Consider the following 56371-nt stretch of genomic DNA (forward strand, 5'->3'; position numbering starts at 1 on the left):
GGATTTTGGCAGGCGGAAGAGGTCATACAGCTTCCATCAGTAATAAATACATTTTTAACAGCATGGATTTGATTAAATTCATTTAATACAGATGTTTTTGGATCTCTTCCCATTCGAGCAGTTCCCATTTCATGAATTGTTGTTCCTCCAGGTTTATGATAATTAAAAGCGGCCGCTTTAAAGCCGGCACTTTCAAGCATTTCTAAACAAGTATTTTGAATGTCTTTCATCATTTTATCTTCATTCTCATGAAATGAAAAATTTATTTTAACAATCGGAAAACCCCATTTATCTTTTTCAGTATCATGTAAACTTATTTTATTTTCATAATAAGGCAAACATTCTCCCCAACCGGCCATCCAAACTGTCCACTTCCCCGGAGCAGTTAATTTTGATTTAAAATCGGCGCCAAACCCTTCAAGTTCACCACCTAAATCCAATACTTCCTGTCGCTCTCCATCACCCTGAATGTTGTATCCACCCTTAAAATCTAAGTTTTCGTTTTCGGCTAAATTCCTGTATCTGGGTATTAAAAAACCACAGGGCCTTCTACCTTTGTAATAATTATCTTTAAACCCGTCATGAACTCCCCACGCACCGGCAGATGAATGATGATCCATTAAGTTGTGACCAAGTTCCCCACTATCATTCCCTAAACCATTTGGAAAACGTTTAGATTTAGAATTTAATAAAATTGATGCTGTAGCAATTGTAGATGCATTAAGAAAGATAATCTTTGAATTAAAAATTATACTTTCGTTCGTGTTTGCATCAACAATTTTAACACCTTCGGCCTTATTTGTTTGGTCGTTATAAATTACTTCGGTTACAATAGAATTTGGTCTTAGTGTAAGATTTCCTGTAGCTTTTGCCATAGGTATGGTGGAACTATTGCTACTGAAATAACCTCCAAAGGGACATCCTCTTGTGCATAAATTTCTATTCATACAAGTCCCCCGATTGTCCCAACCCTTTGTTAAATTAGCAACCCGAGCAATTGTTAAAACTCGTTTTTGCTTTTCCATAATAGAATTACCTAAGTGGCTTTCGATACAATTCAGAGACATTGGTGGCAGAAAGTTCCCATCCGGTAAGTGCGGTAAATTTTCCTTTTGGCCACTAACTCCTATAACTGACTCTACATAATCGTACCACTTAGCAATGTCTTTATATCTTATTGGCCAATCTACAGCAATTCCATTTTTAACATTAGATTCAAAATCTAAATCACTCCAGCGGTAACACTGCCTACCCCATGTTAGCGAACGTCCGCCTACTTGATATCCTCTAAACCAATTAAATGGCTTTTCCTGAATATAAGGGTTATCCTTATCACTTACAAAAAAATGCTTATCTGCAGGAGAATAAACATTGCTATGCACCGGATCTATTTCTCTATCCTTCAAAGTATTATTCATCCCGTTTTTAAAATCCCATGGATTCAATGTAGCGGTTGGATAATCTTTAATGTGTTCTACGTTTCTTCCTCTCTCAAGCAATAACGTTTTTAGCCCTTTTTTACACAATTCCATTGCTGCCCAACCACCGCTAATTCCAGATCCTACTACAATTGCATCGTAAGTATTTTCCATTTTATAATCAATTATTTAAATACTATTTTGTGGCCCAAGATTTTTGATTTCTCCTTAATGGAATACAGGCTTCGTAGTGTACGGGTATATAATCATATGCTAATCCTTTAGTTGCGCCTAATTTTGAGCTGGCATAACCTTCAATCGTTAAGCTTTTAAGTTTAGAGAAAAAAGATTGTCCGAAGATTTTGTCGTTAATTTTGTTAAAAATATGGATGCGATAGATATCTGATGTTTCAAAGTATTTAAGTACATCTATTCTTTCATCATCATTACATTTGAAAAATGTTTTATTGTACTTATCTAAAGTATAATTTTCCAAATCATTTAATCCATTTAAAAATTTATGCTGTACTCTGGATTCGGTGCAATTAAATAAAACATTAACTATAAAATTCTCCACACCTGCTGCTTTAGCACCTGGAGTATCAGTAGTAGGAATTATGGTTTCAGCTAACTCGGCTATTAGAGGCTTGTAAGAAAATAAAACCTTTGCATCTATATCTTTATTAAGGCTAAACCATTTATAAGCTGAAAAAGACGATACACCAACTATACATACACCTAAGAAACTCTTTAGAGATGTTCTTCTATTCATGAATCAAAATGTTTGGGAATTGGTGTAAATATAGTTATTATTGCAAACTATCAGAATATTTTGTTGCCCCCAATTTAAATGTTTGCTATATTATTTGCATCTTTATTTTTCTAAATGTAAAACTTCCCTTTACTTACATGAACATATTCAACAATCCCGTTTGGTTTAAAGATTTTGATTTCCAGTATGAAAAATTTGAGGATATTCCTCAACAGGTTTTTGACAACATAAATCAAGACTTGGATAAAATAGTTGGAGAAAATCCTTTAGTTACAATTTTAATTTCTGCTTGGAATGAAGAAGTAAATATTTTGAGGTGCATTTCAAGTCTTTCGAAAACAAAATGTAATTTCCCTATTGAGATAATTGTTGTTAATAATAATTCGAAAGATAAAACACAACACACGATAGATAAGCTGCATGTAAAAGGATTATTTGAGCAAAAACAGGGTTGTGGCCCTGCTCGTCAATTTGGGCAAGAAAATGCTAAAGGAAAATATGTACTTCTTGCAGATGCAGATTGTTTTTATCCTTCTTGTTGGGTAGAGGAAATGACAAAAGTGCTGAAGAAAGAAAATGTTGTTTGTGTTTATGGACGCTATTCCTTTATTAGTGAGGAAGGTTATCCAAGGTGGCAATTATTCTTCCTGGAAAAAATGAAGGATATTATAGCTGAATTCAGACAAATTAACAGACCATATTTTAATGCATATGGTTTAAGCATGGGATATGTTAGAGAGCTTGGATTAAAAGTTGGGTTTATTGAAACTAACTTTTGGGGCGATGATGGTCAACTATGCTTAGGGCTTATGAAATATGGTAAGGTAAAGCAAGTACGAAGTAACAAAGCAAGAGTTTGGACTGGTCCTAGAACATTACAAAGAGATGGTTCATTCGTTAACGCATTAAAAAACAGATTAAAGAAAGAAACAAAACGTTTCTTCAGGAATTTTAATTCTAAACTTCCTGAAGATGCTGTTCACGAATCGAAAAAAATTTAGCATTATTGAGCTACAAGTTCATCATAAATTTTCTCAATCTTTCTTGTCATTATAGATACGCTAAATTCTTCTAGAATTGTTTTCCCGGCATTGCTACCAATTTTTATTCGAAGTTGCTCATCTTTTGCAACCAAAGTTAGGGTTTCTGCAAGTTGCTTAGGATTTTGAACCGGAACAAGCATTCCGTTTTCGCCAGTTTTGATAACTTCCTTTGCCCCATCAATAGCCGTTACAACAACAGCTTTATTCATAGCCATAGCTTCCAACATGCCAATTGGAAGTCCTTCCCAAAGGGATGGTAGACAATAAATATCAATTGCATTCAATATGTTTGGAACATCTTGTCTGAAATTTATAAAAATTATTTTCGAATAAACATTAAGTTCTTTAGCAAGATTTATCGCATCTTCTTTTAATTCACCATCGCCAACAAAAAGAAATTTAATGTCTAGGTCTTCGGGTAATAATGCAATTGCTCTCACTAAAGTTAAAGGGTCTTTTTGCTTAGTCATTCGAACAACGTATCCTACTAGAATAGTTGATGGCTCGATATTGAGTTCTTTTCTAATATCAGGGAAATTTCCTTTGGGATTATATTTTTTAAGGTTAATACCATATTTTACAACCTTTGCTCTCTTCATTTCAAATTGCTTACTAGCATCATTTAAATTATTATCTGAAACGCAAATTGTTAGGTTAGCTTTATTAACTAAAAATTTTTCACCCTGAATTCTTAAGTTTTTTAAGAGAAAATTTTGATCAGGATGAAAGGACCAACCGTGAACAGTATAAGCAATAGGGATATTAAGCTTTTTGGCGCTTTGAAAGGTATTTGAATTCGCTCTGGTACCATGAGCGTGTACTAAATCAATTTTTTCAGAAACTAGAATTTCCTTAACGGCAGCCCATTTAGTGAAATCGAAAGGTTTTTCTGTTTCAATAACATAGGTTTTAATCCCCATTTCTTTCATTCTATCTACCATAGGGCCATAAGTGAATGAAAGAACAATGCTTTCGTATTTATCTTTATCTAGTTCTTCAACTAGATCTAATACATGTGATTCCCCTCCCCCAATTTTACCTTGTCTTATGGTCTGAAGTATCTTAATCCTATTATTCATTTTACAACGATGATTTACTTATCTAAAAATCAATTTGATTTAATATCATTAATGCTAGACTGCTGATCGTGCTTGGTAGCCACAGAAATCTGATTGGCCTTGTTTGCTTTTATTAAAGCTAATACCTGAAAAAAAACAAATTTTGGAACGCTTTTCAGCGAATCGTATATTCTTTTATCAGCATTAAAATTAGCTAACGACTTATAAAATATAAATATAAATACCAAGCCAGATAGTATCCATGCAATTATAGCTAAAGGCATAATAAAAATACTTACTAAAAAACAAATTGCAGACAACGCAAAAAGAATAAAAAGTGGTGGTCTTAATAACATAATGCTAAACAAAAACTGATTTTTGTTTAGATTTAAAATACTGGTCATATTTAATTTAAGTCCTAGTTTAAAAAACTTAAACCATGTGTTTATCCATCTAGCTCTTTGCTTAACAAGTTGTTCTGATTTTGATGTCTTTTCATCATAAACAATCGCCTTTTCGGCAAAAGCAATTCTAAGTTTCCTTTTTAAAATTTCGTATTGCAAAATTTTATCAAATCCGGCACCACTTGTTTTTAATTCTTGCAAACAATCTTTGTAAAGCGCAACAGTAAATGCCATACCAGATCCGGATAATGAAGCAGAAGAACCATTATCAAAAAGTAGTTGTCTATCAGTATATCTATAATAAATATCACCTGCAGCATCTAAACATGCATATTGAGTATTTAGATTCTTTTCTTCACGAATTCCTTGTACAGCCTGAAATCCTTGGTTAAAACTATAATTTAGCTCATTCAAGTATTCACTATGAACAAGATTATCACTATCTATTATTGTTAATCGATTATGGGGTCTTTTAAAATTATCAATCGCATAGAAATGTGATTTTATATTACTCGCTAATTCAACTTCTGGACGAAGAACAACGACCTTGTCATTATCAAAATTTAACTCGGAAATATCGCAGTTGTCTGCCACAACATAAATCAAATAGTTATTATAATTTAATTTTAAAATAGAATCTACAGCCATTGGAACCAAAGTTGTTTGCTGATATGCTGTAACTATGATCGCGTAGTCTGCTTCTATTACCGAATTATTAATTGCTCTTTTTGATTTTCTAGTAAAACGTTGTGTAAGAAATAAAATAAATGGAAATACTAAATGAATAGCAATTAATGCCTGAAATAAAATAAATATGATTGAACCAAAATTCATCCTTTAGTGTTTAAACTTCTCTTTTAACTTTTTTGATATTTGTACTCGCATCAGGTCTACACTATTTTCCCAGGTATGTGTCAAAGCAAAACGTATTCTCTCATCAATTAATTCCTGGTTATTTTCTTTTATTGCTTGCCTAATTAATTGAACATAATCCTCTTTTGAATTAGCCAGATAGACATGATTTTTAAAAACCTCCATCGTTTTGGTAGAGGAGGCAATTATTGGTTTCCCTAGAGATAAGTATTCATCAATCTTTCGGGGATAGTTTCCAATAGTTACAGGGTTAATTAACTGAGGATTAATGCAAACATCAAAATTATTTATATATTTTGGTAAATCTTCAACTGGCTTTTGGCCTAAAAATATTATATTATCAATTGAATGCAGAAGACTATTCTTGAAAACTTCATCTTCTCCCCCAACTAAGACAAAGTTAATATCAGGGCAAGCAACTGCAATGTGTTCGATAATTTCTATATCTAACCTGATTGTGTTTAGTGCACCAACATAGCCTACAATTGGTTTATCTAAAGGTAAATCTGAAGGAATTGCATCAATATTTCTGTTAGCAAAATCGTCAATATCACAGCCTTGTCCAACATAAAATGAATCTTGATTGTATTGTTTGCAATAATCAGCTAAGTAGGTTGAGTTGGCAAAACAAATATCACTTTTACTAATAAGTTTAGGCTCTAAATATTCTCCATGCTTGCGCCAGTAATCAACTCCAAGCATATAATCCCTAGAATAATATATACTCAAATCTGGCTTCAGCAAAACATCGAGATAAAAGCCTTTAAACATCTCATTATCATTAAATAATATGGTGTTTCTGAATCCTAATTCTGTTAATGCAGATTTTACAGACGTAGCAAGTTTTTTATTATTTAGTTTATTAATGAAATTAAAAAGATTGTGATAATTTATCCAATTAATAGATTCCACTATACAATCAGGAAACAAATTCCAAAGATTATCTTTAATTTTAATTAATCCTTGTTCTTTATTTTTAATAACATTGATTCTTTTCTTTATTTTGTCGTCATTCTTGCCTCTTAACAATGTAATGCGATCTAGCGGAGAATTAATATATAAAACTCTATTATTCTTACTTAGCTCTAATGCAATATCTTTACAATTACTTCCAATCTCAGTATCCCAAGGTTGTTGGCCAATTATAATAATATCGTTATCGAATTTTTTATCCATCAATTAATACTTTTTGAAATATAGACTATAATTGAAAAGTATAAACCTGTAAACATATTTAGCTGTATTTATGAAGAAATTATCTCGTTCTCTCCAAGATAATCTATCCAAATGCATTGTACTTGGTTCTGAAGATGTATTAATCTGTTCGAAAACTCCCTTATAATTGTCGAATAATAAACCTTTACCCTTATGTTGTAAATATGATATCATCATATCAAATTCAGTTTTTTCTGGGTTTTTCATTTCTGCATAGCGCCCAAATTTTTCAAAAAAATTGCTTCTACGCAAATGTGGATGGTCACTATACAGAGGAAATTTATCGAGATTTGTAGAACCATGATTGAACACCATCTTCGAAAAGCCATTTCTATAAGGTTCTTTATGTGTATACTGAAGGTAAGAATAGAATCTTATAGTATCAAAATCTTCAGTTTCCAAAATTGATAATGCATCCTTTAAAGGTTTTTCACAACCTGGAAGGGGTATAAAATCTTCCTGTACATAGAGTGTGTATGGTAACGTTACAGCATCCTGTCCTTTGTTGATATTGTTGCCAAGCCCTTTATTTTTAGGGGTTGTTATCAAATCAAAGTTGTATTGCTCTTTAAGCAACTTTAGCTGTTCTAAATGTTCGGCTTTGCTTCCATCATCCGACACAACAACTTGCCCGAAAGAGCAATTAACTTTCTGAAAATTTTCCAACAGCCGTTCGAGTGACTTACTCCTATTGTAATGGGTGATTAGTAGTGCTACAGTATCAAAATGATGAGCATATTTTATCATACAATTTTTCTTTAGAGTATCTTTAAATATTAATTTTTTCCCACTTATCAGAAGTACTACTATACTTCTTTATTACTTTAGCAGGATTACCGACAGCAATAGAAAATGGAGGTATATCTTTAGTCACCACACTTCCTGCTCCGATTACACAATGTTTTCCGAGCGTAACACCAGCAGTAATAACGCTATTTGCTCCAATCCATACATCATCTTCAATAGAGATATTTTTGCAAATCACCTTTTGTTTTGCCGGCGATATTTCAACATTTTCATAACCATGGTTTAAACCCGATACCACAATATTTTGCGCCATCATTACTTCATTACCAATGGTTACAGGGCCAATGATTACATTTCCTACTCCAATTATTGTGTTGTCTCCAATAATTACGTCGCCAACTCCATTATTAACAGTTGCAAAATCTTCAATAGTAGAATAATTACCTAAATTAAATTTGTTGAAAGGTAATACGTCCATTTTTGTTCGTCTTCGAACAATACTTCCTTTGCCCCTCTTATGCTTAAAAGGATTTAGAAATAGCTTCACCCATAATCTAGGGCCGTGCTCATGAGTAGGAATTAATAATAATAGTGCAATCTTTTTAAATTTTGGATTGGACTTGATTTTTGAGACTATAGACATATTAACTTTCCTCCGATTCTTCAGATTTAATTTTATTCAATCCATTAATAAAACCGACAATAAAGCTAATTATAACAGGAAGAGCTAAGATCTCAAATGGCATATTTAAAGGTTTTTAAGTTAACAATTTGCTTTTTTCCATTTTCTCTAATTGTGGGGATATTAAAATAAATACCCAAGATAAATACACAACTATTGATGAGGGCATGGTATTTATAACCTCATTTCCATAACTACAAAATAAAATACCTGCAAATCCGGAAGTTAATGCAATCATTTTTATTCTTGTTGATTCGTCTTTTATATTCCAAGCTATGCCACAACATTTACCCAAAATATAAACCATTATACTTAACCAAATTGTTAACCCAACTATACCATACATTGCCCATATTTTAACAAAATAACTATCAGGCTGTACCGTAGATAAATATTTATCGGCATTATATTGCGTACCGTTAGCTCCAATTACACCAAGCCCACCTCCAAAAGGTCTTTCGCTCATATATGCTCTAAGAGCCATCTGTGTGTTAAATCTAACATTTAATGAAGGATCTTCCGGATTTAAAGCAGAGCGTAATCTATAAATTTGGTAGTTGCCGTTTCCTATGTTGGTAAACTTTAGCACAAACAAAAAGGCAAATGCAAATAGGCCGCCAATTAATAAAACCTTAAACTTCTTACTTAATAAAATGGCTAAAAATCCTCCTACAATTAATGCAAACAATGCACCTCTTGTACCAGAAATAAGCATTCCATATAACATCAACATAGAACAGGCGAACAATGCTATTTTTTTCCATTTTTTAAATGGCCCAAATGCTAAAATAAGCGACATTAAGCCTATATGGGCCTGCGAAGCTCCAAATTGACCTGCATCACTATAAAATGAGAAAACCCTTAATCTGCCCCATAAAACGTGAGTTACAGCTCCACCGGTATCTAAAAACATTTGTTCTCCCCTAGATGGACCAATATAAAGTTGCTTTACCCCATTGATGGCAGCTAATGATGAGAATACTATAATAATGATAATAAAAGTGTCTAGTTGCTTATTCTCTCTGAAAATAATAAAGCCTAACGAAACAATCATTAACGGATATAATGCAGCTGATCTGATTTCCATAAGCCAGCCCATTAAACTTGCCCCTGGATTAACAACTTGCAACAAGCTAATTATAAACCATAATAAAAACAGAAAAACAATATCTGAATTTAAGGCGCTCCAATGCTCTTTAGGTGCAGAAATAATTATACTTATCCAAATTACAACAATAAGTCCTTCTATTAAAGTACCGTATGGAATACCACCTATTTCTCTACCGAGAATTCCAAAAGTAAAACAATATACAATTAATGCGTAAAGAAGAAAATTCCTCATTTAATACAGGATAAATATTTACAGAGTTTTAATTCTGAATTTGCACTTTATTAAGAACCCAACCTAAAAATCCAGGTAGCTTTTTTATATAGTCTGTATATTCCTTATCATTATCAGTTATAGTTTTTCCATATTCAAAAACTGCTATATTCTTCTCCGTGAAAAGAAGCCATTCTTTAGCAATATTAATATCCTTAAGACTATTTACATCAACAATAATTAAATCAAACTCTTCTTTTAAAACCTCAAAACCTGCTTTAAGACTCTTTATGCTCTGCAACTCAAGTAAAGACTCTCTAGCTGTGCTTTTGTTCATTATAGTAATGAGATCTTCAGTATGAATTTCTTTTTTTATCAAGAAGGTTTGAAAATTCTGACTTGTTGCTAGTGCTTTGCTTTCAGATTTAACTACAGGTAATTCATCTGCAATTAAAAGTATTTTTTTTCCAGTCATCGCAAAAGCATATGCCAAACTGTAGCAAGAAAAGGTTTTTCCTTCGCCTCCTATTAAACTTGTTACGCCTAATATTTTACTATCGTCTGCTTGCATTTTGCCATCTATTTCAAATCTTAATGAACGAAGCATATCACGATAAAATTCATAGCTTATATTTCCGTTTTTATCATTCCAGATGTCTCTTATACTTCTTTCGTTGTTATCAATTTTAGTTAATGTACCTACAACTGATGACTTTGTTGCATGTGCTAACTGCTGAGAAGTTACAATTTTATTATCCAACAAGAACATGGCCAATACAAAGCTTAGGCAAATTGCAAAACTTCCTATTCCCGAACCTGCGAGATAAAGAATTTTTTTCGATGGTTCTGGATTTCCAGGTAAACCTATTTCTTCAATTTTAAGTCTGACTCCCATAGCCTGCTCGCCACGAACCTGATTAAATTGATCTAAAGAAGTCATATATTCCTTAGTAGCTAAATCTGCCTCACGTTCATAGTTCTGAATGTCTGCATCATATGGCACCATACTCGCATATTTGGCTCTAAGAGATGAAAGTTCAGAATCTATGGAACGAATACTGCTTTGAGCTTCAGTCATTGCAATTTCCATAGCAAGTTTCTGAGCCACCAAAGATTGCTTTGAGGTCCTAGGATCCAAAACATTATCGTCAGAGTTTTGAATGCTCTTTGCTTGTATTATTTTTGAAAGCGAATCGATTCTTCTCTGATCTGAAGGTTTGAAACCGTTTTCTATAAAAGTATTATTAGCAGCTTGTAACTCTCGTTTCAAACTAACAATTTCACGATTATCAGCTCTACTACTACCAGCGACATAGGAATCACTGCCACCTAATTTACTTACAATTGCAGCAATGGCACCTTGGCTAGATTGAATTTTGCGAATAGCATCTGCACGCTGAGCTTCATATTGTGTAATTTGTGAGTATACTGCTGCAGATTGTTCGTTGAGATTTAGAACACCTTTATTACGCTTAAAAGACGATAAAGAACCATTTTTTTGATTCATCATAACTTCTTTCTGCTTTAAAACTGAATCTAATAAACGAATTGAGTTATTTTGGTTACTGTTGATTTCACCACTATAGTTTACAATAAAATCAGCAGCAAGTGTATTAACTAAAAATGCTGATAAATTAGGATTTTCAGAAACGTATTCAATGTTAATATAGTCACTGTTATCAGCATGTGTGATTTCGATTTGCTTTCTAAGGCCATCCTCTCCATAGCCCATAGATGCCACCATATCATAAAGTTTGTACTTTCCGTTGTTATCGCTAAGCGTAAGAATGGCTTTAGAAGCTAACTTATTCTCAAATAGAGATATTACTTCATTTCTTTGAGCATCATTTAATGAATCTAGTTTATCACTATATTTTCTAAATGGTGATTTTGGCTGCTTTAAATCGTGTAAAATTAAATTATAGGAAAGAATATTGATGATTTTCTTCATCTTAAACTTTTCCATAATACTATTTATTTGCTGGCTGACCTTAAAAAAATCTGTATTTTCATTTGAGATTTTTTTTGAAGGATCGAGTAATCCTGTAGAAATCTGAACTTCTGAACTATATTGTTTTGGTAAGTTTTGTACTAGAAAGTAAGTTATTGTTACAGCAATAATGGGCACCAAAATTAGCACCCATTTATACTTCATAACCAATTTTAGAAATGATTTTAAATCCATTAAATAAAATTTTAATTTTGTTTATTTAACATCTGAAAGCTTAACCCCAATTATTTCTTCTAAAGAATCTTTAGCTTTCAAATAAGTTGTTTCTGATGTTATTTTAGCCTGATATGATGAAAATTGAATTATTCTAGACTGATTATATGCATCTAAAGTAATCTCTCCCTTTTCAAACTTGCTTCTCAAAGTTTCTGCAACACCTTTATTATCACTAGCCATTTGGGTGTTTATTTTTAACAAGCTTATCGTTTGAATATAGTCATAATATCTCCTTTTAACTTCCATGCCTAACTGTATATCATATTCTTTCTGTTCAAGAAGGGCTATTCTATAATCGGACTTTGCTTTTTTAACAGTGAATGGTTTTGTTAAAAAATTACCTAAGTTTAAATTAATACCAAACTGTATACCATAAGGATTTAATGGATCTAATACAACCCTATCTTGTGGCCTGTAAAAATATGAAGCATTAAATAAATCCAAATAAGAAAGAGAAGCAATTGTTACACCAGTTTGAGCACCTATCCTACGCTCCTCAGCCATTTTCCTTCGAGGATAGTTTTGCTTAGCTAATTCAATATACTTTTCTAAATCGGCATATTTAATTTCAGGAATAATTGTTTCTTGCGCTGCAGCGTTAATACTGAAAAAAATCAAGAAAGCAAGCGTAATTTTTTTTAGAGTTTTCATTAATTATAGGGTTATTTACAGTGTTTTATTATGTGATGATTAGGATGAATAAAAAACGTCTAAATATACAATTAAACTTCTTCCTTTTAAATTGTGAAGGAAAAGTTTTTATAAATATTTTTAATTCAGAAAAATACGATAATTATCTGAATAAAAATTAGCGAATTTAATTCAATTGTTTTTTCTACAAAAATTGTTGTTTTAGGGATCACAGTCTCAATTTTATTAAAAGACAAGATTATGTCTCCATGAAGAGTTGAAGTATTAATTCAATTATTTAAAAGTATTGTATACGAGGTTCATTCCCTGTGTCATATTCTTTATTTAATCTCAAAAGTAAAATAAATTTGACCGGAACTTTTAAGGTAACACCTATGATAATGAAAAAATCAAATTTTTGTTATATACCTGCATTTTTTTTTTTTGCAAATTAATCCTCCTCAAGAAAATGTTGGTTTTTTTTTAAAAAAAATTAAGCCTTCCGGAAGGAAGGCTTAATTAATGTCGGGATGGCAGGATTCGAACCTACGACCTCCTGCTCCCAAAGCAGGCGCGATACCGGGCTACGCTACATCCCGAACTTGGTATCGATCTTTTTTTAAAAAAATCTGCATATACATATGCAAATTGTGTCGGGGTGGCAGGATTCGAACCTACGACCTCCTGCTCCCAAAGCAGGCGCGATACCGGGCTACGCTACACCCCGAACTTGGTATCTGTTTCCCTTTTTACAAGGGGTGGCAAAGTAACGGTTTTAAAATGATAACTCCGACTATTTCACCAATTTTATTTTGCGGAGAGGGCGGGATTCGAACCCGCGGTACCGTTACCAGTACGACAGTTTAGCAAACTGTTCCTTTCGGCCTCTCAGGCACCTCTCCGTTTTTCCTTTCAACTTGTCATACCGACCTTGTTTTGAGGTCTGCAAATATAGTAAAACAAGTTATTCCACAAAAAAAAATTATAAAACTTGTTGATAATCTATTCGAACATGATAGATGCTCATCAGCATCGTCTTGAAAATCAATTTGATAGTTTCGATATCTTTTAATGTTAAATCGCAATTATCTAACTGATTTTGTTCCAATTTGTAGTTAATTATCCTTTCAACAAGGTCATTTATGTTCTGAGCATCGGGATTTTTTAGCGATCTCGACGCGGCTTCAACAGAATCGGCCAGCATTAACACACCAGTTTCTTTGCTAAAAGGTATCGGCCCAGGGTACCTGAAAATATTTTCATCGACAAATTTTTCTGGTGAGTTTTTTAAAAATGACTGATAAAAATAATCGACTCTCGTGTTTCCATGATGCGTTCTGATAAAGTCAATAATAGCCTCGGGCATCTGATTTTTCCTCAAAATTTCAATTCCCTTATGAACATGCTGAATAATGATTTGTGCGCTTTGTTCGTATGGAAGCTTATCATGCGGACTAATCGCCGTATTTTGATTTTCGATAAAATACTGAGGATTATCAACCTTACCAATATCGTGATATAATGCCCCTGCCCTTACCAATACAGAATTACCTCCAATTTTAAATATTGCAGCCTCAGCAAGGTTTGCAACCTGGAGCGAGTGCTGAAATGTCCCTGGAGCTTTGAATGCAAGCTCTCGAAGCAACTTATTATTTGTGTTGGTTAATTCTATCAAGGCTACATCTGATGTGATGCCAAATACCCGTTCGAAAATATAAATTAAAGGGTAAGCCAATAAAGAAAGTAAAACGCTGAATATAAATGGAACAAAATTTACCCATTCAATTTCACTAAATGAGCCCTCACGTAAGAGTGCAATGCCAACAAATGAAACGAAATAAGCAGAAAGAATAAATAGTGCAGATACTAAAAAACGCTCACGCTTAACGAAATTTTTAATACTGAATATAGCAACCATTCCGGCTGTAACCTGATAAAACACAAATTCGAAGCTATTTGCGACAAAGAAACCAGCAATCAATATAACCAGCATATGTAAATACAACGCTAACCGTGTATCAAATAAAATCCTGATGATTATCGGTACAACACAAAATGGAATATAATATAAACTAGCAATATTCATTTTGAGTGCCCAAGTTAAAGAGAGTAACATGCCCGTTGTTACTATCAATATTAATGAAAGCTGTCTGTTATCTGAAAAAATATCTCTCCTAAAAAGAAAAAGAAAAGACATCAAAATACTAAGAATGAAACCAACTAAAACCACCTGACCTAAATAAACAAGCGTTCTGCTACCGATAGTTTTAGTTTGAGCATCGTAAGTTGCTTTGTACGATTCTAACTTTTGATAAATTTCATCATCAATGATATCGCTTTTAGCAACTATAAGTTCTCCTTTTTGCACCATACCTTTTGTGGTAGATACATTATTAACAGTATTATTCCGAATAATCTCCGTTAATCGTTCGTTAAATATCAAATCCGGAGTAATATGATCTTCTGCCAGATTATCAATTAAATCTTGAACAACTTGATTAGAGGCCTTGAAATTTTGCTTAAAGTATTGCAATGCACTTTCTGCGGTGTAAACATCTTGCGTGTTACGAAGCTTGGATATATTATTATTCAAAAGAGAAAAATCGTAATGCTTCCCAGAAGTTTGGTGTTTTACATTTAAGCCAATTATCCCTTTGGTGTAAAGATGATCTAGCAATTTGTAAGATGCACTTCTGTAAGCTGCTTTTTCTGTTTCAGCTAATTCAGTAGAGCGCCATTTGATATCAAATTCATTTAAATAGGCATCCAAAGCATCTTTCTTGATATCATTATCAAATTGATAAACGGGTAAAATATCACGAAGTGCATCTTTTTTATCAGAGTTAATTTGCGGATTGGTTTTAAGAATTGCAAAAGGAAATGGGGAAATTAAATCCTTGTTCATCCAAACCTTGCCTTTTTCAAACTCATACCTAAATCGCGGTTGCTTTGGTAAAAATAGGGTGATAATAAAAACCGTAACCATCATCATCAAATATTTAAAGCTTGATGAATACTTACGATAAAGGATTTTATGTGAATTTTTCTTGATTTTAGCCAAAACGCTCCATTTATGATTTTGTCAAAAATAACATTTTTATCTAATATACATTTTACTGATTTTGTTTGCAATTACCAATTTTTATAATTTATTTTATGATATCAAATTAATATCAATTATGTATCAAGAAAAAATTATTAACCCGCCTTCGGGTTATTTAACATTTGCATTATTTTTAGCACTGTTAGGTGCCGCTGTTTTCTGTTTTGTAACAGAACGTTTTATTTGGGGAGGAAGCCTTTTGGCCTTCAATTTTTTCCTCGTACTTCCTGGTTTAATTATCAATAACCCGAATGAATCGAAAGTATTAACACTATTTGGAAAGTATGTTGGTACCGTAAAAACGGATGGTTTCTTTTGGGTTAATCCACTAACGACCAAACGTAAAGTATCTTTAAGAGCAAATAATTTAAACGGGCAACAATTAAAAGTAAATGATAAACTTGGAAATCCGATTGAAATTGCTGCTGTTGTAGTTTGGAAAGTTAACGAAACCGCTAAAGCCATTTTTTCAGTTGAAAACTACATGCAGTATGTTACTATTCAAAGTGAAGCAGCTGTAAGGCATTTAGCCAATATATTCCCTTACGATCATGCTGAAGGTGAAGAAGATAGCATTACTTTAAAAGATGGAGCAGAAAAAGTGAGCGAACTTTTAGAAAATGAGCTAAATGAAAGATTATCAAGAGCCGGTATTGAAGTTTTAGAAGCCCGTATTTCTCACCTGGCCTATGCTCCGGAAATTGCAAGTGCCATGTTGCAACGCCAGCAAGCTACTGCGGTTATTTCTGCAAGAAAATTAATTGTAGAAGGAGCAGTAGGCATGGTAGAGATGGCTTTAGAAAAATTATCGGAAAAGGATATTGTGAATTTAGATGAAGAACGTAAAGCAGCCATGGTGAGCAATTTATTGGTTGTACTTTGTGGCGACAGAAATGTACAACCAGTTGTAAATACCGGAACGCTTTATAATTAGATGGAAATGGAATTTGAAGAAAAGCAAGGGTTAAAAATCTGGTGGCTATATTTGATAACTGGCTTAACAATACTTCCTACGGTTTTAATTCTTGGTTTTTATCAAGATGGACCTAGCTTGCAGGATTTAAAAAAAATGTATTTCGCACCTGTTTTGGCCCTTTTCCTTCCATTTCTTATCATTTTTATAATTCAGAAAAACCAGCTGACTTTAACCATTAATAGCAAAGGTTTTTCATATCGATACTTTCCTTTTCAACGAAAAAGTCGTACTTATCATTGGGAGCATATCGAAGCCGCATACGTTAGAAAGTATGATGCTTTTTCTGAATATGGTGGCTATGGCGTTAAACATAGACTTTGGTTTAACTTTAAGGATAAGGCATATTTAATGAATGACAAATCAAGAGGATTTCAAATAAATTTTAGAAATGGCAAAAAACTATTGTTCAGTTCTAACAAGGTTGATGAATTAGAATTGTTTCTTATAAACCTTAAAATAAGGTACAATATACAAGCAATAAGATAATGAAATGATAGAGAAAGATAAAAAAGCTTTTGTATTAAGGATAAATCCTGCATTATTGAAAGAAATTGAAACCTGGGCTACTGAAGAGTTCAGAAGCACAAATGGGCAAATAGAATTCCTGCTCACGCAAGCGCTAAAATCAAGAAGAAAAGGAAAAAGTAAGGAGGAATAAGCTTTAGTCTTTAGTCTTTAGTGATAATTGTTTAAGTGTTTAATTTTTTAATTGTTTTACCAAATCATTCACTTATTCAATCACTCAAAATTCAATCATTTAAAACTCATTCAATTTGAAATATTAAAAAATCCATAACTTAGCAGCCTAACCAAAAATTCATAAAATAATTTTAAATGAGAGAAGTCGTAATTGTTTCGGCAGTAAGAACGCCAATTGGAAGTTTCGGTGGTACATTAGCACAGTTTTCTGCTCCGCAACTTGGCGGTTTCGCAATTAAAGCTGCAATAGAAAGAGCTGGATTAAATGTATCCCAAATTCAGGAGGTTTATATGGGTAATGTCTTATCTGCTAATATTGGTCAGGCACCTGCAACCCAGGCGGCTAAATTGGCCGGTTTACCAGATTTACCTGCAACTACAATTAATAAAGTATGTGCTTCAGGAACCAAAGCAATAATGTTAGCCGCACAAAGTATAGCAAATGGCGATAATGATATTATTGTGGCTGGCGGAATGGAAAGCATGAGTAATGTGCCGTATTACTTAGATAAAGCAAGAAATGGTTATAGATTAGGTCATGGACAAATTACCGATGGTTTGGTAAAAGATGGTTTATGGGACGTGTATAATGATTACCATATGGGGTCTGCTGCTGAATTGTGTGCTACTGATTGCAATATAAGTAGAGCAGATCAAGATAATTTTGCGATTGAATCTTACAAAAGAGCACAGTTAGCACAATCGTCAGGGAAATTCAACTCCGAACTTGTAACTATTGAAGTGAAAGATAGAAAGGGTGAAGTTTCAATTATTACTACTGATGATGAACCAACGGCTGTTAAATTTGATAAGATCCCGTCATTGAAACCTGTTTTTAAGAAAGATGGAACCGTTACGGCTGCTAATGCATCAACACTAAATGATGGAGCAGCAGCATTAATTTTAATGAGTGCTGAAAAAGCCAAAGAGCTTAATATAAAACCATTAGCAAAAATAATCAGCTATGCTGATGCACAACAAGCGCCTGAATGGTTTACTACTGCCCCATCAAAAGCAATTCCGTTGGCCTTAAAAAAGGCAAATATTGGCGTTAATGACGTTGACTTCTTTGAAATTAACGAGGCTTTTTCTGTTGTTTCGATTGCAAACAACCAGATTTTAAACCTCGATGAAAGTAAGGTAAATGTTAATGGTGGCGCTGTTTCATTAGGTCATCCACTTGGTGCATCTGGTGCTCGTATTGTGGTAACTTTATTATCGGTATTAGAACAAAATAACGGAAAAATTGGCGTTGCCGGTATCTGTAATGGTGGCGGAGGTGCAAGTGCACTAGTTATTGAAAAGCTATAGTATTTATAAATGAAAAACATCAAATTTTATTTTCTAATTTTCATCTGTCTGCAAACTTATTTAGTTTCAGCGCAGCACAAAAATAAGCTTGATGTTTTTCAAGATACTCTTAACAGCATTACAAAGCTGATTTATACCGCTCCAAATGATGAAGCAAAAACAGCCTTGAATGGAAAATTTATCAAGACTTTAGTTGATGCATTGAAAGAAACAAATTCATTTAATTATAGCTTCGATTCATTAAAAAATGTATCAGTTGTAAAATCAGCTGACCAGGTTTTTAGAATTATTTCGTGGTATTTACCATTCGAAAATGGAACTTATCGTTATTTCGGTACAATCCAGATGAATAACAACGGCGCACTAAAACTTTATCCTTTGATAGATCAAACAGAGAATATTGCGGATGCGAATATCATTACAAATAATCAAAAATGGCTTGGAGCTCGTTATTATGAGATAATTCCTGTTTCTATTTCGGGCAAGTTGCCATATTATGTTCTTTTAGGTTGGAAAGGCAATACCTCAGAATCTACAAAAAAGGTAATTGAAATTTTATCGTTCGAAAAGGACAATGCAAATTTTGGAATGCCTGTATTTGATGGAAAAGAGTTAAAAGGTAAAAATCGCATGATTTTTGAATATAATAAGCAAAATGCAATGGTTTTAAAAACCGATAAAAATGCTGGTATAATTGTATTTGATCACCTCGCTCCTTTCGACCCTGAAATGGTTGGAAAGTTCCAGTTTTATGGATCTGATGGAAACACGGATGCATTTAAAATAATTGGAGGAAGGTTAAGGCTTCAGGAGAATATTGTTCTTAAAAATGAAGCCAATGCTAATGATGCGCTTTATGCAGATCCGGCTAAAAACGTAAAACCAATCAGAAAATTTTAGTTCGATATTTAACCTTAACGTATTCATTACTTTACAGATAAGTTAAAAATTTGTTAGAATGCCCTCTGCTCGCTATATTGCGCCCTGTTAAACTAACTTAACAACACACAAATTCTGAATTCATAAACTAAAACAAACAAATGTTTTATGCAAACATCCATTGAAACCAAAGACGATTTCTTTAGCAATAAAGTATTGGGTCATCCGGCCGGACTTTTTGTGCTTTTTTTTACGGAAATGTGGGAAAGATTTTCGTACTACGGTATGCGTGCCTTACTTGTTTTATTTCTAACCTCATCAATTGCTTCTGGTGGCTGGGAATGGACAAAAGCTGATGCACTATCACTATACGGAACATATACCATGGGTGTTTACCTTACACCGGTTTTAGGTGGTTTAATTGCCGATAGATTACTGGGATACCGATGGGCAGTAATTTTGGGCGCTTTAATCATGACAATTGGCCACGCGAGTATGGCTATTGAAACGCCAATTTTTTTATACATCGGCTTAGGCTGTTTAATGGTTGGTAATGGTTTGTTTAAGCCAAACATGACTTCAATCGTTTCTAAAATATATAAAGATCATCCAGAAAAGAAAGATGGAGCATACTCTATATTTTATATGGGTGTTAATGCTGGTGCCTTTTTAGGCATTATGATTTGCGGTTACATAGGAGAAAAAATATCGTGGAGCTGGGGATTTGGCTTAGCTGGTATATTCATGTTTTTGGGAATGTTACAATTTTATTTTACCAAAAACATTTTTGGGAGTATTGGTTTATTACCTAAAGAAGAAAAGAAACTACAATTAGCCGAGGCGGAAAATAAATCTGAAATAAAAGAAGAAAAGATTCCCTCAAATATTACTAGAGATAGATTGATTGTAGTTTTTATTTTCTCAATCTTTACTGTTTTCTTTTGGGCTGCCTTTGAGCAAGCTGGCGGAAGTATGACTATTTTTGCAAAGGAAAATACAACCAGAATTCTAACTGGAAGTGCTGGTTTAACATTTAAAATTGTTGATGCCTTATTAACAATAGTTCCATTAGGTATTATTTCTTTTGTACTATTTAAATTATTCTCACAAACCATTGCAAAGTATAAATTAGGAAATTTAATATTAGCAACCAGCTTCATCATTATTTGGGGTATAGTTTTATGGAAAGTTGAAAGAGAATTCTCGGCAACCACAACTGAAATTGCGGCTTCTTGGTTCAACATATTAAACTCTTTATTTATTATCTGTTTTGCGCCTGTCTTCTCAAAATGGTGGGAAAGCAAATATAACCTTCCAGGTTCTTTAAAGTTTGGTTTAGGCTTAACCTTATTGGGTATAGGTTTTGGATTTTTAGCCTATGGTTCTACCGCAATTACATCTCCAGAAATAAAAGTAAGTATGGCATGGCTTGTATTTGCTTACTTATTTCACACTTTGGGAGAACTTTGCATCTCTCCGGTAGGCTTATCATATGTAAGTAAATTGGTACCGGCAAAATGGATTGGTTTCATGTTCGGTGTATATTACTTATTCTTAGCAATGGGAAATAAATTGGCAGGTGTATCGGGCAGTATGATCGAAGAAATTACTCAAAAATATAGCCTAACAACATTCTTCTTAATCTTTACAATCGTACCAATATCGGCAGGTATATTAATTGCAGCCTTACATCCAGTGGTTAAAAAACTAATGCACGGGGTTAAATAAAATGCAAATCGCGACAGAAAAAACACCTTCTATTGAAACATTAGAAGCTATACAGAGTTTTGAGGGAAAATACCCAAAACAACTTTGGCACTTATCCTTAGTTGAGATGTGGGAACGCTTCTGTTTTTACGGAATGCGTGGCGTATTAGCATTTTTTATGGTTGATCAGCTAGGCTTAACCGACCAGAAATCTAACTTGCAGTACGGAGCAATTCAAGCCTTTGTATATGCTTTTACTTTTATAGGTGGTATTTTTGCTGATAAGATTTTAGGATTTAGAAAATCACTTTTCTGGGGTGGTTCTTTAATGATTATTGGAAACCTAATTCTTGCTTTCTCCCCACAGGATTTATTTTATGTTGGTATAACACTTTCTATCATTGGTACCGGGTTTTTCAAACCGAATATTTCATCAATGGTTGGAGAACTTTATCACGAAAAGGATAATAGAAGAGATGCCGGCTATGGATTATTTTATGCGGGAATAAATGTTGGAGGATTGTTGGGCGGAGCAATGTGCATTTATCTTGGTAAATACGTTTCATGGCATTTATGTTTTCTTTCTGCCGCAGTTGTAATGATGATAGGCTTAGGCACTTTTATTTTCACTAAAAAATATTTAGGTCCTATCGGAAATTCTCCACTCTTACATTTAGCAAAAACTAAACAAAAGACTTATGAAATAGCTACTTATGTTGGTTCCTTATTATGCATTCCATTAATTTTTATAATGGTTAGAAATACTGCATATACCGATTATTTCATGTACACAATTGGCATTGTAGCTTTGGTTTATTTCTTTTATGAGCTGTTTACCATTAAAGAAATTAAAGCTAGATATAAACTTTTAGCAGCCTTTATTTTTATATTCTGCTATTTCGTATTTATGGCTATTTCAGAGCAAAGTGGCGGTTCGCTTTCTTTATTTGCGAAGGATAACTTAAATCATAATCTCTTATTTTTCTCAATAGATCCTAATGTAATCAACAATAGTGTTAATTCATTTTTTGTTATTGTTTTCAGTCCTTTATTAGGTTTATTGTGGATTGGAATGCACAAACGAAAAATTGAACCGAATACGGTTATTAAATTCGGATTAGGCTTTGTATTATTGGCATTAAGCTTTTACGTTTTTTACGCCACCAGATTTTTTGCTAATGAGCAAGGAATAAGCTCATTAAACGTTTTTACTTTAGCTTATTTACTACTTACACTTGGCGAGCTTTGTATAGGTCCAATAGGCATGTCTATTATTACAAAGTTATCTCCTAAAAGGATGTTTGGGATGATGATGGGTATGTGGTTCTTATTTAGCGCATTCGGGCAACTTGCAGCAGGTAAATTAGGTGCAGAAATGTCGAGTATTGAGAATGCTTCATTAATCACTAAACTAACTTCGTACACAGAAGGCTATAAATCACTTGCTTTATATTCATTAATTGCAGGAATATTTTTAATCGTATTCTCTCAGCTAATTAAAAAATTAATGCAAGAAATTAAGTAAAAACATTTTTAACTCATATTAGCCCGTATCAAGAATCTTGATGCGGGTTTTTAATATTAAAATATTTAATTTCGCCACTTGAAAGCCAAGTTAATAACAAATTTAGCAGCCTAAATTAAAAAGAATACACGTGTCAGACAGTTTAGTTATCATACCAACCTACAACGAAAAGGAAAATATTGAGAAAATAATCCGTAAAGTATTTTCATTAACACAACCTTTTCATGTGCTAATTATAGATGATGGCTCTCCGGATGGCACCGCAGATATTGTAAAAGCACTGCAAAATGAATATCAAGGGCATTTATTTATCGAAGAACGTTCTGGCAAATTAGGTTTAGGCACTGCTTACATTTATGGTTTCAACTGGGCTTTACAAAGAGATTACAGCTACATTTTTGAAATGGATGCAGATTTTTCACATAACCCTGATGATTTGATAAGGTTACGCGAAGCTTGCGTTAATGGCGCAGATGTAGCAGTAGGATCAAGGTATGTTAGAGGTGTTAATGTAGTAAACTGGCCGATGGGAAGGGTTCTAATGTCTTATTTCGCTTCGATGTACGTAAGGTTAATAACCCGAATCAACATTCAAGATGCAACTGCCGGGTTTAAATGCTACAAAAGAATTGTACTTGAAACAATGCCTTTAGATAAAATAAAATTTGTTGGCTACGCTTTTCAAATTGAAATGAAATTTACAGCAATTAAATATGGTTTTAATGTTGTAGAGGTGCCAATTATATTTACAGATAGAACTGAAGGAACTTCTAAAATGAGTACAAGAATTTTTAGAGAAGCCTTTATTGGGGTAATACAAATGAAAATTTGGAGTTGGTTTAGAACTTACAAAAGGTAATTATTTATTATTTCTGCTCTCTCTAATCATTGTTCCATAATCTTGCTGTTTATCCATAGCATTAACAGTTAACGCTAATCTTTTTGTCCTCGTTATTTCCGTTTTAGCTTCATTAATCCATTTTATAAAATGATTTTGATGAGATTTTGCAAGTTTTAAAAAGTTGTTTAAAAGATGTGCTTCTTCAGATAAACACAATTCTAAATCTTCGGGCATTTCAATTTTAAAATCTTTATCTTCTTCGAGATAAATTTCTACTTTATCCCCCGCTTCTTTCTTTAATTTCTTTCTTAAATCACTTTTAAGCGCAATAATAAAATCGCCAGACCCCATCGGTGTTGTAGCCATTCCGCTAATCTCAACATCGTCTATTTTACCTTTAACTCTAAATGAAACTTTACAGCCAGGCTTTATTTCGTCGGCAATTCCGTTAGGAATAAAAACATAGCTCCACCCTGTTTTTTCACCCATTTTTTCAAAACGTTCTATTTCGCATTCAAAATGAATCATAGGTTAAATATAAAATAAACAAGTAACAATACTCAATTTGCAAAAAATATTCAGCAAGATTTCGCTTTAATCAACCGCTACCGGATTCATATGTATGTCCAGTTTAGCAAATTTTAATACTTCAATGCTTTGAAAACCAAAATCCTCTACTACTTTACCCAAAATTAGATAGCAGCCTTTTCCTTTAAATGGATACATAGGTGTCGAGTTTGGGAAATGAATGGTGTCAAAAAAATCTCCATTACTATCTAAAAAAGTTCCAAACCACATTTTAGTATTTTTAATCGTATGTACCGTTTTTTCGCACACATAATTACCAACCATTTTTATGGTTTTGCCAACATGTTTATGCAAATCAGCAGCCACAATATCACCTCGATAATTAGTTTTTAAAAAATCGAACATACTAAAATTTAAAGGGTAGCCGAGCAACTCAAGCTCAGCGTAAGCATCTTCAATTTTCGAGTTTTCTAATAATGGTAAATTGTATGTTTTTTGCTGAATGTTAAACAATTCTGCATGATTTAACTTTTTTTGGTTGTGACCGAGATAATTGTAAACATCCCAAAGTAAAGTCTTTTTATCTTTTCCGGTGAACCTTAGCGCACCTAGACGAATTAGCAAAATTGCTTGTTCTAAGGTTATCTGTGTCCTTTTTATAAATTGTTCTAAGTTCAAATATAGGCCGTTTCTTCTTCGCTCTGCAGGAATTAATTCAATAAACTTATTTTCTAATCCTTGTACGCCAATAAAGCCCAGATAAGCATCAGCGCCATTAATATTCACAGCCTCATCACTATGATTTACGCATGGTAAATGTACTTTCGCACCAGTTTTTTGAAGTTCGTGAACATAAACCCAGCGGGTGTAAAAGCCGCCATAATTGTTTAATACTGCAACCATAAACTCCTTCGGATAATAAGTTTTAAGAAATAAGCTTTGGTAACTTTCTACCGCAAAAGATGCTGAATGTGCTTTTGAAAAACTATAGCCTGCAAAAGATGAAATCTGCCGCCAAACTTCTTTAATCAATTCTTCAGAATGACCTTGAGCTCTTGCCGAAACGAAAAATTTATTCACCAGTTCATCAAAAGCAAGTTTAGAGCGATATTTGCCACTCATCGCTTTGCGTAAAACATCAGAATCTGCTAAATCCAGTCCGGCAAAATAATGGCAAACTTTTATCACATCTTCCTGATAAACCATTACACCATAGGTTTCCTTTAATTGCTCTTTCATCTCCTCACACAAGTATTGAACCTTATCAGGAGCATGATAACGTTCGATAAAGGCCTTCATCATTCCAGAACTTGCAACTCCAGGGCGTATAATAGAACTGGCTGCCACCAGCGTTAAATAGTTTTCGCACTTTAGCTTTTTAAGCAACTGGCGCATGGCCGGAGATTCTATATAAAAACAGCCAATCGGCTGCCCTTCTTTTAAAATTTGATTGAGTTTTACATCTTCTTTAAAAGATTTAAAATCATGGATATCAATTTTCTTTCCTTTATTTTCTTCGATAAGGCGAACTGCTTCACGAATATGCCCAATGCCTCGTTGACTTAAAATATCGAATTTTTCGTAACCAATAAGTTCTGCCTCATACATATCCCATTGCACCGTTGGATAGCCTTTGGGTGGCATATCCAAAGCAGTATAATAAGTAATCGGTTCTTCAGAAATTAAAATACCTCCTGCATGAATGGACCTTTGGTTAGGCATTTTTTGCATGTGTTGATGAACTAGCTTTATTTTTTGATAAATAGGATTTTTTAAGTTTATCCATTCTCTGGTTTGGTCGCTAAAACTATCTATCTCATCTTTTGCCAAACCTAAAACTTTCCCTATTTCTCTAATAATCGCCCTATCTTTGAATGTGCTCATGGTACCCAAAAAAGCAACATGCCACTTTGGATATTTTTTAAAAATATATCTCTGAATAGTTTCTCGTTCATCCCAAGCAAAATCTATATCAAAATCTGGCGGACTGGTTCTTTTTTCGTGCAAAAAACGTTCGAAATATAAATCCAAATCAATTGGATCTACATCTGTAATTCTCAAACAATAAGCAACGATACTATTGGCGCCAGAACCTCGTCCAACATGGTAGAATTTACATTTGCCCATTGCATACCGAACAATATCAAAAGTGATTAAAAAGTAGGCTGAATATTTTTTGAAGGCTATAATTTTTAATTCTTTCTCTAGCCTTTTTAAAGCAGTTGCATTATTTTTCCCATATCGATACTCCAGACCTTTTAACGCCAATTTCCTCAACAGCAGCACATCAGATGCTTCATCTTTGGTGTAATAAAATTTATTTTTCGACTGTATTTTTGGTTCAAAATATTCTGATAAGTCGCAGTCATCTATTAATTTTTGCGTGTTTTCGATAATAAAGGGATAGTGCTCAAAATGTTTTTTTAAATCATCTTCCGAAATTAAAGTTTCATACTTTAAGCATTTTAATTCTTCAGGAACTTTTGTTAAAAGTGTATTCAACTCAATTGCCCGCATATATTCGTGCAGGCGAAAAGTTACCTTACCCGAAACCGTTACCGGATGCCAAACCACCAATTTATTTTTTTGATTTTGTGATTGATGTTTGTATAAGTGGTTTAACTGGGCATGGCGAATGCCGATAAACTCATTTTCTTTCAAAACATAATTGTGCTCTTTTTTAAATGGATAAATAATAAATACATTTTTAAAATTTGGAGCTTCATCGGGCAGTTCCACATCATAAATATTGTGATGACTCAAAAATTCATTTAGTTCCCGCATCCCTTCCTTATTTTTCGCTATGCCGAAATAAAGTAAACGATTATCTTTTCTAAACTCTATACCAGCAAGTGGTTTTAATTGATATGGAATGTTTCCTTTTTGTAGCTCATCTGATGCTTTAAAAATGCTTTGATTCATACATTCCCGAATAAATTCAATCGCACCGGTAGAATTATTAATATCAGTTAATACAAGTTGATGAATGTTTAGACTACGAGCTTGGGCAATAATGGTTGCAATATCCATTATGCCGTATTTTAAACTATATGATGAGTGAACATTCAAAAACATCTTAACTATCGCTTAATTTGTTTGCCTGCGAAACATCATCATTAATGAAAGTTCTTATTCTCGATTTCTTCCTTTCATTATCCTTTTTTTTATCTTGATTATCTGTAACCTTTTTTAATCGTGGATTATATTTCACAACCTTACCATTTTTATCTATTTCGGGCTGTTTAACAATACAGGCCTTTACAATAGATTCTACCCCGTAGCTTTTTCTAACTTTATCCATTGCCTGGTATAAATCATATTCCTCTTCGGAAGTATGGTAAAGACCAATCTGTTCAAAACCACAAACCAAATGAGATAGTTTTACACCAATTAGCCGAAGCATCATTCTTTTGCTGTAAAGTTTTTTAAATAAATCGTGAGCTTTGGTAATTAAAAAAGAATCTAAAGCAGTATAAGGAATACGAGCTTGTTGTGTTACGGTTTCAAAATTAGAATAGCGTATTGTAACCGTTATACAAGCCGTTAATTTCTGTTGACTACGTAGCTCGAACGTTAAATTTGTTATCATTCCGGTAAGTATGGCTTTCATTTTATTAATATCCATACTATCGTTTTCAAAAGTAGTTTGCGTACCTATTGATTTCCTTTCGCGATAAGGAACTACTGGAGATAAATCAATGCCGTTAGCTTTTTGCCACAAATTAATACCATTGTCGCCCAATATTTTGTACATTAACTCCTGAGGAATTTGAGCTAGCGTTTCTATTTTTCGTACGCCCATTTCGCTTAGCTTTTTATACGTTGCATGCCCAATGCCTGGAATTTTATGTACTGATAAGGGATTTAAAAACGGCCGAACTTCAGAATATGAAATCTCTCTTTCTCCATTTGGTTTACATTCGTTTGTAACAACTTTAGCTACAGTTTTATTTACAGATAATCCAAAAGAAATTGGCAATTTTGTTTCTCTAATTATAGTTTGGCGTAATTCAGAAGCAAATTTCATGCAGCCAAAAAACTTATCCATTCCCGTCATATCTATATAATGCTCATCGATACTGGCTTTCTCAAACAGAGGAACACGTTGCGCTATAATCTCAGTAATTTGGTGCGATGCTTCTGAATAATCGTCCATATTACCTCTAACAAAAATCGCTTGTGGGCATAATAACCTTGCTGATCTTCCAGGCATTGCAGCATGAACGCCAAATTTTCGGGCTTCATAACTACAGGATGTAACTACGCCTCTATCAGATCCGCCACCAACTATAACAGGCTTTCCAACTAACTCTGGATTCTTACGCAATTCTACCGAAACAAAAAATGCATCTTGATCCATATGGATAATATTTTTCCCTTCCATAAACAAACTCTTGACAGCACAAATTTATACTAAAAATATTAGTATTAACAGGTACAAACTTCATTATTTATCAACAAATAACTAACATTATTAGTTTTTAAATAATGAAAACTTTTACTTCTAAAACGTGTTGTTACTACTGGGGGCAGTTTTAAACTAAAAAAATTTATTATGACAAACGAAAAGAAAACAGACGATAAACATAAATCATCTGGAACATCGAAAGATAAGGCAAGTTTTGACCAAAATGGAAAAGGTGCATCAGATAAATATGGCCAAGCTGGAGATATGCCTAATGAATCGGGAAAAAAAGATGGTGAAGGAACAACCAATAAAGACACAAAAACCAAATAATAAAAAAAGCTGCTTTCTAAGCAGCTTTTTTTATTATAAATTCGTTGATTCTATTTTTCGTATATACTCATCTTTTCAGCAAGCTCTATAATGCTTTTAATTTTAAGCTTTTGAAATAACCTTAATTTATAAGTACTTACTGTACCCATTTGCAAATTAAGTTGGTTAGAAATTTCTAAAACACCAACTCCTTTTGTTAGCAATTCAGCAACTTCTAGTTCTCTTCCGGATAGTTTGGTAAATGGATTATCAGCATCATTACCTAAAATGCTATTAAACATATTTTCCTTAACATTTCTACTAGAATAGCGACTGCCAGCTAAAATTGTAGTAATTGCTGTAACAATTTCAGACTCATCTGCATTCTTTGTTAAATAACCAGATGCACCAGCCTTTAAATAAGGTACAGCATAAATATTTTCGTTTAGAGATGAAAACACTAAAATTTTAGCGTTTGGCTGGATCGTTTTAATTTGCTCAATTACTTTTAAGTTATTACCACCCGGCAAATTTACATCGATAATTATTAGGCTTGGAGATCTCTCAATCTCTACAAGTGCTTGCTCCATAGTTGAAGCTGTCAGTATTTGAACTCCCGTCCAAAAATCTGATATGAGGTTCTTCAAACCACGACGAATAATTTCGTGGTCATCGGCAATAAGTACTGAGAGGGTACTTACAGTATTTTTCGTTTTCATTGTTTGGTGTATTGGGATGATTTAGTTACTTTTTTTTTAAATGATAGAGATAGAATTTTAATAGGAGAATAGACTTTTTAATTGTTCGGTTTGTATTTATAAATGTACATATTTAATTGTTTATGTGAAAGAATTTATTACGTCAATCATTTGTTAATGCGATTAGAAAACAACAAAAACAATTTGATTTTTGTCAAAAAAACGACAATTATTTCAAAAATTTGATAGTTGAGTAATTTTAAGTACAATTTCACAGGTAAATACCAATAAAAAAAAATACAAATTGACAGATAATCAAACAAAATTAAATTTTTGATCGAATTCGGCTTAAGGTTTCCAATCTGATTGCTAAAAAAGATGCAATGTATTTTAAAGAAACTCTGTTAATCAAGCCTGGAAAAGTTATTAAAAATCTTTTATATCTTTTTTCTGCAGATGATATTCTACATAAATAAGCTCTTTCTTCGGCAGAACGATAATATAATTCCATCATTTTTCTTCCTACAATGTTAGCTTCAGTATAGTGTTCATATAAATATTCAGAAAGTGAATGCGGTATCGCAATTAATTCAACGTCTTCTAAAGCTTGTAAATATTCTTCTGATTCCTCTGTAAGCCAAAGATTCCTAATTGTACCAACCACCTCATTTTCTTTCGAAATCCATGTTGTTATTTCATTTCTCTCATCCCTTATAAAGCCTCTAACCACGCCTTTTACGATTAAAAAAAGATGATCATTTTTATCAACAGGGGAAATTATAAATTTATTTTTTTTAAAGAATACGGGGAATGTAGACTGATTAATCCGCTCTTCGATATCTGGATTAAGCGGATGGATTTTTTTGAAAATACCCACTAGTGGTGAGATATTGTTGTATTTTCTCCACCTATCTTTTTCAGATAAATCGACAGTAAACATAGATTATTTAGGGAATTAAAAATTCAGTTTTATCAAGAGTAAAACGATTATGTAATAATAGTAAGTTTGACGCTAATAATGAAGTTTATTTTTAGATATTAACTAACAGATCATCGTTTTACAAAATTTTTTCAACCCCAAGGCCAAATAAACCAAAATCATACTTAACTGGGTCTGCCACATCAAATGATTTTAAATTGTTGGTTAGCTCCAAAGCAGTAAGCCAATCGGTCTGTTTACGGTGAATTAAGTTTAAGTAGCGCCCTACCCTATCTACGTGAACATCGCAAGGACAAATCAAATCCTTAGGTTTTAAAATTTCCCATATACCAAAATCAACGCCACTGTTATCTTTCCTCACCATCCATCTTAAAAACATATTTAATCTTTTGCAAGTCGATTTTTGTAATGGAGAAGAAATATGCTTTTTGGTTCTATGTGGAAAATCTTCAAGAGCGAAAAAATAATTTCTGAAATGATCTAAAGATTGTTCAATAGTAAAACTCAACTCAGGGATTAAGCAACTTCCTGATGATAGTTCTACATTATTTGACAAAGAATCTGATGACAAGAATTCATCAAGAAATACATTTTGCCTTGGAACAAATGCCATTTCAAGACTTTCATATTTATCGTAATGAAATTTAAAGAAAGAAATAAAATATAGCAAATCAGTATCGTTAAAAGTTCTATGCTTAAAATTTAGCAAGCGCTTTAAATCGTTATCGTTATGATTCAGAACGAAATCATGCGGAGCAAAATCCATCCTATATAAAAGTTCTTTACACTTATTAATTATGGTTTTTCGTTGTCCCCAAGCTAAAATTGCAGCAAAAAAACCGGCAATTTCAATATCTTGCTTTTTAACAAATAAGTGTGGGATGCAAATGGGATCGTTTTCAATAAAATCTGGACGATTGTATTGCTCTACCTTAGCATCTAGAAAATTTTTTAATTCTAAAAAATCCATTTCAATTGTTAAAAAAAATCCAGTAATCGAATTGTAAAAACGATTACCGGATTTCAAAAGTAATATTACTCTTATTTTAAAGCGTTTTCTAAATCTTCAAGTAAATCGTCTATATCTTCTACACCAACACTTAAGCGCAATAAATTATCCGTTACACCAACTTTCTCACGTTCTTCTTTTGGTATAGAACCATGCGTCATTGTTGCCGGATGATTGATTAAAGATTCTACGCCGCCCAAAGATTCTGCTAATGTAAATACTTTAAAGTTTGAAGAAATTCTAAAGGTTTCCTGCAAATCCGCACCTTTTAAAGTAATTGAAATCATTCCACCAAAACCACGCATTTGTTTTTTTGCAACTTCGTAATTTGGATGATCTTCAAACCCCGGCCAATAAATTTTATCAACTTTTGGGTGATTTTTTAAATAATGAGCAATTTTTTCACCGTTTTCGCAATGAGCTTTCATACGGAGATGAAGCGTTTTTATTCCTCTTAAAACTAAAAAAGAATCTTGAGGTCCTGGCGTTGCTCCGCATGCATTATAAATAAACCAAAGGTCTTTATATAATTGTTCGTTGCTGGTAACCAAAGCACCCATAACCACATCAGAGTGGCCACCAATATATTTAGTAACTGAATGCATTACGATATCGGCACCTAAATCGATAGGATTTTGCAAATATGGAGATGCAAAAGTATTATCAACCGTAAGGATAAGATTTTTTTCTTTAGTAATCTTCGCTACGCCTTCAATATCAATAATTTGCATAGTTGGATTTGTAGGTGTTTCTATCCAAACCAACTTTGTTTTATCATTAATGTACGGAAGCATATTTTCGGGCTTGGATAAATCCAAGAAATGAAATTTTATGCCATATTTAGTAAAGATTTTTGTGAAAATTCTATAAGAACCTCCATATAAATCATTACCAGTAATCACCTCATCACCGGGCTGCAATAATTTTAAAACAGCATCTGTAGCACCCATTCCGCTAGAAAAAGCTAAACCATATTTTGCATTTTCTAATGCAGCAAGACAATCTTCTAACGCCTTACGAGTTGGGTTTGTTCCCCTCGAATATTCGTAACCTTTATTATCTCCGGGAGATTTTTGCCAATAGGTAGAGGTTTGATATATTGGTGTCATCACGGCACCAGTTGTTGGATCAGGCTCTTGACCCGCGTGTATAGCTTTTGTTCCGAATTTCATTATTATAGTATCAAGTAATTAGTATCAAGTATTTAGCGTTTAGTATCGAGTAGTTAGCATCAAGTATCAAGACTAAAAGCCATTACAACTAGCCATTAAAATATTAAGTAAGATTAGTCTTATTCGACTCTAAAATCTTAAATCTAAATTCTAAATCGTTTAATATGCTCTTGCAAATAATACGCGTTGTGTTGATGGTTTCCCTGAATAAATGCAGATACCATCTTCTAACTTATTATCTAACGGAATACAACGAATTGTAGCCTTTGTTTCTTCCTTTATTTTTTGTTCTGTTTCTGGAGTACCATCCCAATGTGCTGAAATAAAACCAGCTTTACCATCAAGAAGTGTTTTAAATTCATCATAACTATTAGCTTCGGTTATGTGTTCATCGCGATAAGCCAAAGCTTTATCAAACATTGCTTGTTGTATTTCTTCTAATAATTTAGCAATGTAAATATCCAGACCTTCTTGTGGTACCGTTTGCTTAGTTTTAGTATCTCTGCGAGCAATTTCAACCGTTTTATTTTCTAAATCACGACCGCCAACGGCAACACGAACAGGCACACCCTTCATTTCGTAATCTGCAAATTTAAAGCCTGGGCGTTGTGTATCCCTATCATCGTACTTAACTGAAATACCAAAACCTTTTAAACGCATACTCAATTCATTTACGTAGGCAGTTATCTTGGCCAAATCTTCATCACCTTTATAAATTGGAACAATAACAACTTGAATTGGAGCCAATTTAGGAGGTATTACTAAACCAGAATCATCACTATGTGCCATAATTAACGCACCCATTAATCGTGTTGATACACCCCAAGAAGAAGCCCAAACATAATCCAACTTTCCGTCTTTGCCTGTAAATTTAACGTCGAAAGCTTTTGCAAAATTTTGTCCGAGAAAATGTGAAGTACCTGCCTGAAGCGCTTTTCCATCTTGCATTAATGCTTCAATACAGTATGTATCTAATGCGCCTGCAAATCTTTCATTTGGAGATTTTCTGCCTCTAACTACTGGTACAGCTAACCAATTTTCAACAAAATCAGCATAAATGTGAAGCATGCGTTCAGTTTCTTCAATAGCCTCTTGTGCAGTAGCATGAGCCGTGTGACCCTCTTGCCACAAAAATTCTGCAGTACGTAAAAATAATCTTGTACGCATTTCCCAACGTACAACATTTGCCCATTGATTGATTAAAATCGGCAAATCTCTGTATGATTGAATCCATCCTTTGTAAGTGTTCCAAATAATTGTTTCAGAAGTAGGGCGAACAATTAATTCTTCTTCAAGTTTTGCATTTTCATCAACAACAATATTTCCATTACCATCATTTTTTAACCGATAGTGAGTAACCACAGCACATTCTGTTGCAAAGCCTTCAACATGAGAGGCTTCCTTAGAAAAAAATGACTTTGGAATGAACAAAGGAAAATAGGCATTCTGATGACCAGTATCCTTAAACATTTTATCTAAAACTGCCTGCATTTTTTCCCAAATTGCGTAACCATTTGGTTTAATAACCATACATCCACGCACTGCTGAGTGCTCAGCCAAATCGGCTTTTATAACAATATCATTATACCATTGTGAGTAATCTGCTTCTCTGCTTGTAATTTCTTTGCTCATGTTATGTATTTGGAACGTAAATTGTGTGTTAAATAATGTGTAATTAAGCTACAAATTTATAAATTTATGCCTACAAAACGATTTTTGAAACATAGCATTAATAATTATTGTTAATAAATTAGCTATCAGTTACATGATTAATTTCGTATATTAAGTTTAACACACACAACTAAATATAAACACAATGAAACCAATTAAATTTTTACCCATTGTAATGATAGCAGCCGCTGGGTTGGTTGCTTCATGCTCTACATCAAAATTGGCTCAAAATTCTGCAGTCGAAGATGATGTTTACAACACTGTGGCGAAAGCCCGGGAAGTTGAATACCGTGCACCTGCTCCACAACAGCAGCAACAACAGTATGCTCAAGGTGATCAGGACTATGATGAATATTACGGAACCAGTAATCCTTACTATGATATGGATTACTCATCAAGAATAAACAGATTCCATAATGGCTCTAGCTTTAGAGGCTATTATGACCCTTACTATGATAATTTTGCTTACGGAAATAATTTCGGCTATGGCTCTAGCTATGGTGTAACCAATTTCTTGGGTTATGGTGGCATGGGTTGGAATAACGGTTATGGCCTAGGTGGTTGGGGCGGATACGGCGGCTGGGGCGGTGGTTACGGCTACGGCAGCATCTGGAACAATCCTTACAACTTTGGTAATTTTGGATACAATCCTTACTGGGGATGGAACTCAGGCTGGGGTTGGGGTATGAACTCTTACTATGATCGCTTCGGTTGGGGCGGTGGCTGGTACGGCGGTGGAGGTTGGTTTGGTGTAGGTGGCGGTTACTATGGCGGCGGATGGGGAGGTTCTTACGCAAATGGCAACAGCAGACCAAGACCAAACAGAGATGGTGACAACCGTGGTTCTTATGGTAATGGTGGTTCTAGAACTCCTATTAGCGGTGGCAATTATGGCAGACCAGCTGTTTCTACAAATAACTCTGGCCGTCCGGAAAGATGGTCGAACGGAAACAATGGTTCTACAATAAATAATGGTCAAAATGGTCGTACGAGTACAAGACCATCTCGTGACAATAGCTACAGCAGACCACAAATTCAACAATCACAACCTCAACCTCAAAGCAGACCAGATCGTGGTAGTTACAGTCCTCCACCTTCTTCATCAGGAAGTAGTGGCGGTGGTAGTTCAAGCGGCGGTGGCGGCGGCAGACCAACAAGAGGCGGCGGCAGATAATTATAACACATTCACACAATTTATAAGATGAAACTAAGATCGATTTTTATTGTGGCAGGGATAGTTCTTGCCAGCAATTCTTTATATGCCCAATACACCAGTGATGTGTTACGTTTTTCGCAACCAGAACAAGGAACTACTTCTAGATTTAAAGGTTTAGGTGGTGCACAAACAGCTTTAGGTGGAGACATAAGCTCGCTTTCGGGCAATCCGGCTGGTTTAGGTTTTTTTACAAAATCTGAATTTACTTTTACGCCAGAATTTAATAATTTTAAAGTTGGCTCAGAATATTTGAATAATAATTTATCTGATAAAAAAAGTAAAGCTGGCATCAATCAAGTTGGATTGGTATTCTACTCTCCTACTAATAGATCAAAAGGCTCGAGCTTAAATGATGGATGGGTAAGCGTAAATTTTGGTGTTGGTTACAATAAAACAAATAATTTTAACCAGAATATTACTTATGGCGGTAGAAATACAAAAAGTTCTATGGCCGATTACTTCGCCAATATTGCAGGAAATACAGCTACTACCAATTTAGCTGCTGGTTCGTTAGAAAAAATGGCTTATGATAATTATTTAATTGAATATGACCCAAGTGGCTATTTCCCAACAACAGCGTTGAATAATAATCAGCAAAATATCATTACTCGTTCTGGTTCTCAATCTGAAGTAAATATTGGTATGGCAGGTAATTATGGTAACAAACTATATTTAGGTTTATCATTGGGTTTAACTAACATAAATTATACTTCTGATGTCGCTTATTCAGAAACTGGAAATAATTTAACTTTTGCTGGTCAAGATCCGGTTTTCTTGAATGGAACTTATAGCTTTAATTATAATTCAATTCAACAAACAAAAGGGAATGGTATAAATGCAAAATTAGGCGTAATTTATAAGCCGGTTAACGAATTAAGATTGGGGGTAAGTTTTATAACACCAACCTGGTACAGCTTAACAGATAATTTTTCTGAAAACTTAAATACCAGATACAAAAGAGCAGATGGTACAAATGTTCCTGAGTATACAAATCCATTATCAAATTACAATTCTGAATATAGTTTAAGAACACCATATCGTGTTAATGGCGGTGTGGCTTATATTTTTGGAAACAGTGGTTTAATTACTGCGGATGTGGAATATGTAGATTACAGCAGCATTCACTTTTCATCTAATTTCAATAACGAAACTATAAACACAAACCGCGATATTGCAGCACTATATAAAGGCAATTTCAACTATAGAGGTGGTATCGAATTTAAGCTTGTAGATCAGTTTATGATTAGAGGTGGTTACTCTTATGCTGGTACCCCTTATAAAAATTTAGATTTTACAACTCAGGCCTATAGCGGTGGTTTAGGATATCGTTTTGATAACTATTATTTGGATGTAACTTACAGACACACCAAATGGGATTCAACAAATTCACCTTACACTATTTCTTCAGATTATCCTGATTATAGTTTCACAGGTGCTGGCCCGACTGCAAACCTAAAAAATACTGCCGATAACGTATTTTTAACTTTTGGAGTAAGATTTTAATAGACTAAAACTTGAATTTGAAGGTCTTGATGAAAATCAGGACCTTTTATTTTTTAACAGAAATTAGCTTCTCTCCATAAACAACTCCCCTTTCAGTAACACCTTGAACAATCACCCTAAATTCTCCTGTTAAATCTCCTGTTGTAAAGGTTATTGGAGTTTCGATCTTATCATTTAAAACTGTTTGATAATTCCAATAAATTGTAGAAAAGTTAATAGGTTCATTTTTGTTGTTTATATCCGAAATATAAAATTCTTTAGGTAATTCTATGCTGTTTAATATTAAGAAATTGGATTTACTTTTCTCTTCATCCAAGCAACCAGGATATATTATACTTCGTCCATTCGATGGATAAGTTTTTCCTTTAATAGGCATTGTTCCAGATGAGTGATTATTACAATTTAATATTCCATATTGGCAAACGTAATCTCCACAAGGATTTATGCCGGCACCTAACCTATAACCTATAGAATTATCTCTTGAACTTTTAATTGTTACATCATTCAATTTTATGCCTGATAATGATGTTATACTTTCAGATGCAGATAAAACTGCTGTTTTGCTTAAATTATTAACGAGAGTGAGGTTTTTTAAATGTGATTTGATTTCATCAAATGGTTCATTAATTTTAATATCGTATCTAAGAAAGTTTTTACCACCGATGCTTAACCAGATTTTTCTTTTTGGTTCAGAAATTAAAGCCTGGAAAGGTAAAATGAACTTCCCACTGCTATCCGTATTAATTACGTTAACATTTCCTCCAGTAATCGTATTAATTTCAATTGGCAATTTCAATGGCTTTTTCCCCTTAGTAAAAGCACCCGAATATTGAATTTCAGAAATATTATTTTGATGGTTTTGAACCAAGTTTGTCTGTTCTGGCCATTTATATTTTCGCCAACCTTTAATTAACAAAACATCTTCCAAATAACTCAAATCATTAAATTTTATGCCCGAAAAATTTGGAGGCATTGCTCCCAAACTGTTTTCAAAATAATTATAATCAACTATATTTTTCTTATTGGAAAGATTAACTCTATTCGCCTGAACAACTTCAATAGAAACTAATCCTTTACTTATCGGCTTATCTTTAAATAATAATTTTAAATTTAATTTTACGCTATCTCTGACTGTATAATGTTCTTTTGCCCCATTAATTTCCAGCTGCTCTATCTCATCATAATGAGCAAAGAAAATACGCTCTGCAATTGGCCTATATAAACTATCAAGTAGTGTTACACTATTTAAACCAATCGGAACGGAATCTAGTCTTAACAAAATTCTAGAAGCTTTATTCGAATTTAGATTTAGTTCTGTTGATGAATATAAACGTTCATAATCATGCACAATCAAATGTACTTTTTGAGTTGCATTACCCTCTATAGAAAGCCTAAGCTCATTATTTCCAATGGCAGAAGTAAATTTTATATTAGCGCCATAATTTAAATGATCTGGCAACATATAATTACCCAAAAGCGCATTTTCATTTATAAGTTTAACAACGTATTTCACGTTAACTTTAGGGAGTAAATAAAAGCTACCCATTCCGAAAGAATTAGTGCTAATTGTGTCTAAAATTTTATCATTGGCATAAATAATTGCCTTAGCGCTAATTGCGGCACCTTCAAAATCTTTAATTTCCCATCCAACCTTACTTTCAACACCAGAGACTAGATATCCTCCTTCGGGATAAAAATTAACTTGAAACTGATATCGGTTATTTATTGGAAGTTCGATTTTTTCATAGCGTAAATATTTATCCTTTTTAACGATAACAGAAATTAAATTATTATCCGCAGTAATTTGAGCTGACGGATAATTTATCATTATTTCGCCAATTACACTTGTTATTAACTTTCCTTTTTGAAGGATTTGATTCCCTTTCCCAATTATGTAAGAAACTTCAGCATCAGCTATAAAACGATTATCGCTTGTGAGTGCTTTTAATAAAACTGTTCCATTACCTGTTTTCTCATCATTAATTTTGAAAACTGATAAATTGGCGGTTAGTGGATTTATTCTGGATGATTTAATGACTATCGGTTGAATAAATTCAGCATCTGGCTTTCCATTTAATTTGATATTTGTATTTGCAACAAATTTATAACTCCCGCTTTGAATGGAATCTGGCAAGTTAAAACCTCCGTAAGCAAAGCCTTTATCAATTAAAAACTTTTGTTGTAATACTACCGAGCTATCAGCATCGCTAACTAAGGATAAATATAGTGTATTGTAGCTATCTAAATTGGTGATGCTTTTAAGTAGATAACCAGTGAACCAAACCTGGTCGTTATTGGTGTATACATTTTTATCGAAGTGAACGAATAGTGTTGAGGATTTATGTTGTAATGAATATTGTTCCAGAACATTTGCAATACTATCTGTTTTATTTACCTGAGCTTTTAATACTATTGATGATAAAATAAGTACGAGAACGGCAATTAATTTTCTAAGCATAAAAACTATGTTTCTGCTTAAAAATGAATATATTATTTCAAAACTTCAAATTAAATTATGCCATACAATGCCCCACCTTGTTGTCCCATTTGATTAATTTTATCTTCAACTGATGCATCCTTAATCAATTCTGGGGCGTGGTGTGGTTTTTTGCGGGCATCAATAATCATCGGGCCCTTACAACCCCAATGCTTATCGATTGTAAAATCATTAATACCGTAAATATCAGCCGCCGGATTGCTTCTTGTAAATGCTATCCAAACCATATTGTTTATATTCTTAGCTGTAAATTCAGAATCATCACACAGTATAATAAGCGGTAAGCCTGATAAATCCTGATCCATTAAAGCCATGTTTAGCGTAGCAATTTCGGTAGCAGTTTTTTCAAGATTTTGATATAAATCTGCCTGCAAAGTTAAAACACCAGCCATCGCAATTTTTGGATTTGAAAAACCTTCAGCAAGTGTTAACTCCGGAAACTCATTCCAAAGTGTTCGCTTTTTATCGCCTGCAGCTGCTATAACTACTTTCGAACCGATATTTAATCCTGCGCCACTATAATCTAGAGTATCAATAGTGGTATTTGTATAGAAATGAAGGTCGGTTTTTAAATCGATACGCTCTAAAATATGCTGAATAAATTCTTCGATATGATGTGTACTCAAAGCCTCATTATCTTCTCTGGCTGCAATGAATAGATATTTAGCCAGACTTAATTGATTTTTGCCCAAGATATGATTGGCTATCGTTAAAATCTCCTGAGGTTTTCTTTCCTTTAAATAAGGTGTATATCTCTCGCTTCCAATTGCGAGAAGTAACGGATGTACGCCTGCAGCATCAACAGCATGAACTTCTTTTAAACCATGAATTTCCTGAGGAATTGCCGAGCCAGTAATTTCATGAATCAAGGCACCAAAACTTGTATCTTCTTGTGGAGGTCGGCCAACAACTGTGAATGACCAAATTGCATCCTTTTTATGATATACATTATGCACTTTCATCAGCGGAAAGGGATGTGTTAAACTATAATAACCTAAATGGTCGCCAAATGGCCCTTCAGGTTTATTTTCGTTTGGATAAACCGTTCCAGTGATAATAAAATCAGCATCAGCAGAAATACAAAAACCTTCATCATCATAAAAATACCTGAATCTCCTTCCGCCTAAAGCACCCGCAAAAGTCATTTCTGATAAACCTTCTGGTAATGGCATAACTGCCGCAAGCGGATGAGATGGTGGCCCGCCAACAAAAATACTAACCTTAAGCTGCAAGCCTAGAGCATTTGCTTTTGATTGATGCACACCGATACCACGATGAATTTGGTAATGCAAACCGATTTCTTTGTTTTGAATATAATCGTTACCACCAAGTTGAATGCGATACATTCCGAGATTTGCATTTAAGACACCAGGTTTATCAACATCCTCGGTATAAACTTGTGGCATGGTAACAAACGGACCACCATCCATTGGCCAGTTAACAATTTGAGGTAATTTGCTAATATCCGTTTTTAAGAAATTACGTTTTGCCGAGGGCGTTTTTAATGGCAAAGCAGAAAGTGCTGTAAATGCAGTTCCCGCATATTTGAATGGTTTTTTAAGCGCTTTCATTGGGTCTGAACGTAATCCAACCAATTGCTGCACTTTAGGTAAAGTATCTCTGAAAATAAATTTCGAGCGCTCTAACGTCCCAAATAAATTTGAAACAGCCGGAAAAGGACTTCCCTTAACCTTTTCAAACAGAATAGCTGGTCCACCGTTTTCGTACACACGTAAGTGAATGGCAGCCATTTCCAAATAAGGATCTACTTCATCTCTTATACGTAATAAATGTCCATGCTTTTCGAGGTCGGAAATACATTCTGCTAAACTTTTATATGCCATGCCCAAAGATATATGCTGCAAAACAAAAAAGCCACAGATTAGCAGATTTTATATATAATCTGCTAATCTATGGCTTTTTAAAAACAAATGATTTTATTTCTTCCCTGCGAACGAGCGTAACATCCAGGTATTTTTTTCTTTAAATTGCATAAAGCGATTAACCATATCGTTCGAGCCATCATCACCCGCCTTATCTGTTTCTTCTAATAACTGGCGTTCAATATCAATTAAAGTAGCCATATCTTGCAAAACTTCGTCAACCATATCCAAATCCTTCATCCCGATAGTATTAACTTCTTTTATTTGAGATTCCTTAATATAATCAGCAAAGCGACTATGTGGTGGTTTACCTAATGTTAAAACACGTTCTGCAATTTCATCAATAGTTAATTGCGCATTGGTATAAAGTTCCTCAAATTTTACATGAAGTGTAAAAAAGTTTTGCCCTTTAATATTCCAATGGCAACCCCTTAACTTTTGATAGTGTATATGGTAGTTTGCCAGATACTCATTTAGCATATCAACCACAGGTTTTACTTCCTTTTCGTTTAAGCTTATTTCTTTAGCGTCCATTTTTTAATTTATTTTTAATATGTGTTTGTAACAATCAAGTAATCTAAAAGTTTCGGATAAAATATAATTTAAACAATACCTTAATTATATGTTCGTTTAATAGTGATGGTTGTGCAAAAAGGGCACGATTTTCATAAAAAAATAATTGATATTCAATGAGGTAAAATCATACAAAATCATATTAGAAATCATAAATAATCACATTTCTTGTTGCGTTGGTTTTATAATATTATTCGTATAATTGCTACCCTTGTAAAAAATTTAGATAAAAATAAATGTATAAAATAGGCTTAACCGCTTTACTTCTGCTTGCATTAAATGCAACAAATGTTAAAGCGAATAATATATTAATCGATTCTATTGGTGTAGAAAATAATAATGGCAAAAAGTTGATTGTTCACCAAACTGCTGCAAAAGATACATACTATTCTATCGGTAGGCGCTATAATATTCCACCAAAAGAAATTATGGCCTTTAATGATAATAAATACCTTCAAATAGGTGTAATTATTAAAGTACCTACAAATATTCCATTTACAAATTCCACTGTTTCAAGCACAGCTGAAACTACTTCAAAAAATGTTAGCGAACATGTTGTTGTTGCAAAAGATAACTTGAATATGCTTGCGGAAAAATATGGCACCACAATTAATGAGTTAAAATCGATTAATAATCTTTCTACCATAAACTTAAGAATTGGTCAGGTTTTAAAAATTCCGGTTAAGAATGGTGAAACTCCTGCACCGGTAAACAATACTTCGGTTGCAAAAAAAGAAACATCGGCTACACCACCTGAGCAAGTAAATACGACAGCAGAAACTTTAATAGAACATGAAGTTAAGCCAAAAGAGTTTTTGGGCAAGATTGCTGAAAAATACGGAACCACCGTTGAAGATATTAGGAAAGCAAACAATCTATCTGGCAATAATTTACGAATCGGGCAAAAATTAAAAATTCCGGCCACTAAAAATATTGATGAAAACAAGGTTGTAACAACAGCTGAAACCTCAACCGCTCAAACTACTCCAGCTACCAAGGATGCCGTTGGTACACATACCGTTAAGCAAGGCGAAAGCATTTTCAACATCGCTAAACAATATAGTATAACTGCTTATCAAATACGTAAAACCAATAATCTTGAAGACAATAATTTATCAACTGGTCAGGTTTTAAAAATACCATCTGATATTGTCACGGAAATTCCTCCGGTAAAGGAAAAAACTACACCTGCAATTGTTAAAGAAACGCCTAATGAAGAAAGTTTTATTTACAATGTTGGTAGTGGAGAAACCATTTTTTCAATTGCTAAAAAATTCAGTCTCACTGCTTATCAAATTAGAACAGCAAATAAGTTAAGTGATAATGCGGTTACCGTTGGGCAGAAATTGTTAATACCTAAAGCGCCTGAACCTAAATCGGTTGCAGAATTGGCAAAGCAAGAACAAGAAAGCAATCCAGATAGCACTTCATTTAAAGACCCAAAACTTCGTGGTGCACCAAGCAGGTACGGCTTAAGTCAGATAGATGAAAAAGGTGCTGCCGTTTCCATATCAGACCCGGATTTAGATGCGAGTAAAATGCTTGTATTACATCGTACAGCACCAATTGGAACGATTATTAAATTAACAAATCCAATGACCAACCGTACGGCATTGGCCAAGGTTGTTGGTAAATTTACCGAGAACGAATCGACAAAAGATGTTATAATTGTAATGACTAAAGCTGTGGCAGACTCTTTAGGCGCTTTAGATAAACGATTTTTCTGCAATTTAACGTACGGTGTGCATGAGCTTGAATAAAAAACCATTTATAATTGGTATTGCCGGAGGAAGCGGTTCCGGAAAAACTTTTTTTTTAAACTGTTTTCTTCATCATTTTAAACAGGATGAAGTTACTTTAGTTTCTCAAGATGATTATTACATCCCCGCTGGAGAAATGACCCAGGAAGAGAACAAACTTTACAATTTCGATTTACCCTCAACTATTGATAGTGAACAATTTTTAAGAGATATTAAGCAATTAATGAATGGTGAAGTTGTTTACAAGAAAGAATATAACTTTAATAACCCCTTAGCTGTTGTAAAAATTCTTGAAATAAAATCAGCTCCAATTATTATTGTTGAGGGCTTGTTTATTTTACATTTTAAAGAAATTGCAGCATTATTAGATCATACAATTTTTATTGATGCTGATGAGCAAGTTGCATTGGATAGACGTATTAAACGTGATGGTTTGGAACGTGGTTACCCGGAAGATGATGTTTTATACAAATGGCATAATCACGTTTTGCCAGCTTATAAAGAATATTTATTGCCATATAAAGGAATTTGCAATAAAATAGTAATTAACAATATGGATGAACCTGAAGAAATTATCGCGATTACTGAAGAAATATCTGTCGATTTAAGAAACAGTATCTTAATTGATAATTAACACAAAGGCCCTGATAAATTCAGGGCCTTTATTATTTTAATTCAAACTCATTTCAGGAATTTCTCCTTCTACTACCAACCTACCGAGTGTAGATTGTTTAATAAAATCTATACCAACACCAGGTGCTCGTTCCAAAAGTTTAAAACCTCCTTCAGGTAAAATATCTAAAACAGCTAACTCTGTAACCACTTTTTTAATGCATTTTACGCCTGTTAACGGCAAAGTACATTTCGGTAAAAGTTTACTTTCTCCTGCCTTGTTTATATGCTGCATGGCAACAATTATATTTTTTGCTGATGCTACCAAATCCATTGCGCCCCCCATTCCTTTAACCATTTTGCCAGGAATTTTCCAGTTGGCAATGTCACCATTTTCTGAAACTTCCATTGCACCTAAAATAGTTAAATCAACTTTTTGTGCTCTTATCATTCCAAAACTCATAGCAGAATCAAATATTGAAGAACCTGGCAAAGTGGTAATGGTTTGTTTCCCTGCGTTTATTAAATCTGCATCTTCTTCTCCCTCAAAAGGAAATGGTCCCATTCCCAGCAATCCATTTTCTGATTGAAGAACAATATTTATATTCTTTGGGATATAGTTTGCAACCAGCGTCGGAATTCCTATACCTAGATTAACATAATACCCGTCTTTTATTTCTTTAGCAATACGCTGTGCGATTTCTTCTTTAGATAAATTCATTTTTTTTAATGATTGAATTTTGAATTAGAGAATTTTAAATGAACCAGTAAAAAATTATCTTATTATAATCTCCTTACCGTTCTTTGTTCTATTCTCTTTTCATAATCTTTTCCCTGAAAAATTCTGTGAACATAAATTCCGGGAGTGTGAATGTGGTCTGGATCGAGTGAGCCGGCTTCAACCAATTCCTCGACTTCGGCAATGGTGATTTTACCTGCCATCGCCATAACCGGATTAAAATTTCTACTTGTAGAACGAAATATTAAGTTTCCAGCCGTATCCCCTTTCCAGGCTTTTACTATAGCATAATCCGCATCGAATGCATATTCCATAAGATAATCCTTTCCACTAAAGTTTCTGATTTCTTTACCTTCGGCAACTTCAGTACCTACGCCTGCGGGTGTAAATATCGCCGGCATTCCGTAACCTGCGGCCAAACATCTTGTTGCTAAAGTTCCTTGCGGAATTAATTCAACTTCTAATTCTCCACTTAAAAGTTGTCTTTCAAATTCGGCATTTTCACCAACGTAAGAAGAAATCATCTTTTTAACCTGATGTTGTTTAAGCATCAAGCCGATTCCGAAATCATCTACACCTGCATTATTAGAAATACAGGTTAAATCCTTGGTTTTTTTATCAACCAAAGCATTTATGCAATTCTCTGGAATACCACAAAGACCAAAACCACCAAGCATAATGGTAACGCCATCAGATATATCTTGGATAGCCTCTTCAGCTCCTGATACAACTTTATTTATCATTTTATGAATTTTTGGTTAGGCCACTAAAGTACAAAACATAATCTAAAATATACCGTTAAGTATAAAACACCATTAAAGAATAATCAATTGGAATTATTCTAAATAACAGTTACCTTTGTGCTGCAATGATTTACGAGAGAGACGACAAAACATTTATTATCCCAACAGACCCAGAATTTCAAAAAGGGATTGGTTTTATTTTCAGCTGCATGGCAGAACATAAAAAATGCTGTGAGAAATTTAAAAAAGGCAAGCGCTGTAAAAAGTGCCCAGGTAATAAGAAAAAATAATTCTTTTAGATTTTAGTTGAGGTAAACGTAAGTTATTCCATCACCACCTCTATCTGCATGTTCGTCTTCCATCCTATTTACCTGACTGTATTTTCGTAAATACTCGCGAATCATTTTCCTTAAAATACCATCGCCTTTCCCGTGTATTAATTTAATTGAAGGAAAGCCGAGCATAATCGCTTTATCCAGGTATTTTTCAACCTCGAAAAGTGCATCTTCAGTTCTTTTACCGCGTAAGTCTAATTCAGCCCTGAAACCAGAAACCGCATCATTCATTCTACCTGCAAAGGAATTTCCTAAACTTTGAACCGCTTTTTTCGCTTCGCGATTACTAATTTTCTGAACACGATTCTTTTTAACGTTCGAACGTAAATCGCCAATGGCTAAAACCAAATCATTACGATTGATTTCTAAAACAAGACCTGTGGTTTCACTATCATTAAACTTCACATAATCACCAATTTCAATTTCGCCACCAAGTACCAAAGGCTGTGGTTTCGGTTTTTCTACTTTAACCTCATTTTTCACCAACTCCTTTTGTAAATTCTGCCTTAATTCTTTGGTAACTAACTTATCAGCTTGTTTTTCCTTGATTTCAGCGATGGTATTTTCAACCAGTTTATTCGCATTTTTGATAATATTTTGCGCTTCTTGTTTGGCTTCTTTGATTAAAACTCTACGATTTTCATCTAAAAAAGCTTTGAGCTTTTCATTTTCAGCAACCAGGTTTTTAGCCTTATTTTGTTGATTAGCCAAACTCACTTTCGCATCGTAAATGGTTTTCTTTTCACGCTCCAAATCAACCAACATGGTATCAACCCGATTTTGGTTTGAACCTGTCTTTTCTCTTGCCAATTGAATTACTTCTTTCGGTAAGCCGATGTTTTGAGCAATTTCAAACGCATAAGAACTACCCGGTTTTCCCATTTCTAAAATGTACAATGGCTTCATTTTGGAATTATCAAACAACATTGATGCATTTTCCAAACCGTTAGTATTACCGGCAAACAACTTCAAATTAGAATAGTGTGTTGTGATTACACCACGAACTTTCTTATTGTTTAAAACTTCCAAAACCGCTTCTGCCATCGGACCACCGAACTGTGGATCGGTTCCCGTTCCGAACTCATCAATTAAAACCATTGTCTTTGGAGATGCGTGTTCTACAAAATAGCGCATCTTTTTCAAGTGCGCACTGTAGGTACTTAAATCACTCTCGATGGATTGGTCATCACCAATATCAGCAAAAATATTATCAAAAATTCCAACCTCGCTATTTGCATCAACAGGAATTAGTAAACCCGTTTGCAACATAATTTGTAGCAAACCAACGGTTTTCATACATACCGATTTTCCGCCTGCGTTTGGTCCTGATACTAAAACAATTCTAGTCTCAGTATCAATATGAATGTTTAATGGTGTTACTGTCTTTTTATCAGCGGCAAAAGATAATAACAACAAAGGATGCCTTGCGTTTATCAATTTTGCCTTTGGTTCTTTAAGCAAACCTGGCATTTCAGCTTCAATTTCTATGGCAAATAAAGCTTTAGCCCTAACAAAATCTAGTTTGGTAAGAAAACCATGATAAGATAATAATAATGGCGAATATGGACGCAGTTCATCAGTTAACGCAATTAATATTTTAATGATTTCTCTACGTTTATCAAATTCTAAATCACGTAGCTTATTATTTAACGCAAAAACTTCTTCTGGCTCAATGTAAACCGTTTGTCCGGTTGCAGATTCATCATGTACAAAACCTTTTAGCTTACGTTTATTCTCGGCCAAAACCGGAATACACATTCTACCATCACGAATGGTTAAACTTCCATCGGCAACCCAATTGTTGGCAATGGCTTGTTTATATATCGAGTCCATTCGCTTCCTTACATCTTGCTCCGCCTTAGCAATTGAAGCAGTAATTTCCTGTAATTCCTTTGAAGCATTGGGCTTAATCTTCCCTTTCGGATCAATTATCTGTTCAATTTTACGTAAGATATTTTTTTCAATCGGAAGATGCTCAAACAAAGCTTCAAGCGTTGGGTAAACCTCTGCCCTGTCCTCAAAAAATCTTAAAACAGAGAAAACAGTTTGCAGAGAAGTGTAAATCTGAAACCACTCATCCTCCAATAAATAAGTTCCTTCTACCCTAATTTTTTCAACTAATGATTTAATATCAAAAAAGGTATTAATCTGTAGTGGTTCTTGATTTTGGATGATACTTTTAAACTCATTAGTTTGACGCAAAAATTTATCAATTTGGTCAAAACGAGTCATAACTTGCATTTTCGATACCATAGTTTGCCCCATGATACTTAAACAATGCTTACTAATTAATTGCTTTATTTCTAAAAAGCCTAAACGCTCTAAACAATTTTCGGGATATAACATACTTATTTCGCTACCGTCGCTTCAACCAATTTAATTTTTTTAGTTGAATCCGCTTTCTCCATTACTACTTTTTGTTTCTCCAATTTATTGAAGATATTTTTATAAACTTCTGCCAATTCTGCCGGATGAGCATAATAATATTTCATGCTTTGAGCGTGCTTGGCTGAGTCGATTCCATATTTTTTAAAAATCCCTCTATAATATGCAGATGCAACCTTTTTCGATGAATCTAAATTACTGATCGTTGAAATGTATCCATCAACTACATGAATATCATATAATATAGGTTGTATCTGCTCCGGTGGAATTATATCTTTTGGCCTCTTTTCTTTGCAGGCAAACAAAAAAGTTAAAGCCAATACAAAGCATATCAAAATTCTCATGCTTAATTAATTATTATTTTTTGCCCAAATTGCGGCAAGGTTGTTAATTTTACACAAAAATAGGTATAAATGAGCATAGCTGATAATCTTAAAAAATATAAAAACGAAGTAGAATCTGATAATGTGAAACTGATTGCCGTTTCAAAAACGCAATCGAATGAGGCGATTTTAGAAGCTTATGACGCCGGACAAAGAATTTTTGGCGAAAACCATGTTCAGGAAATGGTTGATAAAGAAACTGAATTGCCAAAAGATATTGAGTGGCACATGATTGGGCATTTACAAAGTAACAAAGTTAAATATATTGCACCCTTTGTATCGCTTATTCATGGTGTAGATAGCCTAAAATTATTACAGGAAATAAATAAACAAGCAAAAAAAAATAACCGGGTAATTGATTGTTTGCTGCAGGTTTATATTGCTGATGAAGACACAAAATTCGGCTTAGGTTATGATGAGATTATTGAAATCTTACGTTCGGAGGAATATGCTGGATTAAAGAACATTCGCATTACCGGGTTAATGGCAATTGCAACTAATACCAAAAATGAAAAGCAAATCACCATAGAATTTAACGAACTAAAAGTGCTTTTCGATGGCATTAAACAAAGTTTTTTCAAGGATGAGGAGGCTTTCAAAGAGATTTCAACCGGAATGAGTGCTGATTACAAGTTAGCTATTGAAGAAGGCAGCACGATGGTTAGAATTGGAAGCAGCATTTTTGGGAAGAGAATAATTAAACATTTTAAAGCTAATCCATCTGTTAATTAAACATGAAATAGCCGTGGGCTATTCTACATGACCTTTAAAGAAAAAATTGTCTAAATATGAATATCAACATTAGAATGGCGGTTGCTGATGATTGCCAAAGATTATTGGAATTAATAAATGAATTGGCCGTTTACGAAAAAGCACCAGAAGAAGTTACCGTTTCTTTAGCGCACTTTGTAGATTCAGGTTTTGGCAAAAACCCGGTGTGGAAAGCCTTCGTAGCTGAAGTTGATGATAAAGTTGTAGGATTTGCTTTATATTATACACGTTATTCTACCTGGAAAGGTTGTAGATTATATCTTGAAGATTTTATTGTTACCGAAGATTTTAGAGGAAAGGGCATCGGTAAAATTCTTTTTGAAACCGTAATTAATGAAGCTAAAAATGGCAACTATAGCGGAATGGTATGGCAGGTTTTAGATTGGAATGAACCGGCAATTAACTTTTACAATAAATATGCTGCAAATTTTGAAGCGGATTGGTTAAACGCTTCATTATCAGAGTCTCAACTTAAGGATTTTTAACCTATGGATGTTTTTAAGTTTGGTGGGGCATCGGTAAAGGATGCGGATGGTGTTAGAAATTTAGCAAATATTGTTAGCAATTATAAAAATGGTGAATTGCTGATTGTAATTTCTGCAATGGGTAAAATCACCAATAAATTAGAAGAACTTAATTATGCATATTTAAACCAAAATGAAAATACACATTCAATCTTTGAAGAAGTTAAGCATTTCCATTTTGAGATAATTGAAGCGCTATTCGAAGGAAAACATGTCCCGGTTTATGATGATGTTGCCAATACTTTTGTAGAAATTGATTGGCTTTTGGAGGATGAACCAGATAATGACCCTGATTATATCTACGACCAGATTGTTTCCATCGGTGAAGTGGTTTCTACTAAAATTGTTGCTTCATGGCTAAACGAAACCGGCAACAAAACGCTTTGGGCTGACGCAAGAAACTATATTCAAACCGATAACACTTACCGCGAAGGAAAAGTAGATTGGGATAAAACAAATCTAATTATCGATAAAGATTTGAAACCACTATTATCTCAAAACATCATCGTTACACAGGGTTTTATCGGCGGAACAAGCGAAAATTACACAACCACTTTAGGTAGAGAAGGCTCAGATTATTCTGCTGCAATTTTTGCTTATTGTCTAAATGCAAATGCACTTACCATTTGGAAAGATGTTCCTGGTGTTTTAAATGCAGACCCAAAGTGGTTTGATGAAACTGAAAAAATAGACCAGTTATCTTACCATGATGCAATTGAACTTACTTATTATGGCGCAACAGTTATTCATCCAAAAACAATAAAACCGCTACAGAATAAAGGTATCCCCCTATTTGTACGTTCCTTTATAACGCCAGAAGGTAATGGAACTGCAATAACAAAGGAGAACAATCCATTACCAATACCATCCTTTATTTTTAAAGTAAATCAGGCGCTTATTTCAATTTTTCCAAAAAATTATTCTTTTATTATTGAGGAAAATTTGAGCAAAATTTTCGATTTATTTCATAAGCACAGGGTTAAGATTAATACTATGCTTAATTCTGCCATTAGCTTTTCGGTAAGTGTAGATGATAATGAAGAAAAGATAGCAAAGTTGATAGATGAACTTTCTACCCAGTTTATTGTAAAATATAATAAGGATTTGGAATTGGTAACCATAAGATATTACAATCAGCAAACCATTGATAGAGTGACTTTAAACAAAGAAATTTTGTTAGAGGTGAAAAGTCGGCATACTTGTCAAATGGTGATGAAAAACAAAGTTTCTTAGGCAATGAATGAGGAGATTTTTGAGAATGAAGTACAGGACTACATCAATTTAAATTTAAGTAGAGATGTAAGTAAAATTGCCTTATCTAAATCTCCGTTTAAAAACATTTCTTCAGCAGAGCTTGCAAATCAGATTTCAGCCAAGAAAAAGTCTGAGAAAAAGCTGCCAACCTGGTTTTCTACACCAAAAATTTACTACCCGCCTAGCCTTTCAATTGAACAAACTTCATCCGAAATTACAGCTAAATACAAATCAAAATTAGCCAAAGGCGATACCTTAATTGACCTTACTGGTGGTTTTGGAATAGATGCTTATTATTTTTCAAAATCTGTTAAAGAGGTTACCCATTGTGAAATTAATGAAGATTTATCAGAAATAGCAAAACATAATGCAGAACAATTAAACGCAAAAAATATCAGTTTTGAAGCCGTTAATGGATTAGAATATCTTGAAAAAGCTAACCTTAAATACGACACAATTTATATCGATCCGGCAAGAAGGGCAGAAAAAGGAAAGGTTTTTTTATTGAAAGATTGTACGCCAGATGTTGTGACTAACCTTGATAAAATCTTAAGCTACACAGAAAGATTAATCATTAAAACAGCACCATTATTAGATGTTACTGCAGGTCTATCTGAGTTGAAATGCGTAAGCGAAGTTCATATCGTTAGTGTTAAAAATGAATGTAAAGAGTTAGTTTGGGTAATCGATAAAAATTTTTGGGGCAGTACTAAGGTTATTGCTGTTACGCTAAATGAATTTGAAAAAGAATTTGAGTTTTCAATTGATGAAGCAAATGCTAATCCAGTTTATGCCGATGAAATTTTTATAAATGATTACTTATATGAACCTGATGCATCGCTATTAAAATCTGGTGCCTTCAATTTAATTGGTTCGAAATATGGATTGAAGAAACTGCATCAACAAACTCAGCTGTATGTATCAAAAGAAATTAAACATTTGTTTCCTGGCAGAATTTTTAAAATTAACTCAATTATTAAAGGCAATGAACTAAAAAAGCAAAAGGCCTTAGCAGGAAATATCATCGTTAGAAACTATCCTTCGAAAGCTGAAGATTTGGTTAAAAAATTTAAAATCAAAAGCGAAAAAGATGCTTTTCTAATTTTCACTAAAAACTTGCAAAATGAACTAATTGTAATTTCTGCTGATATTATCCAATATTATTAACAAATAAAGTCTTTCATAAAATGAAAGACTTTATAGGGATATTTAGAAATATTATCGATTTAAACTTTCTTAACATTTACTGCCTGTAAACCTTTGCGGCCTTCAGCAACCTCAAATTCAACCTGATCATTTTCTTGCAAGCTATCAATCCCACCTAAAACATCCTTAAAATGCACAAATAAATCTTTATTGTCTTCTTGAACAATAAATCCGAAGCCTTTTTGAGTATTAAACCATTTAACTTTTCCAGTAGCCATAAAAAAAATAAAAAATTGAGAAAATTAAACCCTTAAAGATTTGTTTCTAGTTTTCAACCACAAATAAAACGATATAATTGAATAAACTATAAGAAAAATTGATAATTTCGAAACAAAACAATCAAATATAATTAATTGAGACCTAAAATTAAATTAAAATCTCATTTTATCTAAACAAAAATTGATTTATTTGTTCGGTTGAGGTGTTGTTCTCAAATAAGGTTTGATAATTTTATGCCCTTTTGGAAATTTTGCAGGTATATCTTCAGTTTTTATACTATTTACAACAATAACATCTTCACCATCTTGCCAATCCGCTGGCGTAGCCACACTAAAATTTGCTGTAAGCTGTAAAGAATCGATAACTCTTAACACTTCATTAAAATTTCTACCTGTTGAAGCTGGATAAGTAATAATCAATTTTACTTTTTTATCAGGGCTAATTACAAATAATGAGCGAACAGTTAAAGTTTCTGAAGCATTAGGATGAATCATATCGTATAAATTTGCTACAGTTTTATCCGGGTCGGCGATAATAGGAAATTCTACAGAAGTGTTTTGCGTCTCATTTATATCATTAATCCAACCTTTATGTGATTCAGCGGTGTCAACGCTTATAGCTAATACCTTTACATTACGTTTCTCAAACTCGCTCTTTAAAGCTGCTGTTCTTCCAAGTTCTGTTGTGCAAACGGGTGTATAATCTGCCGGATGCGAAAATAATACGCCCCAGCTATCGCCTAAAAATTCGTAAAAATCAATTTTACCAATCGATGTTTCTGCCTGAAAGTTTGGTGCGATGTCGCCTAATCTAATACTCATAATTATATTTTTAATTTATGTTGATAAACAAATTTAATCAATAGAATAGTAAATACATAGATTTTATATAATATTAAAGCAATATAGAAAAGATAGTCAGGCAAATAATGGTAAACGTTCCTGATTTCAGCACAAAATAATAATGCATAAAAAAACCTTGAAGGTCTTAGCCGACAAGGTTTTAAGCATATTAATTTGTTTGGGTAAATTAATTATAAACTTTAATCATAAAAACGTAGTCTTGCAGTTTTTCTATTTGCTTAGCACGTTTTAAGCCTGATAACGCATTTTTTCTATTAGCTGAAATTTTCTTCCCTAACGAATCTTGAGGAATTGCCCTCATGGCATCTAAAATATATTTTGATTTAATGGCAAATGATGCGCCTTCAGCTGAAGTTTCCTTCCCACTAATAATACCAACAAGGTTACCATTATTATCTAACAACGGACCACCGCTATTCCCTGGATTTAATGGTATAGCAACCTGATATTGAGTCGTATCGCCAATGAAGCCACTTTTCGAGCTCACATAACCTTCTCCTAAAACAGCATCATCTTTCGGATAACCCCAGGTGTAAACATTCTCTCCTACGCCTGTACTATTTCTTTTAATTGTATAAGGCAATGCAGTTAAGTTTTTGAAGTTTTTATCATCAATTTTCAATATGGCAATATCATATTCCGGATCTTTAAGAATTACTTTTACCTTGAATGATTCGCCTTGATTATTTTGTATGTAGACTGAATCAGCTCCATTAATAACATGTAAATTTGTTGCAATGTAGCCGTTTGTAGAAACTGCAAAACCAGTTCCACCGAAGTTACCAGGGTTTAACTGTTTGTTAGGCGTTGCATTATTGGTGCTTATTTTACGTATAAGGTTATTTTGAGTTTTAACGGCATTTGTAACTTGTTTACTCAACTGAACATATTTATCAGCTTGCTGACTGTTATGTTGTATAGAATAAATCGAGACAAACGATAAAACAATAAAAGAAGCTGCGACTGCAATTGCCGAGCGATGTTTACGCCACAATTGAACAACCCTAGAAGGATGAGGTCCAACTGCTGCTGCAATTGTTTCAACATCAATTTCAGCATGAATCTTATCTAGCTGATCTTTTAGCAATAGCTGTTGTGCGTATTCTTCCATTGTATGTAAGAACACTTTATGCGAAACTACCTTATGATCAACACTTGCATCATTACGGCGCAACTGCTCAAAAGCTTCAACCTCCTGTGCATTGAGTTTACCTAAAAGATAATCTTCAATAATCGCATCTAACTCTAAATCGTTTCTCATTTCTATTACTAATGTTGAAAAAATATTTTCTTTAACCTTTGCAAGCACTTATACTTTTGTGTTTTTGCGTTATCAGTATTGGTGTAGCCAAACTTTTCGCAAATATCCTGCATGGATAAATTGTGGATATAAAAATCCTGAATAATGGTTTTACAAGGTTCACCTAAATGCTCCAAGGCAGATTGCATCTTTACAAAGGCGGCATCTTTCTCTTCGTGTTGTTCTACATCTTCATCAACAACAAACACATCTTCGTAATCGGTTATGTTACCCGCCTTTTTACTGTTTTGGGCTAATTTTTTAAGCCAAATACGACGGCAAACCGAATATATATATGTTTTAAGTTTGCTGCTTAGCTCAAAATCTCCTTGCTTTATCTTATTGTATAAAACAATTATTGCTTCCTGATAAACATCTTTCGCATCATCTTCATTGCCATTGTTATTAAGTATAAACTGCAATACCATTGCATAATACGCTTTATATAACTTGTTAAGGGCATCTTCTGAGTTATTTAGAATACCTAAAATAACCTCTCTATCTGTTGGAACTGAACTCTTTAAACCGTTATTCACCAGTTAATACATTTTTCTTTAAATAGTAACCCAATATTAGATAAAAAAAATATCTCTAGCTACTTATCTATACTTAATACTATCCACATTATAACGGTAACCCAAAGCCACAAAAAATATTTTATTTTTTTTTATAATAATCGGGTTACCTTTTTACCTTTGCGGCATTAATGGTAAATTAATTAATAATTAAAAAAATTTAAAAATGAAAAATGCATTCAAATTAGGCTTTTTAGCTTTAGCTTTATCTTTATCAGTTGTTGCTTGTAACTCAGAGAAAAAAGCTGATGGCGCTGATACAACTTTAACTGATTCTTCTACTATCATCACTGATACAACTGCTGTTGATACTATGGTTAAAGATTCTACAGTTAAAGATACTACGGTAAAAGCTACTACAACTACTACTGAAGAAGTTAAACACTAGTCTAACTTTACCAATAAAAAAGCCCTTAGATATCAATTTAAGGGCTTTTATTTTTTTTATATTTTCTTGGGTTACCTTTTAAATATTTAGGTATTAACTGGTAATTAAAACGATAATAAAACCTTAAAACAAATTTAAAAATGAAAAATGCATTCAAATTAGGCTTTTTAGCTTTAGCTTTATCTTTATCAGTTGTAGCTTGTAATTCAGAGAAAAAAGCTGACGGTGCTGATACTACTTTAACTGATTCTTCAGCTATCGTAACTGATACAACTGCTACTGATACTACAGTTAAAGATTCTACTGTAAAAGATACTACAGTTGCTGTAACTACTGAAAAAACTGAAGTTAAACACTAGTCTAACTTTATCAATAAAAAAGGTACTGTTATAAATTCCAAATATTTAGACAAAAAAGTATTTTTGTATTCTAAAGAGGTTCAGCTACTGAACTATCTTGCGTAGTCTCGATTTTCG

Annotated in this window: 50 protein-coding genes and 3 tRNA genes (1 of these 53 only partly in view); 20 read left to right on the top strand and 33 right to left on the bottom strand. The window is 33.5% G+C overall.

All coding sequences use genetic code 11. The features are described from left to right. Together QWY86_RS01865 and QWY86_RS01870 are read right to left on the bottom strand one after the other, a co-directional pair. On the bottom strand, positions 1-1592 hold the 5' portion of the coding sequence (locus QWY86_RS01865) for a GMC oxidoreductase (protein ID WP_290238100.1). The gene continues 76 nt to the left of window position 1, outside the view; the window shows 1592 of its 1668 coding nt (coding positions 1-1592); it begins with the start codon at positions 1590-1592; its stop codon lies beyond the left edge, outside the window. Between the two features lie 22 nt (positions 1593-1614). Then, positions 1615-2190, bottom strand: a complete 576-nt coding sequence (locus QWY86_RS01870; protein WP_290238101.1) for a gluconate 2-dehydrogenase subunit 3 family protein — start codon at positions 2188-2190, stop codon at positions 1615-1617. 137 nt (positions 2191-2327) lie between these two features. Here QWY86_RS01870 and QWY86_RS01875 point away from each other — a divergent pair, with 137 nt between their 5' ends. Then, on the top strand, positions 2328-3191 hold the full coding sequence (locus QWY86_RS01875; protein ID WP_290238104.1) for a glycosyltransferase family 2 protein: 864 nt from the start codon (positions 2328-2330) through the stop codon (positions 3189-3191). Positions 3192-3193: 2 nt separating this feature from the next. On the opposite strand, the gene QWY86_RS01880 is transcribed toward QWY86_RS01875, so the two are convergent. The 12 genes from QWY86_RS01880 to QWY86_RS01935 all read right to left on the bottom strand — a co-directional run bounded on the left by QWY86_RS01880 (position 3194) and on the right by QWY86_RS01935 (position 15451). Then, positions 3194-4312 carry a glycosyltransferase gene (locus QWY86_RS01880; RefSeq protein ID WP_290238106.1) on the bottom strand — a complete coding sequence of 373 codons (1119 nt, stop codon included), beginning with the start codon at positions 4310-4312 and terminating at the stop codon, positions 3194-3196. A 29-nt stretch (positions 4313-4341) separates the two neighbouring features. Beyond that, the gene (locus tag QWY86_RS01885) at positions 4342-5529 is read right to left on the bottom strand and encodes a glycosyltransferase (protein WP_290238109.1); all 1188 of its coding nucleotides are present in this window, start codon (positions 5527-5529) and stop codon (positions 4342-4344) included. Positions 5530-5532: 3 nt separating this feature from the next. Then, positions 5533-6744, bottom strand: a complete 1212-nt coding sequence (locus QWY86_RS01890) for a glycosyltransferase (RefSeq protein ID WP_290238111.1) — start codon at positions 6742-6744, stop codon at positions 5533-5535. A 3-nt stretch (positions 6745-6747) separates the two neighbouring features. Beyond that, complete coding sequence (locus tag QWY86_RS01895) at positions 6748-7530, bottom strand: glycosyltransferase (protein ID WP_290238113.1); 783 nt, start codon at positions 7528-7530, stop codon at positions 6748-6750. A gap of 22 nt (positions 7531-7552) precedes the next feature. Beyond that, a complete protein-coding gene (locus QWY86_RS01900) occupies positions 7553-8008 on the bottom strand; it encodes an acyltransferase (RefSeq protein WP_290238115.1) in 456 nt (151 codons plus the stop codon). A gap of 280 nt (positions 8009-8288) precedes the next feature. Then, the gene (locus tag QWY86_RS01905; protein ID WP_290238117.1) at positions 8289-9554 is read right to left on the bottom strand and encodes an O-antigen ligase family protein; all 1266 of its coding nucleotides are present in this window, start codon (positions 9552-9554) and stop codon (positions 8289-8291) included. Positions 9555-9582: 28 nt separating this feature from the next. Continuing rightward, positions 9583-11718, bottom strand: coding sequence for an exopolysaccharide transport family protein (locus tag QWY86_RS01910; RefSeq protein ID WP_290238118.1), 2136 nt, complete (start codon positions 11716-11718; stop codon positions 9583-9585). A gap of 21 nt (positions 11719-11739) precedes the next feature. Further along, complete coding sequence (locus tag QWY86_RS01915) at positions 11740-12411, bottom strand: TolC family protein (RefSeq protein ID WP_290238120.1); 672 nt, start codon at positions 12409-12411, stop codon at positions 11740-11742. Between the two features lie 504 nt (positions 12412-12915). Then, positions 12916-12989, bottom strand: a tRNA-Pro gene (locus QWY86_RS01920). Between the two features lie 54 nt (positions 12990-13043). Further along, a tRNA-Pro gene (locus tag QWY86_RS01925) sits at positions 13044-13117 on the bottom strand. Between the two features lie 88 nt (positions 13118-13205). Further along, a tRNA-Ser gene (locus QWY86_RS01930) sits at positions 13206-13292 on the bottom strand. Between the two features lie 80 nt (positions 13293-13372). After that, positions 13373-15451: an HD family phosphohydrolase gene (locus QWY86_RS01935; RefSeq protein ID WP_435406621.1), complete on the bottom strand. Its 2079-nt coding sequence runs from the start codon at positions 15449-15451 to the stop codon at positions 13373-13375. Positions 15452-15569: 118 nt separating this feature from the next. Between QWY86_RS01935 and QWY86_RS01940 the strand changes: the two genes are divergently transcribed. The 8 genes from QWY86_RS01940 (at position 15570) to QWY86_RS01975 (ending at position 23449) form a co-directional block, all read left to right on the top strand. After that, positions 15570-16427 (top strand): SPFH domain-containing protein, encoded by an 858-nt coding sequence (locus tag QWY86_RS01940; RefSeq protein WP_290238122.1) that lies wholly within the window; start codon positions 15570-15572, stop codon positions 16425-16427. Between the two features lie 6 nt (positions 16428-16433). Further along, positions 16434-16955 (top strand): hypothetical protein, encoded by a 522-nt coding sequence (locus tag QWY86_RS01945; protein WP_290238124.1) that lies wholly within the window; start codon positions 16434-16436, stop codon positions 16953-16955. 4 nt (positions 16956-16959) lie between these two features. After that, entirely contained in the window at positions 16960-17127 is a 168-nt protein-coding gene (locus tag QWY86_RS01950) for a type II toxin-antitoxin system antitoxin (protein WP_290238126.1), read from the top strand. A gap of 176 nt (positions 17128-17303) precedes the next feature. Beyond that, positions 17304-18479, top strand: coding sequence for an acetyl-CoA C-acyltransferase (locus QWY86_RS01955; RefSeq protein ID WP_290238128.1), 1176 nt, complete (start codon positions 17304-17306; stop codon positions 18477-18479). Positions 18480-18488: 9 nt separating this feature from the next. Further along, the gene (locus QWY86_RS01960; protein WP_290238129.1) at positions 18489-19379 is read left to right on the top strand and encodes a hypothetical protein; all 891 of its coding nucleotides are present in this window, start codon (positions 18489-18491) and stop codon (positions 19377-19379) included. Positions 19380-19526: 147 nt separating this feature from the next. Next, positions 19527-21086, top strand: coding sequence for a peptide MFS transporter (locus tag QWY86_RS01965; protein ID WP_290238131.1), 1560 nt, complete (start codon positions 19527-19529; stop codon positions 21084-21086). Position 21087: 1 nt separating this feature from the next. Then, positions 21088-22590, top strand: coding sequence for a peptide MFS transporter (locus QWY86_RS01970; RefSeq protein WP_290238133.1), 1503 nt, complete (start codon positions 21088-21090; stop codon positions 22588-22590). Positions 22591-22720: 130 nt separating this feature from the next. Beyond that, positions 22721-23449: a polyprenol monophosphomannose synthase gene (locus QWY86_RS01975; RefSeq protein ID WP_290238135.1), complete on the top strand. Its 729-nt coding sequence runs from the start codon at positions 22721-22723 to the stop codon at positions 23447-23449. Here QWY86_RS01975 and QWY86_RS01980 read toward each other — a convergent pair whose 3' ends face one another. The 3 genes from QWY86_RS01980 to dinB all read right to left on the bottom strand — a co-directional run bounded on the left by QWY86_RS01980 (position 23450) and on the right by dinB (position 28343). Then, complete coding sequence (locus QWY86_RS01980) at positions 23450-23959, bottom strand: YdeI/OmpD-associated family protein (protein ID WP_290238137.1); 510 nt, start codon at positions 23957-23959, stop codon at positions 23450-23452. Positions 23960-24025: 66 nt separating this feature from the next. Further along, on the bottom strand, positions 24026-27034 hold the full coding sequence (dnaE, locus tag QWY86_RS01985; RefSeq protein ID WP_290238139.1) for a DNA polymerase III subunit alpha: 3009 nt from the start codon (positions 27032-27034) through the stop codon (positions 24026-24028). A 1-nt stretch (position 27035) separates the two neighbouring features. Next, positions 27036-28343, bottom strand: a complete 1308-nt coding sequence (gene dinB / locus QWY86_RS01990) for a DNA polymerase IV (RefSeq protein ID WP_290238142.1) — start codon at positions 28341-28343, stop codon at positions 27036-27038. 171 nt (positions 28344-28514) lie between these two features. On the opposite strand from dinB, the gene QWY86_RS01995 reads away from it, so the two are divergent. After that, positions 28515-28697, top strand: coding sequence for a hypothetical protein (locus QWY86_RS01995; protein WP_290238143.1), 183 nt, complete (start codon positions 28515-28517; stop codon positions 28695-28697). Positions 28698-28747: 50 nt separating this feature from the next. On the opposite strand, the gene QWY86_RS02000 is transcribed toward QWY86_RS01995, so the two are convergent. The 5 genes from QWY86_RS02000 to proS form a co-directional block, all read right to left on the bottom strand. Further along, positions 28748-29395 (bottom strand): response regulator, encoded by a 648-nt coding sequence (locus tag QWY86_RS02000; protein ID WP_290238145.1) that lies wholly within the window; start codon positions 29393-29395, stop codon positions 28748-28750. A gap of 304 nt (positions 29396-29699) precedes the next feature. Next, positions 29700-30314 (bottom strand): Crp/Fnr family transcriptional regulator, encoded by a 615-nt coding sequence (locus QWY86_RS02005; RefSeq protein WP_290238147.1) that lies wholly within the window; start codon positions 30312-30314, stop codon positions 29700-29702. Between the two features lie 118 nt (positions 30315-30432). Then, positions 30433-31284, bottom strand: coding sequence for a TIGR02757 family protein (locus QWY86_RS02010; protein WP_290238150.1), 852 nt, complete (start codon positions 31282-31284; stop codon positions 30433-30435). A gap of 71 nt (positions 31285-31355) precedes the next feature. Beyond that, entirely contained in the window at positions 31356-32495 is a 1140-nt protein-coding gene (locus QWY86_RS02015; RefSeq protein WP_290238152.1) for a cystathionine gamma-synthase, read from the bottom strand. A gap of 159 nt (positions 32496-32654) precedes the next feature. Further along, entirely contained in the window at positions 32655-34127 is a 1473-nt protein-coding gene (gene proS, locus QWY86_RS02020; protein ID WP_290238154.1) for a proline--tRNA ligase, read from the bottom strand. Positions 34128-34311: 184 nt separating this feature from the next. Between proS and QWY86_RS02025 the strand changes: the two genes are divergently transcribed. Together QWY86_RS02025 and QWY86_RS02030 are read left to right on the top strand one after the other, a co-directional pair. After that, positions 34312-35340, top strand: coding sequence for a hypothetical protein (locus QWY86_RS02025; RefSeq protein WP_290238156.1), 1029 nt, complete (start codon positions 34312-34314; stop codon positions 35338-35340). A 27-nt stretch (positions 35341-35367) separates the two neighbouring features. Beyond that, on the top strand, positions 35368-36885 hold the full coding sequence (locus tag QWY86_RS02030; RefSeq protein WP_290238158.1) for an OmpP1/FadL family transporter: 1518 nt from the start codon (positions 35368-35370) through the stop codon (positions 36883-36885). A gap of 46 nt (positions 36886-36931) precedes the next feature. On the opposite strand, the gene QWY86_RS02035 is transcribed toward QWY86_RS02030, so the two are convergent. The 3 genes from QWY86_RS02035 to QWY86_RS02045 all read right to left on the bottom strand — a co-directional run bounded on the left by QWY86_RS02035 (position 36932) and on the right by QWY86_RS02045 (position 41799). Beyond that, on the bottom strand, positions 36932-39343 hold the full coding sequence (locus QWY86_RS02035; RefSeq protein ID WP_290238159.1) for a hypothetical protein: 2412 nt from the start codon (positions 39341-39343) through the stop codon (positions 36932-36934). Between the two features lie 50 nt (positions 39344-39393). Then, positions 39394-41226: a UbiD family decarboxylase gene (locus QWY86_RS02040; protein WP_290238161.1), complete on the bottom strand. Its 1833-nt coding sequence runs from the start codon at positions 41224-41226 to the stop codon at positions 39394-39396. A gap of 93 nt (positions 41227-41319) precedes the next feature. Next, positions 41320-41799 (bottom strand): Dps family protein, encoded by a 480-nt coding sequence (locus tag QWY86_RS02045; protein WP_290238163.1) that lies wholly within the window; start codon positions 41797-41799, stop codon positions 41320-41322. Positions 41800-42074: 275 nt separating this feature from the next. On the opposite strand from QWY86_RS02045, the gene QWY86_RS02050 reads away from it, so the two are divergent. After that, positions 42075-43598, top strand: coding sequence for a LysM peptidoglycan-binding domain-containing protein (locus QWY86_RS02050; protein ID WP_290238165.1), 1524 nt, complete (start codon positions 42075-42077; stop codon positions 43596-43598). Beyond that, positions 43591-44232 (top strand): uridine kinase family protein, encoded by a 642-nt coding sequence (locus QWY86_RS02055; RefSeq protein ID WP_290238193.1) that lies wholly within the window; start codon positions 43591-43593, stop codon positions 44230-44232. Before QWY86_RS02050 ends, QWY86_RS02055 begins: the two co-directional genes overlap by 8 nt. 36 nt (positions 44233-44268) lie before the next feature. Here the strand turns inward: QWY86_RS02055 and QWY86_RS02060 are convergent, their stop codons facing one another. From QWY86_RS02060 to QWY86_RS02075, 4 genes are all read right to left on the bottom strand, one after another. Then, positions 44269-44931, bottom strand: a complete 663-nt coding sequence (locus QWY86_RS02060) for a 3-oxoacid CoA-transferase subunit B (RefSeq protein ID WP_290238166.1) — start codon at positions 44929-44931, stop codon at positions 44269-44271. Between the two features lie 62 nt (positions 44932-44993). Then, complete coding sequence (locus QWY86_RS02065; RefSeq protein ID WP_290238168.1) at positions 44994-45692, bottom strand: CoA transferase subunit A; 699 nt, start codon at positions 45690-45692, stop codon at positions 44994-44996. Between the two features lie 302 nt (positions 45693-45994). Continuing rightward, positions 45995-48373: an endonuclease MutS2 gene (locus QWY86_RS02070; protein WP_290238169.1), complete on the bottom strand. Its 2379-nt coding sequence runs from the start codon at positions 48371-48373 to the stop codon at positions 45995-45997. Between the two features lie 2 nt (positions 48374-48375). Further along, positions 48376-48756: a DUF4296 domain-containing protein gene (locus tag QWY86_RS02075; protein ID WP_290238171.1), complete on the bottom strand. Its 381-nt coding sequence runs from the start codon at positions 48754-48756 to the stop codon at positions 48376-48378. 69 nt (positions 48757-48825) lie between these two features. Here QWY86_RS02075 and QWY86_RS02080 point away from each other — a divergent pair, with 69 nt between their 5' ends. Genes QWY86_RS02080 through QWY86_RS02095 form a run of 4 tightly spaced genes read left to right on the top strand, consistent with a single transcriptional unit; the run spans position 48826 to position 52511 of the window. Then, positions 48826-49527, top strand: coding sequence for a YggS family pyridoxal phosphate-dependent enzyme (locus tag QWY86_RS02080; RefSeq protein ID WP_290238172.1), 702 nt, complete (start codon positions 48826-48828; stop codon positions 49525-49527). 56 nt (positions 49528-49583) lie between these two features. Next, positions 49584-50051: a GNAT family N-acetyltransferase gene (locus QWY86_RS02085; protein WP_290238175.1), complete on the top strand. Its 468-nt coding sequence runs from the start codon at positions 49584-49586 to the stop codon at positions 50049-50051. A gap of 3 nt (positions 50052-50054) precedes the next feature. After that, positions 50055-51323, top strand: coding sequence for an aspartate kinase (locus tag QWY86_RS02090; protein WP_290238177.1), 1269 nt, complete (start codon positions 50055-50057; stop codon positions 51321-51323). A gap of 3 nt (positions 51324-51326) precedes the next feature. Continuing rightward, positions 51327-52511, top strand: a complete 1185-nt coding sequence (locus QWY86_RS02095) for a THUMP-like domain-containing protein (protein WP_290238178.1) — start codon at positions 51327-51329, stop codon at positions 52509-52511. A 59-nt stretch (positions 52512-52570) separates the two neighbouring features. On the opposite strand, the gene QWY86_RS02100 is transcribed toward QWY86_RS02095, so the two are convergent. From QWY86_RS02100 to QWY86_RS02115, 4 genes are all read right to left on the bottom strand, one after another. Further along, the gene (locus QWY86_RS02100) at positions 52571-52768 is read right to left on the bottom strand and encodes a cold-shock protein (RefSeq protein WP_290238180.1); all 198 of its coding nucleotides are present in this window, start codon (positions 52766-52768) and stop codon (positions 52571-52573) included. Positions 52769-52954: 186 nt separating this feature from the next. Continuing rightward, the gene (locus QWY86_RS02105; protein ID WP_290238182.1) at positions 52955-53590 is read right to left on the bottom strand and encodes a peroxiredoxin; all 636 of its coding nucleotides are present in this window, start codon (positions 53588-53590) and stop codon (positions 52955-52957) included. A 208-nt stretch (positions 53591-53798) separates the two neighbouring features. Further along, positions 53799-54893 (bottom strand): trypsin-like peptidase domain-containing protein, encoded by a 1095-nt coding sequence (locus QWY86_RS02110; RefSeq protein WP_290238184.1) that lies wholly within the window; start codon positions 54891-54893, stop codon positions 53799-53801. 8 nt (positions 54894-54901) lie between these two features. Further along, positions 54902-55468 carry an RNA polymerase sigma factor gene (locus QWY86_RS02115; protein WP_290238186.1) on the bottom strand — a complete coding sequence of 189 codons (567 nt, stop codon included), beginning with the start codon at positions 55466-55468 and terminating at the stop codon, positions 54902-54904. A 205-nt stretch (positions 55469-55673) separates the two neighbouring features. Between QWY86_RS02115 and QWY86_RS02120 the strand changes: the two genes are divergently transcribed. Both QWY86_RS02120 and QWY86_RS02125 read left to right on the top strand, forming a co-directional pair. Continuing rightward, positions 55674-55895, top strand: coding sequence for a hypothetical protein (locus tag QWY86_RS02120; RefSeq protein WP_290238188.1), 222 nt, complete (start codon positions 55674-55676; stop codon positions 55893-55895). A 140-nt stretch (positions 55896-56035) separates the two neighbouring features. Beyond that, positions 56036-56254 carry a hypothetical protein gene (locus tag QWY86_RS02125; RefSeq protein WP_047801271.1) on the top strand — a complete coding sequence of 73 codons (219 nt, stop codon included), beginning with the start codon at positions 56036-56038 and terminating at the stop codon, positions 56252-56254. Positions 56255-56371 lie beyond the last annotated feature (117 nt).

Source organism: Pedobacter aquatilis (assembly GCF_030409415.1).
Lineage (GTDB): Bacteria > Bacteroidota > Bacteroidia > Sphingobacteriales > Sphingobacteriaceae > Pedobacter > Pedobacter aquatilis.

Excerpts from the sequence above, each read along its gene's own strand:
- QWY86_RS02000 (WP_290238145.1), bottom strand. The coding sequence starts at position 29,395 with ATGAAAACGAAAAATACTGTAAGTACCCTCTCAGTACTTATTGCCGAT.
- QWY86_RS01880 (WP_290238106.1), bottom strand. The coding sequence starts at position 4,312 with ATGAATAATAGGATTAAGATACTTCAGACCATAAGACAAGGTAAAATT.
- QWY86_RS01905 (WP_290238117.1), bottom strand. The coding sequence starts at position 9,554 with ATGAGGAATTTTCTTCTTTACGCATTAATTGTATATTGTTTTACTTTT.
- QWY86_RS01955 (WP_290238128.1), top strand. The coding sequence starts at position 17,304 with ATGAGAGAAGTCGTAATTGTTTCGGCAGTAAGAACGCCAATTGGAAGT.
- QWY86_RS02045 (WP_290238163.1), bottom strand. The coding sequence starts at position 41,799 with ATGGACGCTAAAGAAATAAGCTTAAACGAAAAGGAAGTAAAACCTGTG.
- QWY86_RS02025 (WP_290238156.1), top strand. The coding sequence starts at position 34,312 with ATGAAACCAATTAAATTTTTACCCATTGTAATGATAGCAGCCGCTGGG.
- dinB (WP_290238142.1), bottom strand. The coding sequence starts at position 28,343 with ATGGAAGGGAAAAATATTATCCATATGGATCAAGATGCATTTTTTGTT.
- dnaE (WP_290238139.1), bottom strand. The coding sequence starts at position 27,034 with ATGTTTTTGAATGTTCACTCATCATATAGTTTAAAATACGGCATAATG.
- QWY86_RS02095 (WP_290238178.1), top strand. The coding sequence starts at position 51,327 with ATGAATGAGGAGATTTTTGAGAATGAAGTACAGGACTACATCAATTTA.
- QWY86_RS02090 (WP_290238177.1), top strand. The coding sequence starts at position 50,055 with ATGGATGTTTTTAAGTTTGGTGGGGCATCGGTAAAGGATGCGGATGGT.
- QWY86_RS01885 (WP_290238109.1), bottom strand. The coding sequence starts at position 5,529 with ATGAATTTTGGTTCAATCATATTTATTTTATTTCAGGCATTAATTGCT.
- QWY86_RS01910 (WP_290238118.1), bottom strand. The coding sequence starts at position 11,718 with ATGGATTTAAAATCATTTCTAAAATTGGTTATGAAGTATAAATGGGTG.
- QWY86_RS01870 (WP_290238101.1), bottom strand. The coding sequence starts at position 2,190 with ATGAATAGAAGAACATCTCTAAAGAGTTTCTTAGGTGTATGTATAGTT.
- proS (WP_290238154.1), bottom strand. The coding sequence starts at position 34,127 with ATGAGCAAAGAAATTACAAGCAGAGAAGCAGATTACTCACAATGGTAT.
- QWY86_RS01960 (WP_290238129.1), top strand. The coding sequence starts at position 18,489 with ATGAAAAACATCAAATTTTATTTTCTAATTTTCATCTGTCTGCAAACT.
- QWY86_RS02100 (WP_290238180.1), bottom strand. The coding sequence starts at position 52,768 with ATGGCTACTGGAAAAGTTAAATGGTTTAATACTCAAAAAGGCTTCGGA.
- QWY86_RS01950 (WP_290238126.1), top strand. The coding sequence starts at position 16,960 with ATGATAGAGAAAGATAAAAAAGCTTTTGTATTAAGGATAAATCCTGCA.
- QWY86_RS02005 (WP_290238147.1), bottom strand. The coding sequence starts at position 30,314 with ATGTTTACTGTCGATTTATCTGAAAAAGATAGGTGGAGAAAATACAAC.
- QWY86_RS02010 (WP_290238150.1), bottom strand. The coding sequence starts at position 31,284 with ATGGATTTTTTAGAATTAAAAAATTTTCTAGATGCTAAGGTAGAGCAA.
- QWY86_RS02075 (WP_290238171.1), bottom strand. The coding sequence starts at position 48,756 with ATGAGAATTTTGATATGCTTTGTATTGGCTTTAACTTTTTTGTTTGCC.
- QWY86_RS01945 (WP_290238124.1), top strand. The coding sequence starts at position 16,434 with ATGGAATTTGAAGAAAAGCAAGGGTTAAAAATCTGGTGGCTATATTTG.
- QWY86_RS01995 (WP_290238143.1), top strand. The coding sequence starts at position 28,515 with ATGACAAACGAAAAGAAAACAGACGATAAACATAAATCATCTGGAACA.
- QWY86_RS02035 (WP_290238159.1), bottom strand. The coding sequence starts at position 39,343 with ATGCTTAGAAAATTAATTGCCGTTCTCGTACTTATTTTATCATCAATA.
- QWY86_RS01970 (WP_290238133.1), top strand. The coding sequence starts at position 21,088 with ATGCAAATCGCGACAGAAAAAACACCTTCTATTGAAACATTAGAAGCT.
- QWY86_RS02080 (WP_290238172.1), top strand. The coding sequence starts at position 48,826 with ATGAGCATAGCTGATAATCTTAAAAAATATAAAAACGAAGTAGAATCT.
- QWY86_RS02110 (WP_290238184.1), bottom strand. The coding sequence starts at position 54,893 with ATGAGAAACGATTTAGAGTTAGATGCGATTATTGAAGATTATCTTTTA.
- QWY86_RS01890 (WP_290238111.1), bottom strand. The coding sequence starts at position 6,744 with ATGGATAAAAAATTCGATAACGATATTATTATAATTGGCCAACAACCT.
- QWY86_RS02050 (WP_290238165.1), top strand. The coding sequence starts at position 42,075 with ATGTATAAAATAGGCTTAACCGCTTTACTTCTGCTTGCATTAAATGCA.
- QWY86_RS01895 (WP_290238113.1), bottom strand. The coding sequence starts at position 7,530 with ATGATAAAATATGCTCATCATTTTGATACTGTAGCACTACTAATCACC.
- QWY86_RS01900 (WP_290238115.1), bottom strand. The coding sequence starts at position 8,008 with ATGGACGTATTACCTTTCAACAAATTTAATTTAGGTAATTATTCTACT.
- QWY86_RS01980 (WP_290238137.1), bottom strand. The coding sequence starts at position 23,959 with ATGATTCATTTTGAATGCGAAATAGAACGTTTTGAAAAAATGGGTGAA.
- QWY86_RS02060 (WP_290238166.1), bottom strand. The coding sequence starts at position 44,931 with ATGAATTTATCTAAAGAAGAAATCGCACAGCGTATTGCTAAAGAAATA.
- QWY86_RS01915 (WP_290238120.1), bottom strand. The coding sequence starts at position 12,411 with ATGAAAACTCTAAAAAAAATTACGCTTGCTTTCTTGATTTTTTTCAGT.
- QWY86_RS02070 (WP_290238169.1), bottom strand. The coding sequence starts at position 48,373 with ATGTTATATCCCGAAAATTGTTTAGAGCGTTTAGGCTTTTTAGAAATA.
- QWY86_RS02125 (WP_047801271.1), top strand. The coding sequence starts at position 56,036 with ATGAAAAATGCATTCAAATTAGGCTTTTTAGCTTTAGCTTTATCTTTA.
- QWY86_RS01940 (WP_290238122.1), top strand. The coding sequence starts at position 15,570 with ATGTATCAAGAAAAAATTATTAACCCGCCTTCGGGTTATTTAACATTT.
- QWY86_RS02120 (WP_290238188.1), top strand. The coding sequence starts at position 55,674 with ATGAAAAATGCATTCAAATTAGGCTTTTTAGCTTTAGCTTTATCTTTA.
- QWY86_RS02065 (WP_290238168.1), bottom strand. The coding sequence starts at position 45,692 with ATGATAAATAAAGTTGTATCAGGAGCTGAAGAGGCTATCCAAGATATA.
- QWY86_RS02105 (WP_290238182.1), bottom strand. The coding sequence starts at position 53,590 with ATGAGTATTAGATTAGGCGACATCGCACCAAACTTTCAGGCAGAAACA.
- QWY86_RS02015 (WP_290238152.1), bottom strand. The coding sequence starts at position 32,495 with ATGAAATTCGGAACAAAAGCTATACACGCGGGTCAAGAGCCTGATCCA.
- QWY86_RS02085 (WP_290238175.1), top strand. The coding sequence starts at position 49,584 with ATGAATATCAACATTAGAATGGCGGTTGCTGATGATTGCCAAAGATTA.
- QWY86_RS02030 (WP_290238158.1), top strand. The coding sequence starts at position 35,368 with ATGAAACTAAGATCGATTTTTATTGTGGCAGGGATAGTTCTTGCCAGC.
- QWY86_RS01965 (WP_290238131.1), top strand. The coding sequence starts at position 19,527 with ATGCAAACATCCATTGAAACCAAAGACGATTTCTTTAGCAATAAAGTA.
- QWY86_RS01875 (WP_290238104.1), top strand. The coding sequence starts at position 2,328 with ATGAACATATTCAACAATCCCGTTTGGTTTAAAGATTTTGATTTCCAG.
- QWY86_RS02040 (WP_290238161.1), bottom strand. The coding sequence starts at position 41,226 with ATGGCATATAAAAGTTTAGCAGAATGTATTTCCGACCTCGAAAAGCAT.